The organism is Roseofilum capinflatum BLCC-M114, assembly GCF_030068505.1.
Classification (GTDB): domain Bacteria; phylum Cyanobacteriota; class Cyanobacteriia; order Cyanobacteriales; family Desertifilaceae; genus Roseofilum; species Roseofilum capinflatum.
The window spans coordinates 88,479-146,149 of the sequence record NZ_JAQOSO010000092.1 but is presented as its reverse complement, the minus strand read 5'-3'; the positions used below and the strand labels follow the sequence as shown (position 1 = coordinate 146,149).

Sequence of the window (57,671 nt, the reverse complement as noted above, 5' to 3'; positions counted from 1 at the left end):
GGGACGCAGGGGATCGATGATGGCTAACCATCCGGCCCAGGTTCCGTTGAGGGCGATCGCCACGACGGTTTTACCTTCTTGCGCCAGGCGATCGATCTCCTCTGTATTCGCGGGTAAAACAATGCCCTGTTGTACTAACCATTCCGGGGTTCCCAGGAGTACCCGTTGTTGCTCTACCCAGGCTTGCACGCCATAACCGGCAACAGTTTGGAAGCCTTCCGCCGTTGGTAAGAGTAATTCTCGCTCTTTGGCTGCGTCTAAAATCGCACGGGCGAGGGGATGGTTGGTTCCCTGTTCGACGGCTGCGGCAATGCTGAGGAGGCGATCTCCTGTCCAACCTAAGTCAGGATTGGGAATACAATCGGTGACTACGGGCGTGCCTTGGGTGAGGGTTCCGGTTTTGTCAAAACTGATGAGGTTAATGCTGTTGAGTTGTTGTAGGGCTTGACCTCCTTTGATGAGGATACCTTGTTTTGCCCCAATACCCGTGCCCACTAAGATGGCGGTGGGGGTGGCTAACCCTAGGGCGCAGGGACAAGCGATGACTAAAACGGCGATCGCCAATTTTAAGCTTAATAGGACGGGAGAATAGGCAGTTTCACCGGTTACCAGAACATGAGGCCACAGTTGCACCCCCACCAGTTGCCAGAAGAGAAAGGTTAAGGTGGCGATCGTCATGATGCCATACACAAAGTAACCGGCCACCCTATCCGCCAGTTGTTGAATGGGCGCTTTGCGGGTTTGGGCCGTTTCCACCCATTGGATAATTTGCCCCAGGGTAGTGTCTGAACCGACGCGGGTGGTTTCCAGAGTCACCAGTCCTGACTCATTCACCGTTCCCGCGCTGACGAGATCTCCCCCTTGCTTGGCTACGGGGATGGCTTCGCCAGTAATCATACTTTCATTCACCGTGGTTTCTCCTCCCACGATGCGCCCATCCACGGGAAAGAGTTCCCCCGGTAGCACGCGCAACCATTCCCCCACTTTGACGGTTTCGGCAGCAATATCCACAGCCGTTTCATCGGTACTTGACCCCACGGGAATGAGGTGCGCTCGCTTCGGTTGCAGGGCTAAGAGGGCGCTGAGATCGGCGGCTGCTTGGCTTCTGGCTCTGGCTTCTAGGGTACGACCGAGGAGAATAAAGCCGAGGAGCATCACCGGTTCATCAAAGAAGCATTCCCATCCGGTTTGGGGAAAGAGGAGGGCTATGGTGCTGGTGGTGTAAGCGGCGATCGCCCCCAAGCCGACTAAACTATTCATATTGGGGCTATTGTTCCACAGTCCCCGCGCTCCTTCCAGGATAATGGCTCGCCCAGGAAACAAGAGGGCGAGGGTGGCTAAACCCCAGTGAAAGACCATGGAACTGAGCAGGGGTAAATGGTGAAAGCCATGGCCGGTAAAGGAGAGGAGCAATAGGGTAGCGGCGATCGCCAGTTCTTTTTGATGCGCTTTCAGTTCCTGTTGATACCGTTGTTGGGGAGAAAGTGAGGAATTACCGAGGTTTTCCGGCGATCGCAGTTGGCTCGGAAATCCCGATTCCGTCAGTTTTTCAGCTAATTGAGCGCCATTGACAGTTCCACTCTCATATTCCACCGCCGCCACCGCCGTAACTAAATTCACACAAGCAGACCGAACCCCTGGCTGTTGAATCAGTTGCCGTTCCACCGCTTGCACGCATCCAGCACATTTCATTCCCGTCACATCTAAGGTGAGGGTTTCGAGGCATAGGGCATCTTCCGGGACTGGGGTTTGGGAAACAGAAACAACTTGCATAGGCTGCTCTAGAACTCTCCACGACGATCTCTGGTCTAGTTTAGAGCAATTTAGAGCAAGCCCACTGAATTGAACATTAAAAATGTACTTGACTTTCCAACTCATCCGATTTAAACCAATCGGTAGGGTTGAGGAACAGTTAGCGACAAGCAGAGCCTGCCCACCTTACTGCTATATAGCCGTTCTCGAATAGATTAGATACATCTTTAGACCCCCTCCCACTCCGAGAGAGGTTTGGGAGTGTAACTGCTTATTTGGATTTGATATTACCGAAAATTTGGGTTTAGAGCAACGTCCTTTTAGGACGGCTTTTGAAATTTCAAGGTTGTCAAGTCAACTTTTGGTGCGCTATACTAATTGAACTCCAAGCACGTTTGCTGAACGTGCTTGGAGTTCAATTAGTCGGTTTTACAATAACTGTAAACGCAAAATACCAGGGAAAAAAGGCTATCCTCAGTTTAAGAAGTTTAGTCGCTCTGTTGAGTATAAGCAATCTGGGTAGAAACTTCTTGACCCTAAAACTGTTAAGTTCACCGACAAGAATAATATAGGCGTTCTTAAGTTAGTAGGAACGTGGGATTTAGCTTATTTTCAAAAGTCTGATATTAAACGAGTCAGACTGATTAGACGAGCGGACGGTTATTATTGTCAATTTGTGCTTTCTTGTGAAGTCAAAGAAGAGGTTAAACCATCAGGTAAGTGAATTGGCTTAGATGTGGGTTTGTCTTCTTTTTATACGGATAGTGAGGGGAACAAGGTAGAGAATCCTCAATTCTTGAGAAAGTCTGAGAAACGACTAAAAACGCTTCAAAGACGTTTATCCAAAAAGACAAAGGGGAGTAAAAATAGACAAAAAGCTAGACAAAGATTAGCTAAAGCTCATCTTAAAATCAGTAGGCAACGTAAAGACTTTGCTGTAAAGTCAGCCAGGTGCGTAGTTCACTCTAACGATGTGATAGCTTATGAAGATTTAAGAGTTAAAAACTTAGTTAAGAATCACTGTCTAGCTAAAAGTATAAATGATGCGGCATGGCATCAATTTAGAGAATGGATAGAGTATTTTGGGATTAAATACGGCAAGATAACAATTGCTGTCTCACCCAACTACACTTCTCAAAACTGTTCTAAATGCGGTGAAATGGTGAAAAAATCTCTATCAACAAGAACCCATGTATGTACTTGTGGTTGTGTATTGGATCGAGACGAAAATGCAGCCATCAATATTTTGAAAAAAGGACTAAGTACCGTAGGGCATACGGGAACTTTTGGGCTAGACCCAATAAACGCTTGGGGAGAGAATACCTCTACTTTCTCAGAAGTAATTCTGTCTAAGCAAGTAATCTCCGTGAACCAAGAATCCCCGTACCTTTAGGTCGGGGAGTGTCAATTCATATACTTGTCAAACCAAGCAATCATTTTTTCCGGATTGTTACTAAAATAGTTATAACCATCAAAACGTCTTTTAGTTCCCTCAATCCAGAAAATCTCTTTCTCTTCAGATGCTAATAAATCGAACGTGGTTTGACCATCTTTTGGGTTATCCGTCCACATATCATCAAGCACCTGACTGATAAAAACAGGCATTTTCACAGAAGGTGCAAAGAGATGAGGAGTCATTTCACTATTTTTGAACCCACCGAGCTTCACTTGCTCAAAGTCAATCACATCCATATATTCTCCAACCCCTTGGAGGGTAGCAAAGGCGGTCATCAAAGCCGTCATAGAAACAGTCAAAGGACTCATCATACACTTGACATTTTTGAATAATTCTGGGAATCTATGAATAGCTTCATATTGGGCATTTCCCCCCGTGCAACGACTGAGTAAACCAATCGTCATGTTTTGCAGTTCAGGGTGAGAATCAACATATTTTTTGACTCCAACACAATCTCTCCATTCATAGCGTCCAATCCCGCAAATGCCCCCATTAGCCGTGCCACTATTGCCATGATTGCGTAAGTCGTAAGCTAAAACATTGTATCCAGCATTAACTAAATGAGCGTAAGCCTTAACAAAATCAACCTCAAGATCATCGACATCACTCCAAGGCTGACCCCAGTGGCCGGTGAATCCAGAACGACTCATGGGCATGGGATGATTGGCAATAATTAATTTGTCAGAATCTTTAGCACGAATCAACCACCCTTCAAGGGGGACACCATCATCAGAGGGAAAGTAAATATCTTCGTAATCTGTAATCCCATATTCATCAGGTTTTTTATGAACTGGGGTTCTAAACATCGGGCGCACAGCAAACTCTGCTAGGAATTTGATGGTTTTTAGCTTATCTTCAGGAATGTTTTGTGTAGTCATGAGTTGATGAGGTGTAATGAATCGGAAATTCAAGCAAGTATACTTACTATGGTTCCTATGGTATTATAGCTTATCCTTATTTTATCGTCGAGCATTTATGATATAACCTATTAATATTTTGTGTATTTTTTTGTTTTTGTTGAATATTCAGTATTTCTTCGGTTCTCTAGATTGGAATATTTTTATCATCGCTTACATCATGGAAAACTATAATAATATCACTCCCTCTCTGACAGGAGAGGGGGCACAACGGACTTGGATCTGACGAGGATGGTGTATCCGCTTGGTGTGCCCGATTTTCTCGACCGGGATGGAGAATTTTATTGGGCCATTTTAAGGAATGTCGTTAGCCCTCACCCTAGATTTGATTTAACCAATCGGTTAAATCTTCAACCGAATTAAAGTCTAGTAAGGCTTCTGCCAAATCTTCTACTCGCTCAATATCTAGAGCTTTGATTTCGGTTTCCAGTCCAGAATCAATGTCTCCCAACTTACGTTTAATCTGACGGAGAATTAATTCCTTCTCTCGGATGAAGCCCTGTTCAATGCCTCGCTCGATACCTCGCTCAATACCTCGCTCAATTCCTTTTTCCATCCAACTGGTGATAATTTCCATACCTGACTCCTGTTCCGATGGGGTAAATGTGCTAATTTCCTGTTCAAATTCTAGCTCTTCTGAGCGATTCAGCTTGAGATAGGTATCCACAAATCCTGAGATTAACTGCATCCGGGCTGGATCTAGCTTCAATGTGGTTAATAATCGTAAACATTGGGCCTTGACTTTGGGTCTATCTTGGGGGGCAATTTTCATTTTAGCCATTAAAGCAGAAGCGATGGGATTGGGCTGATTGAGAAAATCGCGCCAATTGAGGCGATTGAGTTGCACGACCTGATAGTTAAATTCTAAAACGTTTAAATCAGGGAAGGTGACTTTATATTGATTTTTGGCTTCTTTGAGCGGTGTATCATAGGAGAAGAGGACGATGGGATAAACGGGTAAGGCGAATTTTTCATGTAAGCGAGCAAAATAGACAAACATTCGTTGCTCAAAGTCCTTTTGGGAAGTGGCTTGGGCTTCTATATGAATGAGAAAATAAGAGGGTTTGCCGCGAAACTGGACTTGGGCGATTAAATCGCTTTCATGTCTCTCGCCTTCGGTGACATCAGTAAATACTTCTTTGTCGAGTAAAATTATAGATTGTGTGTCGATATAGTGGATGACTTGAGGGAAGAATAATTGCAGGAATTCGACAAAAAAAGTCGAGAGGAGTTCCTTAAATAATCGATCGTGGTCAATCATGAGAGCCAGGAGAAAATAGGGAGGATGATCCAGATGATGAATCTTAAATCTACTCATCAATCGATGGGGGCACAACGGACTTGGATCTGGCGAGGATGGCGTATCCGCTATACCTATATTCGCAGTTTATCGCGCTTGGAGGCGATCCCGATTGTGTTTTTGCATGGGTTTGGCTCTAGTTTTGCCCAATGGCGCTATAATCTGCAACCCTTGAGTGAGTTTCATTCGGTTTATGCTCTGGATTTACTGGGGTTTGGGATGTCGCAAAAGGCTCCAGAGCGCTATGGTTCGCCGTTATGGATGGCTCAGGTGTATGAGTTTTGGCGGACGATGATTAAGCGCCCGGTGATTTTGGCGGGACATTCTTTGGGGGGTTCGGTGGCGCTGGCGATCGCCGATACTTATCCAGAGATGGTACAAGGGTTAGTATTGTTCACAGTTCCCCCTTCCCGCGAAGAGTTGTTTGAGTCTCCAGTGCAAGCTAACCTTGCATCTCTCGAAGGGCTACTCACGCCTAAGTTTCTACTGGTTCCTCTGTTTCGTCTCCTGTTTTATCCCCCTTTGTTGGTTCCCTTTGTGCGTCAAGGGTTGCGCTCGGTTTATGTGAATAAGGATCGGGTGGATGAGGAGCTAGTGAACAGTATTGCTACCCCTCCGCAAGATCCGGGAGCGGTGGATGTTCTCTGTCGTCTGTTCCTGTCGAAAAATGATCGGGAGTATACCCCCCATGTGGGGCGGGTGTTTCCCCGGCTACAGATGCCCATCTTGCTGGTTTGGGGCAAGCAAGACCCCATTTTTTCAATTGAGCAGGGGCGCTTATTGGCTGCCCAAAATCCCCTGGCTCAGTTGGTGGAAATTGAAGCAGCCGGACATTGTGTTTATGATGAACAACCGCAAGAGGTGAATCAAGCGCTGGTAGAGTGGATTAGATCAATGAACAATGAACAATGAACAATGAACAATTAAACATGGGTAGGGGGTTGTTAGGATGTCAAAACCGGTGATTATTGCCCATCGGGGAGCGAGCGGATATCGTCCGGAGCATACCATAGCGGCTTATGAGTTGGCGATCGCCCAAGGTGCGGAGGCGATAGAACTAGATATTGTCCCCACTAAAGACGGCGAGCTAGTGGTGCGTCATGATTCTGAATTAAGCGACAGCACCGATATCATCAGCCATCCGGAGTTATCCCATTATCGAACCACTAAAACCATCTATGGGCATACCCTAGAGGGTTGGTTTACGGAAGATTTAACCCTAGCAGAAATCAAGACTTTACGCGCCAAAGAACCCTTTAGTTTTCGCTCCTCTGATTATGATTTCCAATATCCGATTTTAACCCTGTCGGAAGTTTTGCAATGGCATGAAGTCAGCCAACAGAAACTACAGCGCCCCATCACTCTCTATATCGAAATTAAACATTCCCATTATTTTCGCAGTATTGGGTTACCCATTGAAGATCGATTAATCGAATTACTGAACAACAAAGGCTATAAATTTTCCCTAGACCCAATTTTAATTCTATCCTTTGAAATCGAAAGCTTGCAGTATTTGCGCTCTTTAACCGGTTTGCGTCTTATTCAACTGATGGCACAAGCCGAGGATCAACCCTACGATCGCATGATGAAGGGGGATTCAGTCACCTATCAACAGTTGCTCAGTATTCCCGAATTAACTAAAATCGCCCAATATGCCAGTGGTCTGGGATTACATAAAGAACTATTGTGGTCAAACGGTAGACAAGATTTAGTGAAGCAATGTCACGATCTGAATTTAACCGTCAATGTCTGGACATTTCGCCGTGAATCTCAGTTCGTTTTACCCAATTTTTCTGGGGATTGGCAGCAAGAAATGTACGCATTTATGAATTTGGGTATTGATGGTTTAATTACCGATTTTCCAGATGTCGATCTATAATTAAATCATCCTCAAGTGTCAGCCGCCCATGAAAACCGACACCCTGTTCTACAAAGTCTTCCAAGATTTCCCTGAATTCTTCTTTGAAGTATGCGGACTGCCCTCCAGTACCGCTAACCTCTATACCTTCAGCTCCGTTGAAGTCAAACAACTGGCTTTTCGCTTAGATGGACTTTTTCTCCCCAGCACTCCTAACCCAGAACTCCCCTTTTACCTCACGGAAGTCCAATTTCAACCGGATGAGACTCTCTACTATCGCCTGTTTAGCGAACTGTTCCTCTACCTCAAACAATACCAACCTCCTCACCCTTGGCAAGTTGTGGTGATTTACCCCAACCGCAACATCGAACGGGAAAATGCCCTCCACTTTAGCACTCAACTGCTGCTTCCCCAAGTGACACGCATTTACCTGAATGAACTGCCCCAAAGCTCCCTAGGGTTGGGGGTGCTTAAGCTAATAATAGAGAAAGAACAGACAGCGCCCCAATTGGCTAAAAGGCTGATTGAACAAACCAAAAGCCAATTGAGCGCACAACAGGTACAGCAAAACCTGATTGATTTAATTGAAACGATTATTGTTTACAAATTGCCGCAAAAAAGCCGGGAGGAAATAGAAGCCATGCTAGGACTGAGCGATATCAAACAAACGAAAGTGTATCAAGAAGCGTTTACTGAAGGGGAACAAATTGGGCAACAAGAGGCTAAATTACAAGCGATTCCTCGTATGTTCAGTTATGGACTTCCTGCGGAGGCGATCGCCGAATTACTGGATTTACCCCTAGAAACGGTGACTGAGACTCTTGCTCATTTAAAGCAGCCGGAGTAAAGGGGAAGCAACCCTAGTGCCGTGACAACCCTAAAATGGTGGGTTACGGCGGATTGATAGATTGCTGTCAGAGTCTAGATTTTAGCCGCCTAACCCACCCTGTGCTAATGCACTATTTTAGCTGTGTCACGGCACTAGGGTGCGTTCAATAACGCACCCTAAAACCTTCATCAACTTCTGAGGGTGACGCTAAATTTCTCGACTAAGGCATCTCGTACCTGTTGATGGATGGGTTCTACATCGGCATCGGCTAAGGTGCGATCGCCTGCTCGATACACGAGACGAAAGGCTAAAGAGCGTTGTCCTTCGGGTACATTTTCCCCTTGATACTGATCGAAGACTTCGATAGATTCCAATAAGGATGAGCCTTTCGGTTGTCCTTTCGCTGCTGCTTTCGCCATCACCTTCTCAATGTCAGCGACGGAAATTTGGCGATCGGCAAAGAAGGCTAAATCGCGATCGCTCCCCGGATACGTGGAATACCCTTGATAAATCGGTTGCAGCTTCTCATCCTGTTCCAGTGTCGCCAAAATTACCTCTAAATCCAGCTCAAACCCATACACTTCATCCGGAATATCCAACTCCTGACACAACTGGGGATGAAGTTGGCCAAAGGTTCCTAACCGTTCCCCTTGCAACCACAAGGAAGCGGTGCGCCCTGGATGAAAGCGCTTATCCTGTTGATGGGGTTGATACTCGACCTGGGTTTGGGCAATGCCTGAACCGGGTAGAATACCCCCTGGAGTCGATAATCCCACCCGCTCAAACACTGCCTCTAAAAGCCCTTTAGCTTCATACCAGCTTAGGGTTGCCGGTTTGCCCCCGCGCACCCAATTGCCCACACTCGCAGCACTAATGATACCCGCTACAGAGTCCGCTTCCATGAGTCCATCTTCATCACGCCAGAAGACTCTGCCCATTTCAAAGCCATTTAGGGGGCCATTTCCTTGTTCTAAATTGTACTGAAATGCCAAGATCAGGTTCGATAATAACTCGGTGCGGAGGGTGGAGTATTCCGTAAACAGGGGATTGGCGATCGCCACCTGAGTGGAATCTGCCGAAAGCAAACTATCTTGGCGCAGATGACTGAGACCATAGGAATAATGCATCACTTCCGTCAAGCCAACTCCTCGCAGAGCCTCCCGCAACTGCCGCGCAATCCACTCATCAGCCGGTAGATAGCCCGGTTCCGATTGGGCGGGTAGGGTTTCACAGAAGTTATCATAGCCATACAAGCGAGCCACTTCTTCAATCAGATCGATTTCCCGCTCTAAATCACGGGTGCGATAGGGGGGAATCGTGACCAACCAAGTCGGGGCGCTCCCTTCGACTCCGCTCAGGGAGCTGGCTGAAGTCTCTTGTCGTTCCAGAGTACAGCCCAAAGCCGTTAAAATCCGTTCCACATCTTCCGGTAGCAGTTCCCCTTCCTCTGGTTCAGCATCGGGATCTCCGGGATTGGCTAACGGAGAACCTAACACCTGTTTGACGCGATCGCAACGCAGGGAAATTTGCCGATCCCAGGTTTGGCGATCGCCTCGAAAATCCGCCATATCTCCAGCCACCACTTGCCCAGAAGCCAACTCTTGCAACAGTTGAATCGCCCGTGCTGCCGCCACTTCCAACTCCGCCGGATTTACCCCACGCTCATAGCGGGCAGAAGCCTCAGTTCGCAGTCCTTGAGAGCGAGCAGAACGGCGAGTGACGATGGGCGTAAAGAGGGCAGCTTCGAGTAAAATGCGGGTAGTTTGGTCATGGACTTCTGTGGCTTCTCCCCCCATCACCCCCGCGAGGGCTACCGGTTGGTCATTTGCCGTAATCACCAGAGTATCCGACTTCGCCCCAGTCCCCAGATTGCGAGATTGCCCATCGAGCGTCACCAGGGTTTCCCCAGTGCGGGCAAAGCGTACTCCAAGGGTAGGGGATTCTGTGTTGGTGAGGGTGAGGAGGCGATCGTAATCGAAAGCATGGAGCGGTTGCCCCCATTCCAACAGCACATAATTAGTGATATCCACCACATTATTAATCGGGCGCACCCCCGAAGCCACCAAGCGCTGCTGTAGCCAAGCCGGAGAAGGCATCAGTTGCAGACCTTCAATCACCGTACCGATATAAACTGGACAAGGATAAGGGCTATCATTCTTCGTCTTCCCGCCCTGTTCATCCAGCTTCACCACCACCTTCCCATTCTGCCCAGGGGGATTAAACGGCTCCAGCTTCGGCAATTTCAGCGCCGCACCTGTGAGCGCCGCCACTTCCCTGGCAATACCCACCAAACTCAGAGCATCAGCGCGGTTAGCCGTCGAAGTCAGATCCAGAACCACATCATCCAAACCCAACAGGGGACGCACATCAGCCCCCAGGGTTAAGTCCTCTTGGGTAAAAATATGAATCCCGTCCGATTCTTTTTCCAGTCCCAATTCCGACAGAGAGCAAATCATGCCATGAGATTTCACTCCCCGCAGTTTCGCCGGTTTAATCTTCAAGTCAATTTGGCTCAGATAAGTCCCCACCACTGCCACCGGGACACGAATTCCCTGGCGAGCATTAGCCGCTCCACAGACAATATTCAGGGGTTCATCCGCGCCAACATTAACTTGACAGACTTGAAGCTTATTGGCATTGGGGTGGGGTGCAGCTTCCACAATTTCCCCAATTACCACTCCGTCCGCCCAAGTGCGGCGGTCTTCAATGTCTTCCACTTCAAAGCCTGCCATGGTCAAAGTATGAGCGAGTTCATCGGCAGACAGGGTAATATCGACGAGTTCTTGCAACCAGTTCAGTGAGATACGCATGGGATGGGGGTTTGTTCTCTAAAAGTCTCTCTCAATCCTTTGTTTATTGTGCGCTCCTACCGGCCCCTTTGCCAAGATGGGCGCGTCGGGACAGGAGAATGGGTTGATCGGCATTAATGATAAAATACCAGGAAAATAGGGAAATTGCCTAAGAACTATTAGTTTATCGTCGATCGTAAAAAAGGAAGATTACATGGAAACTATTTCAAAAAATGAATACGCCGATCTAATTGATGAATTAGTCGATCGAGCGCTTGAAAATAATCAGCCGATTTTATTACAAGGTTCTGCCGGTAATGCTATTGTCATTAGTGAAACAGATTGGAATGCGATTCAAGAAACTTTATATTTACAATCTATACCGGGAATGTCTCAATCCATTAAAGAGGGTGGACAAACGCCCGTAGAAGATTGTATTGATGAATCAACCATTAGGGACATTTTAAATGGATGAAATAGAGGAATGGGAGATCTTATTTACTAAGCAAGCAGAAAAAGATTCTAGAAAAATAGCATCTGCTGGGCTAGGGAAGCAAGTGACCAAGATTCTGGATGTAATCAAAGAAAATCCTTATGCTACCTATCCTCCCTATGAAAAACTAAGCGGAGATTTGCAGGGTTACTATTCTAGAAGAATTAATATTCAGCATCGTTTGGTTTATCAAATATTACTAGAAGAAAAAATCATAAAAGTTATCCGAATGTGGACACATTATGAATCCTAATCTGGAAAACTCGGTGGTGCTGGGTAGAGGACACAAGCATCGTAGAGGGCGGTAAAATTGGCCAAGGTCAATACCCCAAGTCTAACTCTTCTGCTTGAGCCGTAAGTTCTTCGAGAGCTGCTTTTTGAGACCGTTCAACTTTCTGCTTATAGTTCATCAGTTCTTCAAATAAAATTCGTTGACCCCGACCCAATTTGCGGTAAGGAATTTCATTTTTGTTGATGAGATCTATGAGAAATGGACGGGAAACATTGAGTAGGTCAGCAGCTTGCTGGATCGTTAACTCAGCATTGACGGGGATAATGGTGACTGCTTTACCTAGGGCCATCTGTTCGAGAATATCGAGAAGGAGTCGAACTGCTGTTGGCGGAAGAGTCAGTTCTCTCTCAATGTCATCATCACTGGTTACTGTCAGTTGTAATGGCTTTTGATTGGGAATTAGAGTCGCAAATGTCCTGCTGGCCTCTCTTGCTATCCGTGCTTCTTCAGCAGTGGGAATCGTGGTTGATTGATTAATGCTCATAGCAAGCCTCCCATAGTAGCCCTCTCTTGTTACCTCTAGTCTACCTACAGCCGTGATTTAATGCTACTGAGCATTTTGTTGTCAGTATAACCTGATTTCTCGGCAGTAGGATGTAGTAAAATGTTACCCCAACAGGGATAAACTGAGGAAAATTCATCGATGCAAATTACAATCAACTTACCGCCAGACCTCCAACAAGACCTCATCTGTAAAGCGGAGCGATCTAAGAGCTGATTCCCGAAGTCGTTGAAAGTGCCTAACAGCAAGAGGTTCACTAAAATACTAAGTTGTTCCCTATCAAGGCTAAAACCATTGATATATAAGGATTCCAGCCTTTTTAAGATTTCCTTTAGGAATTAAACTCTATTCATTACAATGGAGGGCGAGATCGCCCCCCACCCCATACCCCGTATAAGGTCGCTTATAGGGCGGCTGTAACCCTAAAACAATATCCTCCCTCGGCACTCCCATGGCCACCAACTCTTCTCCCACATCACTATCCGTCGCGTTCTGCTGTAACCAGATTTGCCCGTCTCGAATATCGAAATGTAACACTGTATAATAGATTCGCTTCAAATGTTTCCACCCCACCCGCATCAGTTGATAGCGATCGCGCTCTACATCGAAACACAGTAAACTCTCCACCTCGGCCGTATCCTGACTGTAATGACTATGTTCCGTTAGGAGTTTTTGAATACAGTCTCGATAGTGCCCTATCTTATCCATTGCACAACCTCCTCAAAAACGGGATCGTAAACTAACAACTTAACTTGATTTTGCCGAACAGCAACCTGCGCTAGACGACTCTGGAAAAAACTTTCGTAGGCCTCAACTGGAACTGCAAGATAAAGCGATCGCTCAGGTTCATTCACATCCAGCATAATTCGGTAATTTTAAAATTGCCCCAATGCTGTATGAAAATCACTAATCGCTGAAGGACTAATAAAACTCTTAATCTCCACCGCAATTTTTTCGTTTTCCCGTTCCGCAGCAATCAGTCGTTCTGCGGCTAGATCGATTTTAACCGTAACTTCTTCCCAATCCAACTCTAGGGGGTCATCTGTAATTTGCCAGCGATCCTTGAGCAACGCTCGTTTGACCGCTTCATGGAAAATATCTCTGGCAGACATAAATCGTTGTTACTGATTAACGCTGGTGTCAATCACAAGTTTTTGCTCACATGAGCCAATATATAGCAGATACGCCATCATGAGGGAGTTGGCATGGCGATCGCCTATGATTGGCTCAAGATGCGAATGGGTTCATCGGTATTGATTATAAAATCATAGTAAAATAGATAAATTGCCTGATGACCATTAGTTTAGCGTCGATCGCAAAAAAAGGAGATTTAATGGAAGCCACTTCAAAAAATGAATACGCCGATCTAATTAATGAATTAGTCGATCGAGCGCTTGAAAATGATCGGCCGATTTTATTACAAGGTTCTGCCGGTAATGCTATTGTGATTAGTGAAACAGATTGGAATGCAATTCAAGAAACTCTGTATTTACAATCTATACCTGGAATGTCTCAATCCATTAAAGAGGGTGGACAAACGCCCGTAAAAGATGGTGTTGACGAATCAACAATTAGGGACATTTTAAATGGATGAGATAGAGGCACGGCGGTAAAATCTGCCAAAGTCAATACCCCAAGTCTAAGTCTTCTGCTTGAGCCGTGATTTAATGCTACTGAGCATTTTGTTGTGAGCATAACCCAATTTCTGGGCAATAGGATGTGATAATAAAATATCACCCCAACAGGGATAAACTGAGGAAAATTCATCGATGCAAATTACCATCAACTTACCGCCAGACCTCCAACAAGACCTCATCCGTCAAGCGGAGCAATCCAATATTTCCCTATCCACATTGATTCTGCAAGTATTACGCCACACAATGCAAGCGCCACCCATTTCAGCTTACCAATGGCCAGAAGCGATCTTATCTTATCAAGGAGTCCCTGATTTTCCTGCTTCCGAGTCCTATCGGGATGAACTCATTCCCCCTCACAAACCGGAGCTATTTTAATGCAATATCTCCTTGATACCTGTATCCGCCCTTGAACAGCAGGTGCTTCATCTGTTGGTGCAAGCTATAGCTGATTTAGCGGATATGATATTACAAAAATTTACATTTTTGTTGCATAAATGGGGCGGCCTTGCAGCGTTGAGTGTTTAGCAAGGATGAAATCTTAGGTTTTGATGATGTCGAATCCACCTGTATTGTGCTATAGACGAAGGAAAGGCAGAGGAGTCGAGAATGGGGCGATCGCCTGTTTTGTTCTCCATCCTAGTGTATCCGATAATGCCTGTTTGAGTCTATACTATATTTATTGCCTTTCTGTCACCCCAGAGTTTATGAACTATGATTTAGACCGAAAGCTCAAAGAGTTGGTGCGTCAAGCTCAAGCCCTGAAATTAGGTGCTGAAGATCCAAAGTACCTAGTCAAGCGCAATCATATTTTGACGAAACTCATCAGGTTAATCAGTCAATCAGATGATTTGAGAAATAGTTTGAGAGCCTTAAAACAGAGATTTAAGGAAGATAAGGATTTGGTTCAGGATAGTCTAGATGAATCTTATGCATCTCTTAATCAGGCCATTAACAACTATGAGATTCGCGAAGAATCTGCATTTATGGCTTGGTTTATGAGGATTATTAGAAATCGAACCCTTGATAAACTGCGCCGGAAGCAGCGAGATCAACAGAACAATATATCTTTAACTGACATGAATTTGTATGGTAAAGAGATATCTGATGAAGACAAGAAGCCAATGTCTAATGGTCAGAAACTCAGAGAGATCATTGCCACCGATCTAGAGAAGAAACTCCAGTATAATATAGCCAAGAAGTATCCGGTGACTCTTCAACAAGTTTTACTCTTGAGACTTGAAGGGAAATCAGCACGGGAAATTGCCATATACTTTGGTGTGCAGGCTAAAAACCCAGAGCAAACGGCTTATCGTTGGATTAATTATCTAGATGAACACCCGCAGAAAAAAAAGGATTTCATTGAATATATCAGTCGCTATTTGGATGGCTGGGAAGAGATTCGCGAAGACTATTTGTAAATTGTATGAAATGAGGAATCAGGGAGAAAAACGATGAGCGCAGAATTACCAACTATGAATAGAGATTCGATGATTACCATTCCTTTGAGGAAACGGGATTTTGATCTGGCTAACCGTTGGAAACAAAAATATGAACATCCTCAAAAACAGGAGCAAATTTATCTGAACACTTTGGCTCGGTGTGCGGTTAGTGCTTACTTTCAATATCTGGCAATAGAGAGTGATTTAGCCGATAGAATTGCACAGAACCAGAGTAATGATGATTTTACCCATTACTTTATGGATATCGCGGATTTAAATTTGAAAGGGTTTGGTAAAATAGAATGCCGTGCTGTGTTACCGAATGCGGAGGTTTGTTATATTCCTCAAGAAGTATGGCAAGATCGAATTGGCTATTTTGTCACGGAAATTGATGCCCAAGAGTGGGAAGCGAATTTGTTGGGGTTTGTGAAGCAAGTAAGTACGGAGTATCTTCCACTACATCAAATCCAATCTCTTGAGGAGGCGATCGATCATCTATATCAAGTCAAAGAGGTAGAAGCAGATCATCCATTAGTTAAATTATGTGAATGGTTTCAACAAATTTTTGAGAATGGATGGCAGCCCGAAGAAGTTGCGCTCACCTTAGCTTTAAATCCAACTCGTAGTATTAAGCCCAATCATCAAGGGATTGAACAACCCGAAGTCAATGGTGCAAAAGTGATCCGTTTAGGAGTGCAAATGCATCAAGAAACTGTGATACTGATTATTCGGCAAAAACAATTGAGTGAAGCAGAAATTCAGATTAATGTGCGGTTGTATCCTGCTGCGGATGCAATGTATTTACCTGATGGAGTTCAATTGACAGTATTGGATGAAACGGGTACTCCTATCCCTAAATTGCAAGTACAAGCGAGAGCAGCGAATTGGCTAAAGTTAGAATTTACAGGTGAACCCAAGGATCAATTTAGTATTCGCGTAAGTCTAGAGGAAAGTAGTGTTACAGAACATTTTTTGTTATAATTGTGCTATACTGCTGATCATCTACAACCAATTGTCTTGTGTGGAAATTCAAAGGGTATGGCAGTTACCAGAAAATGGGTCATCTTTGAGTTTGGAGAAGGAAGCTTTGAAACGGGCTTTCCAGTCACGGTGCGTATTGGAACTGATGGAATTGAAGGAAGTAACCGTATTCCCAATGGATGGTTGCCACCTGCTCCTAAAGGTTTAACAGAGTCTAGTCTTGGACAATGGAAACAGAATTTTGAAGAATGGATTCAATATTTTGCCAGTCGATCAATTAAACTTCCTGCTGCTCAGGTTAATCAAGTAGGAATTAGCTTTCCTCGACAAACAGAAGAGCTAGAAAAGAAAGTTCAAGAATGGTTAAAACATCAGCATAAAGATTGGCAGAAAATTATTAGCGCTTTATCATTGGAACTTAATAGACAGGATAGAGTTAGAGTTATTATTCAGACAGATAATGATTCGCTAAAGCAACTTCCTTGGCAAGTTTGGGAGTTATTTAGCGATTCTGATAAATTATCCAAAACTGAGTTTGTCTTTAGTCCATCACAGCAGACAGCCGTGGGGCTAAACTTGGACTCCAGAAAACTATTTCAAGTTAAAATTTTAGTTATTCTGGGTGAGCCGTTAGAAAAAGAGACAATTTCAAAAATTGATTATCAATCAGATCTGGATGCAATTAGTAAATTAGATGCAGACATCGAGTTTTTAGCGCAGCCAACTCGCCAAATTTTAGTTGATAAATTGTGGGAAAAACACTGGCAAATTATTTTTCATTCTGGACATAGTGGGAGTGAAAGAGATACTAATAAAGGATATTTATTGCTAAAGCGGAATCAAAATGGAAGTGAAGAAACGATCTCTATTAGCAATTTAAAGGAATCTTTAGTAGAAGCCATCGCTAATGGTTTGCAATTGGCAATATTTAATTCCTGTGATGGGTTGGGTATTGCCAATCAGTTACAAGAGTTATCTTTGCCTCAAGTTATTGTCATGCGGAATAAAGTTCCGGATACAGTAGCACAAGACTTTTTACAGGATTTCCTCAAAGCTTTTGCTGGTGGAGAGGGTGACAGAAGTTTACATGATGCTTTACGCGAAACAAGGAAAAAACTCAAAGATAATTATGATGATAGTTATCCAGGTATGAGTTGGAATCCAGTGATTTTTCAGCAGCATCCTGACACTCGACCTTTGTTGTGGAGAGAGTTTCTTAAAGTTTCTAAAAAGGCCGATCAAGCTAAAAATTCTGATAAATATAATAAATGGCAATGTGTTGATATTGTTGAATCAAATTTGAGGAGTTATGAAGCTTATGATCTGTGTCGATGTGTTGCCGTTAATCCCGTCAATGATAGGATAATTGTCACCACCTTTGGGTCAATACTGAAAATGTGGAAAATAGAAGAAGATAAAGACAGTCATTATCAGCTAATTTTTCAGAAGAGCCTATCTGTTGATCTCGGTAAATGTTATGATATTTCAATCAATCCAAATGGTAGGCAAATAGCTAGTTGTGATTTGGGTACACAGGTCAAGATTTGGAGTTTACAAACAGGTGAATTGCTAAATGCTTTAGGAAATCGAAGATTTGCAATTTTAGGAGAAACTACTGATGATATTCTTAATATTGCATCTAATTTCTTACCTATATCAACAGACTTTGTTTACAAGCAAGCTAGTAGAACAAATGTAGCAGGACATTCTGACGATGTGATGTGTGTGAAATTTAGTCCGAATGGAGAATTTATCATAAGTGGTAGTATAGACAAAACAATTAAAGTTTGGGAAGTACAGACCGGACAAATTATCCATACGCTTTCTAGTAGTCATGACAATGCTCTTTTGGCCATCAACACTGATGGTAGAACAGTTGCTAGTATGTGTGACAATAAAATTGATATTTGGGATTTGCACACTGGCAAAATCAAACGGACTCTGTTTGGGTATGATGCAATTATACGATCATTAGCATTTAGTCATGATGGTAATCTTCTAGCTAGTGGAACTTATGAAGGAAGACTTAATATATGGAACTGGAAAGCAGGTCAGTTACTTCATTCTCTATCGGCTGAATGTAACAATGTATCTTGTCTCACTTTTAGTCCAGATAATCAGATTTTAGCTAGTGGGTGTTCGGACAGCACCATTAAGCTCTGGAATCCTATAGATGGAACACTTATTCAAATGTTAGATACTCCTGAAACTGATGGTTGTTATTTGAGGGGTATTTATTCTATAGTTTTTGCTTGTGATGGAAAAGTTATAGTCAGTTCTTGTGCAGACAAAAGTGAAATTAAAGTTTGGCAAAAACTGAAATAAAGGAAGACCAGCATAAATCGCTATCACTTATCCCAAACTTATCTACCACATTTGCATAATTTCAGAGCCTCCACAACGTTACTTCTATAGAAACACAAATGGAAGTAACCCAACATGGAAAACATTTTCATCCTCGTCGTCTGGTTTCTCATGGGAGCTGCTACCGGAATGGTTGCAGAGAAGAAAAACCGGGATACCACATTGTGGTTTGTTTTAGGCATTCTCGGCGGTTTTATCGCTCTATTTGTCGTTCTCGTTTTGCCACCGGTTTAGCCTTTCCTGGGGAGTCTACGTTCTAGCAACTCCCCCTCCCTTTTGCATAAAAGGCCACCTCCGCAAACGTTACATCAATAGAACAACATTCATGAAGGACAAATCCAATGACAGATACTCGCAACTTTAACGCCTCCAACCTTAACCTCAACGGTCTTACCCATGCGGTTAAAGAATGGTTTGAATTCCAAAACTATCAAGTCCAAGACCTCCAATTAAGCAATGGCGACAAAGTAATTCAAGCGCGTCAAGGAGGATGGCGCAATATGCTCGGACTCTCCTCTGCTCTGAACATCGTTCTCCGTCACCAAGATAACACACTCACCGTAGAAATTGGGGCCGGAAAATGGGCGGATAAAGCCGTTGTCGGCGCAGTCAGCATGTTTGTTTTATGGCCTCTGGCCTTCACTGCTGCTTATGGTGCATGGCAACAACAAAAACTTCCCCAACGCACGTTTGATTTCATTCAACAATACATCTATCAAGGCTAGATAGCCATCCCTAGAGAGTAGAAAAGCATAATTTCTACTCTCTAAATTTGTTAATCATGCAGAAGTCAGATCAAATCCCATTAAAGACTTGTCATTGCGACCGCAGGGAAGCAATCGCCAAGGTTAACGAAATTGTCGGGATTGCTTCATTTGCGTTCTATTCGCAATGACTTCTTCTAACAATTTTGTACCCCGATACAGCGCAAACGATTGTATAAAAATACTGGAGGACAAGCTGATGAGCATCTCTAACCCCAAAAAAGAATGCAAGCGCAAGTTTTGTATTACCGTTGGCATTATTTTGCTGATTGAAATTCCCCAAGTTGTCGCCGCTTGGGTTACCTTAGCCGATAAAATTACCCTGTTCCCCACCCCCTCTATTCAAGTGGTAGAAACAAATTATCCACGGTTAAAGTAACCACAAGTTGAAGATGAGTTTCAGCTTATTGCCTACCTGTATGGTATAAGCTGAAACTTTTTTCTCTCATTGCCTGTATCTGGATCTTACAAGAGCAATGTCGTGCGATCGCTCCTTAATTGAACGGAAAGACAAGCGCTATAGTGTTTCTGCGGTGATTAAACAAGCAGTTCATCTCCATGATCCCTAAAAGAAGGGTTCAACTGGATTAGCTACAGTGGAGGGCGCGATCGCGCCCTACCCCATACCCCGTATAAGGTCGCTTATAGGGTGGTTGTAACCCTAAAACAATATCCTCCCTCGGCACTCCCATGGCCACCAACTCTTCTCCCACATCACTATCCGTCGCGTTCTGCTGTAACCAGATTTGCCCGTCTCGAATATCGAAATGTAACACTGTATAATAGATTCGCTTCAAATGTTTCCACCCCACCCGCATCAGTTGATAGCGATCGCGCTCTACATCGAAACACAGTAAACTCTCCACCTCGGCCGTATCCTGACTGTAATGACTATGTTCCGTTAGGAGTTTTTGAATACAGTCTCGATAGTGCCCTATCTTATCCATTGCACAACCTCCTCAAAAACGGGATCGTAAACTAACAACTTAACTTGATTTTGCCGAACAGCAACCTGCGCTAGACGACTCTGGAAAAAACTTTCGTAGGCCTCAACTGGAACTGCAAGATAAAGCGATCGCTCAGGTTCATTCACATCCAGCATAATTCGGTAATTTTAAAATTGCCCCAATGCTGTATGAAAATCACTAATCGCTGAAGGACTAATAAAACTCTTAATCTCCACCGCAATTTTTTCGTTTTCCCGTTCCGCAGCAATCAGTCGTTCTGCGGCTAGATCGATTTTAACCGTAACTTCTTCCCAATCCAACTCTAGGGGGTCATCTGTAATTTGCCAGCGATCCTTGACTTGATTTTTGTGGTATCATCTTATTTTGTGAGAATGATTATCATTTTATGTTTAGTCTATGACCCTTACATCCAGCGACATCACTCCATCCTCACTTGAGATTCCCAAGCGAGGGATGCCAGTGACCATCATCACCGGTTTCTTGGGCAGTGGCAAAACTACCCTAGTCAATCAGATTCTCAGCAATCGTCAGGATTTGAAAGTAGCGGTATTGGTGAATGAATTTGGCGACATTGATATCGATAGTCAACTGCTGGTGTCTATCGATGAAGAGATGGTGCAACTGAGTAATGGCTGCATTTGCTGCACCATTAATGATGACTTGGTTGAGGCCGTTTACAACGTCTTAGAAAATAGCGATCGCATTGACTATCTGGTGATTGAAACCACAGGCATCGCCGATCCCCTGCCCATCATGCTCACCTTTCTGGGTACTGAGTTACGAGATCTAACCCATCTTGACTCTGTAATTACCCTAGTGGATGCGTCTGAATTTACCCCAGAACATTTTGATAGCCAAGCAGCCCTGAAACAAATTGCCTATGGGGACATTATTCTGCTCAATAAAACCGACTTAGTTGCTGTTGAAAAAGTCGAGGAATTGGAAGGTCACATTCAGGCGATCAAAGAAAAGCCTCGCATGATGCGCTGCCAAAATGGGAAAGTGCCTCTGCCGGTCATTTTGGATGTGGGATATAACAACCAAGAATCCTACGCCGATCTCGTCCAGGAAGAGATTGAAAAAACCCAGCTCGATCGCCACGATCCCCACCATCACGATCACAGTCATGACCATCACGATCACGAACATCATCACCATCACTCCGATCATTTGGATAACGATGGGTTTGTGTCTGTATCCTATCGCAGCGATCGCCCCTTCTCTCTACAGAAGTTTCAAAAATTTCTCGATACTTTACCCTCCAACGTATTTCGGGCTAAGGGTTTGCTCTGGTTTACCCAAAGTCCCCAGAAACACATCTTTCAGCTCTGTGGCAAGCGCTTCACTCTAAGCGCTGAAGACTGGGATAATGCCACCCCCAGTAACCAACTCGTGGTCATTGGGCGGCATATCAACAGAGAAGAAATTTGTCAGCAACTCGCCCTCTGTCAAGCGCCCTAGTTCCTGGTTCATTCATTTTCTCCATCGTAGGAGGGCAACCTCCACACAACTCAATTCTGAACTGTCCTTATACCCCCCTTAAATTTTATGACTGCCCAAATGCCTGCTCGTAACCTATCTGTCGATCAAACCATTGCTGCCATTTCTGCTCCACCTCAGCCACCGGTTTCCCAAGCCGAGATGGAACAAGCCGTGCGAACCTTGTTACTAGGATTGGGAGAAGACCCCGATCGCGAAGGATTGCAGGATACTCCGAAACGAGTCGTCAAAGCTCTCCAATTTCTCACTTCTGGTTATCACCAATCCCTGGATGAATTGCTCAACGGCGCTGTATTTCACGAAGATACCGATGAAATGGTCTTGGTAAGGGATATCGATCTCTTTAGCTCCTGCGAACACCACATTTTACCAATCCTAGGACGTGCCCACATCGCTTATATTCCCAACGGTAAAGTCATTGGTCTTTCCAAAATTGCCCGCATTTGCGAAATGTATGCCCGTCGCCTACAAGTTCAGGAACGGCTCACTCAACAAATTGCCAATGCTCTACAGGGTTTGCTACAACCCCAAGGTGTCGCTGTCGTTGTAGAAGCCACCCATATGTGCATGGTGATGCGGGGGGTACAAAAGCCAGGTTCTTGGACGGTGACCAGTTCTATGCAGGGAGTCTTTGCTGAAGATGCCAAAACCCGCCAAGAGTTTATGAGCTTGATTCGCCACAGTCCCTCATTTCACTCTTGAGGATAACTGCATCTAGCCAGATCGTAGGGTGGGAAGGGGATAAGCGACATTATTGGAATCCTACAAGCATACCCTGCCCACCTTACCCAGATCCTTGAGTTCAGTATCCGGACTTGATATGAATGATCGATCGCCTATAATCTAACCCAGAGCGTTCTGAGGAAGAGCGATGACAGCCACGTTACCCACAGCAACCCCCCCTGAAATGATCCATCTTTCGGGTATTAGTTGGAAAACCTACGAACATCTTCTGGAAGAACTGCAAGACCGGCGTTTGCGCTTAACCTACTATTGCGGAAAATTAGAAATATTGGCTCCTTCACCCGAACACGAACTGCATAAAACGGTCATGGGGCGCTTTGTCGAGACTCTGGCAGAAGAATTAGAGATTAACATTTATCCCCTGGGATCGACTACATACAAGCATCCAGAGTTAAGCGGAGCAGAACCTGATGAATGTTTTTATATCCGCAATATTGCGGCTATTCGCGGCCGGCGAAGATTGAAACCGGAAGATCCGCCCCCCGATCTGGTGATTGAAATTGATATCACCAGCAGTTCCAGCGATCGCTTGCAGGTGTATGCTTCTTTGGGAGTCCCTGAAGTTTGGATTTATGATGGCAACGCTCTAACTATCCAACAGTTACAAAATGAAGAGTATATTGCCTCTACGAACAGTCAATTTTTCCCCAATATTCCCATCCCAGACATTTCCAGATTTCTCCAACAAGCCGAAACGATGGATTATTTAGAATTAATCAAGAGGTTTCGCAATTGGGTCAGAACAGCGCTTTAAGTTTGTTTCAGACCATAATAATCCGCACAATCTATCGAAATATCGGGAAGGTTATCAAGCATAGAATCCCAAGTATTGTGGGATTTTAGAGCTTCTACCACAATAGGAAGGGGTTCGGCAAGAATGACGTTAAAATCTGCTTCTTCAGGCAACTGAATTTTAAATGATAAACATTCCTGGGGAGGAGCAAATTGAGCATTAACTCCGTCTTTGTTCCCTCTGGAATCTACCCGATACCAACCAATTTCCGGTAAGTAAATAGCATTGAAACCATGTAAGCTGTAGGGTGCGCCCTTATCATCAATACTCAATCGTTGATAGCAAAAGCCTGCGGGGATCTGATTAGCTCGAAGGAGTGCGGCTAGTAAATGACTTTTAGCGTAGCAATACCCTGTTTTGTGCCTAAGAACATCAGACGCACGACAAGTTACAGGATTCATTTGATAATCAAAACTGTGATAAATTTCATCTCGCACCCACTCGAAACAAGCCTTAGCTTTTTCTAATACGGTTGTACATTCTAACGTGATTTTTGTGGCACAGTCCATAATTTCTGGATTTTGCCAGTCGATCGCGTCAGTCGCTTGCAAGAATTCTTCCATGTAGTTTTTCCTTAATCTGCGATCGCCGTTAGACAACTCATCCTATTTTATAACCCCCTTAAAAACTTCTCATAGCCTTGCTTAAATTTCTCTTTGCCATCTCGCTCAACAACACTGCCATGAGCCATAATAACTCGATCAAAGTCCCATTGTAAAATTTGTTTTACTAATGCTCTAACTCCTTCTATGTCAGTTGTGGCAATGCGCTCTAGTAGAGATGGACTCAATTGTTTATATCCACCAAGAATTCTAGCTGCAAATTGCGTGAGCAGTGGAAAGCTTTCGTCAAAGTGAAAGGCTGTATCTGTTAAAATTAGAGTCCGGCTAGATGCATGAAAAAAGACACATTCATTGAATTCATCAACTCCGTTTAAACCCAAAACCCTAAAGCCCTTGAAAAAGACGAACTCTAACCCAGCGAATAACTCACCCCTATCTCTCTCGATAGTGCGATCGATGGGCAATTCTGGTTTTTTGATCCCTAAGCCGGGTACAGCCCAAAATGTCGCTTCGGGATAAAGAGATTTGAAGTTAGATGCAAATAAATGGTGATACAGGTTGGGCGCAATCATATGTTTAACAACTCCAAGTTCGCCAAGCTGACTGACGAGTGTATCGCTGGCTTGAATAGGAGAAATCACGACTAATTCTCGATTTTCCAATCGAATCATGGTCATTCTCGTTCCGACGCTGAGTCCAAGATATCGGAGGGGTTGTTGGGCAACCCAAATATCTGTGTCAAGTTCTTTGAGCATTAGGAAACTCCACAGGATGAGTTAAGATTATAGTCTCTCATTGCTGTGTTGGCAGTCTGCGCCTCAAACTTGAGCCTCTCGTATGATGGTTACATCAATTTCAACAAGCTGCTCTGGATAACCCAGCCGCCAAACCCCCAATAGAGTTGCGGGAGGGACTCGATCCTCGAACCATGTTTCGATCGCACTCCATGCAGCAACAAGATTCGCCTGCTCACCCACAACATATACAGTGAGCTGCTGAATATCAGCTTGAGTAAAATCATAAGCACCCAGTAGAGTCTGAAGATTCTGCAAGCATTGGGTTGCTTGTGCAAAAGGATCGTCCTTGCCAACCAATTGAGCGCTTGCATCATGGGGAACTTGGCCAGCTACATACAGTTGATTTCCAATTTGTTTAGCATAATAGTAGTTGGAGGTTTTTGCTAGTCCTGCTTCTGTCTCGATTTCGTTCATTCTAAGACTCCTGATGCAATTATATGAATATGAAACGACGGGCGATCGCCGATGCAGGCTTGGTAACAGGCATGGTATAACTCATTAAAACTACTATAGTGATTAGCGAGTTGATTGACAAAATTCTAACTCTGTCAGTCAAATTGGTTTGTACAACAGGTATCTTGTGAATTTTGAACAGATGGCTGATTGCTGTGGCGCTCTACTAGAGTGCAGGCATCAAGTTCCAATGTTGATAAAGGTCTTCTGCGTAGAACATAATTTCTTCGTTAGGCAGATAAAGTTTTGGTTTTTGCCGTGGATATAAACTTTCAAGACATTGAACGTCTTGTTGTACAACAATTGAAGCCATATTGAGTAAAGACTCTTGCATCACTGATTTCAGTGCGGGATCGCTGAATTTTGCATAGAGCAAAATAAATGTTTGGGTTGTCGTCTCTGTTTCTGGATAAAGAATATGACCTTGATAGGTTTGAACATCAGGTGAAACTAAGCAAAAGAACTGTGTTGAGGGAAACACATATTCTAGAAAATTCTGCATCACTTCTGGAATGGCTCCTAGGAAAGGACTGGCGGTAATTTCCTCTGGTGTGTAGTCAGCTTTCTCCACGGCTTGCGAAACCTTGGCATAGATGCCCTCTTTCGTCACGAATTTCGACTGACAAGATTTCACTTTAAAAAATTCTCGATGAGTGCCATTTTGATGATCATGATCGTAGTTAATCATCAGACTACTCAAAAAATCACTTTGAATACTTCTCTGGGCGGTTACGCCTAGAAATTCGTACTCAGAGGCAACCTTGCGGTGCAACTCAGGAATCGGGAGTCGAGGCTCAAATCCGCCGTAAGTCCAGATCAAGTCCCCATCAATAATTAAGTCTAACGGGTCAGCCAATGGCGCTCGACTTAACTGACCTTCTCGCCACAAATGACCCGATCCGTTGAATTCTACAGCATGAAATGGACAGGCGATCGTATTGCGCTGCTCACAAATCCAGCCATTGGATAAAGGGGCTTGCATATGCGGACAAATGTTATTGAGAGCGAAAACCTCTCCAGAGGCATTCTGCCAAAGGACGTAATCTTGGGCATTCAATGTGACTTTATAGGGGCTATTGATACCCAGCATGGACTTGTGCGCGATCAGCCAAGGCGCACCAGGAAGAATGGGTTGCATAACGAATTCTAATTAAACATCTGTTTAGCTAATTAAACAGATGTTTAGTTGACTTGTCAAGCCCTTTTGAAGGGAAAATACAGCACTTCGCGCTGCTATAAGTACATTGGCAAATGCTCAAACCTTTGTACACTAAGACTTTTGCCTTTTGCCTTTTGCCTCTTGCCTAGCGCAAAGCGCTATAAGGTTTAGGCTGGATAGAGTAGTCTGTTTGCTAAAATGCTCTAGATCATGCCCAAGCCATTTGACCCTGCTGCCAAGAAGGAAAAACAAAGTCGTAATCCGGAAGTCACAAAAGCTAATATTCTGGCCGCTGCAATTGAAGAATTTGCACAGTATGGTTTATCTGGCGCAAGGACAGAAGCGATCGCTACTCGTAGCGGAGTGACCAAGGCGATGCTCTGCTACTACTTTAAAAACAAAGAAACCCTGTATAAATCCGTCTTACAGCAACTTGTTGATGAAATTAATAATGCCTTTCAATCCATTGATTTGGAGAAATTATCTCCGGAGCAGGCATTAGAAACTGTTGTGCGAAACTATATCGGGTTTGAAGTGAGTCATCGCTGGCATGGAATGCTCTGGTTTCAAGAAGCGATTCAGAATCAAGGACGCTATGGGGAACAGACAGGTTGGGAAGCTGGGTTTCAAGCCATTGTTGAGATCTTGGAGCGAGGCATTGCTGAAGGGAAATTTCGCCCGGTCGATCCATTCCTGACAGCCATTAATATTTTAGGGGTTTGTTCGTTTTACTTTGATGCCTATGAAAACTTGAAGTATCTCAATACTGAGAAAGCTCTCCTCAGTGCTGAGATGGTGAAAGAGCAAACCGAAACTGCGGTTGAATTTATTCTTGCTGGATTGACGACTTCAGGACAAGTATGAGCAATAGTCAATTACGGACTAAATTTTTCGTTCATCGTTCTGGACAGCTATGATAGAGCCTAGTTGGACTGAAACATTATTTCTCCAACAAGCCGAAACGATGGATTATTTAGAATTAATCAAGAGGTTTCGCAATTGGGTCAAAACAGCGCTATGAAGATGAAACGGCGGGCGATCGCCCAAGATACGCTAAATATTCTCAATGTTGGCTCTTATCATGGGGAGCAAGGGCAACTGGTGAATATCCAACAGGACATTAAAACCTGTTTAGCCAGAACCACATACTACGAACCTGAAACCCTAGTGACTCTTGAAAATCAGGTTCTTTCCCTTGCGCCTCCCTTTGAGCAGACGGAGTTTATTGTTAAGAATGAGACGACTTTAGTCGGGGCAGAACGCCTGGCGCGATCGCAGCAGTTTGATAGAATTGGTGTCCTTAATTTTGCCTCCGCGAAGAATCCTGGAGGTGGATTCCTCAACGGTTCCCAAGCTCAGGAAGAAAGTTTAGCTCGCAGTTCAGCATTGTATGAGAGTTTAACTCAGTGCCGAGAATACTACGACTATCATCGCGCTCATCGCGATCTGTTGTACTCCCATCGGATGATTTATTCACCCCATTGTCCCGTTTTTCGCCAAGATGACGGCACATTGCTAGAGACTCCCTATCGGGTCAATTTTATCACCAGTCCAGCGCCCAATGCTGGGGCGATCGCCCGCAATAATCCCGAACAACTCAAAGACATTCCTCAAGTTTTAGGCGATCGCACCCGTAAAGTCCTCAGTCTAGCTGCCCATCACCAGTGTGATGCTTTAGTCTTAGGCGCTTGGGGATGTGGTGTGTTTAGAAACGATCCCACCGTTGTTGCCCAAACATTTGCTGATTTCCTCCTACCCGATCGCCCCTTTTGGGGGCGCTTCAAAATGGTAGTATTCTCTGTTCTTTCCTCAAACAAACAGCAGCCCATCTTAGCTGAATTTGAACGCCAATTTACAGATAAATCCTGATATAGCCCTTGACAAAAGAAAGGGTGTAGGCGATAATGGAAATGGTATCCAAAAATATTTTAGAGAAAATAGGGAGCGATCGCATCAGACCCACCCTCAAAATTTTTAATTTATAACTCAATTACCGGTATCCTAGATTGGGGGAACTCCCCCTGTACATTCTTCTACCCTTGACCCATGAACAACGCCCTGAAAAACTGTAGCCTTTTCCTCGTTGGTATGATGGGGGCAGGTAAAACCACAGTCGGTCAGGAGTTAGCCAAACAGCTCAATTATCGTTTTTTTGACACCGATACGTTGATTGAGCGAGTTGCCGGTACAGATATCCCCCAACTATTTGCCACTCAGGGAGAAGAAGGCTTTCGGCAACTAGAAACCCAGGTACTCGCCCAATTATCCGCTCAATTGCGCTCCGTAATTTCTACGGGGGGCGGTATGGTGCTGAAACCCGAAAATTGGGGCTATCTGCGCCATGGGATAGTCCTGTGGCTTGATGTTCCCCCAGAAGTTCTCTACGATCGCCTAAAAACCGATCAAACTCGCCCCCTCTTAAAAACAGCCAATCCCCTAGAAACCTTACAAACCTTGTGCGATCGCCGTCAAGATCTCTATGCCCAAGCTGACTTACATCTAAGCCTAACCGGAGCTGAGTCCCCCGAACAAGTCACCAATAGGGTGTTCGCGGAACTCCCTCGGATCTTAAAAGCCAATTCTGTTCACAATTAACAGTTGAGCCACTCGGCTCTCATCCACAATCAGACCTTTGTTAGATCAAGGAATCCATTCATGTCTACAGCAGCAACTGACCATCTCGACGAAAATACCCGCGTTCGCGTCTTAAGTGAAGCTCTTCCCTATATCCAGAAATTTGCCGGCCGCACAGTCGTCATCAAATACGGGGGAGCAGCCATGAAAGATAGCACCCTCAAAGATCAAGTCATGCGCGATATCGTCTTTCTCTCCTGTGTTGGAGTGCGTCCGGTGCTAGTTCATGGAGGAGGGCCAGAAATCAATACCTGGTTAGGCAAATTAGGCATCGAAGCCCAATTTAAAAATGGCCTGCGGGTGACCGATGCACCAACCATGGATGTGGTCGAAATGGTCTTAGTCGGTCGGGTAAACAAGGAAATTGTCTCCTTAATTAGCCAAGCTGGAGGTCAGGCGATCGGCCTCTGTGGTAAAGATGGTAACTTAATTACGGCTCGTCCCCAAGGCCAAGAAGGAATCGGATTTGTAGGAGAAGTAAGCAGCATCAACACCAAAGTATTACAGCCCTTACTGGAAAATGGTTATATTCCCGTAATCTCTAGTGTAGCCTCTGATTCCCAAGGGCAAGCTTATAACATTAATGCCGATACCGTAGCAGGAGAGTTAGCCGCCTCCTTATCCGCAGAAAAACTGATCTTGTTAACCGATACATCAGGAATTTTGAGAGACTATAAAGATCCCTCCACCCTGATCGATCGCCTCGATATCCAAGAAGCTCGTCGCCTGATTGAAGTTGGAATTGTAGCCGGAGGCATGATTCCCAAAGTCCAATGCTGTGTCCGCAGTTTGGCTCAAGGAGTGAAAGCCACCCATATTATCGATGGCCGAGTGCCCCACTCCCTGCTGTTAGAAGTGCTAACAGACACTGGAATTGGTTCGATGATTGTGGCTTAGGGAGGAACAATGGAACCGTTAGAGAATGCCCAACAAGCCTATCAGACGGGACGGATAGCCTTCGAGCGCGGGGAATATCGGGAGGCGATCGCCGCTTTAGAAACCGCCAAAAGCCAAGTCGCCAAATCTTCCCCCCTAGGAGGGGAAGTGCAGATTTGGTTAGTCACCGCCTATGAAGCAGCCGGAAATAGCACCGAAGCCTTATCCTTATGTGAGACCCTAGAACATCATCCCGATTGGCACACCCGCAAACAAGCGCGACGCTTATTGGAGATTCTCAAAGCTCCCCAATTAAATCGTCGTTCAGAATGGAATACCACCATTCCCGATCTATCCACCATGGATGAGAGCGATCGCCTTTATCGTCGCGGAACCGGAACCACTCAGGTTAAACCTCCAAAATCCCAAGAGGAATCAGAACCGGTGGATCTCTCTTCCGTAGAGACAGAAGATAATCGCTTTCTTTGGGTGGCTTTAGGGGCGATCGCCCTAATCATTGGCGGGTGGATTAGCTTAGGATAGAGGGATAATGGGAACAGTGCCAACACAAGAAAGATAGAGCAAATCATGGGAAAATATCGATCGATGGCTCGGATTTTATGGCCCTTATATTTAATCGTGGCGATCGCCCTAACCGGATGCGTCAAGTATGATGTAGGCGTAAACTTTCAAAGCCAAACCTACGGAGAAATGGTGCAACGGGTACAAATCTCCGATCGCCTGCACGATTTTAGCCAAGTCGTCGCCGAACAATGGTTAGAAAGTTTGCAAGAGCGCACCCGGAAATTGCGAGGCAAAACCCAACGCATTTCCGAGCGGGAACTGCTCGTCACCATTCCCTTTTATAATGGTGCAGACCTAGCCTCAAAATTCAACGAGTTTTTTAACCCCGCCAATCCTCAAACCCCGCCAGAAGACGAAACCCTACCCCAACTCACCTCCGAACTCAACCTTGCCCAAAATAACTTTTGGGTCGCCATTCGCAACCACCTAGAAATGGAAGTAGACCTGCGATCGCTCGCCGTTCTATCCTCAGAAGGCAACGTTCTCGTCAGTCCCGGCTCCCTCTTCAATCTCCAATTTGCCCTCACCACCCCCTGGGACGCTCAACCCATCACCCAAGCAGAAAACAGCCTCACCCCCGTCCCAGACCCCGAAAATCATCAATTAGTTTGGACACTTGAAGCTGGAGAAATCAATCACCTAGAAGTCATTTTTTGGGTTCCCAGTCCCATCGGGATTGGAGCATTAATCATCCTAGCCGCCATTTTTGGCGGCATGACCCTAAAAGATTGGTTTCCTCAGAAGGGGTAATGGGGAGATGGGGAGATGGGGAGATAGAAAGGATAGCCTCTTGTCTATTCCCTATTCCCCATTCCCCATTCCCTATTCCCCATTCCCTATTCCCCATTCCCTGTATACTTATCTTTTTCTGGAGATCTCTATGGAAGCATTAAAAGAAAGAAACCTATTAAGCGTTGCTGACTTAACCGTTGCCGAACTACACGAGCTATTAACCTTTGCCGCAAAACTCAAATCCGGAGAACTCAATTGGACTTGTCGTAAAATTCTCGGACTCTTATTTAGCAAAGCCTCAACCCGTACCCGCGTCAGCTTTAGCGTCGCCATGTATCAACTCGGCGGTCAAGTCATTGACATGAATCCCAGCGTCACCCAAGTCAGTCGCGGCGAACCCGTCGCCGATACCGCCAGAGTTTTGGGCCGGTATTTAGATATTCTCGCCATTCGCACCTTTGAACAAAAAGAACTAGAAGACTATGCCAAAGATGCGGGAATTCCCATCATTAATGCCCTCACCGACTTAGAACACCCCTGCCAAATCTTCGCCGACTTACTCACCATTCAAGAATGTTTTGGCAGTTGCGAAGGCAAAACCCTATCCTATTTTGGTGATGGCAATAATGTCGCCAACTCCCTCTTACTCGGTTGCGCCATGATGGGCATGAATATCCGCATTGCTGTCCCCAATGCCGAATATGAACCCAACCCAAAAATTGTCGCCCAAGCCAAAGAATTTGCCGGTGACAAAACCGAAGTCATCATTACCCACAATGCCCAAGAAGCCGCCCAAGGATGCCATGCTTTATATACCGACGTTTGGGCAAGTATGGGACAAGAAAAAGAAGCCAGAGAACGCATTCCCCTCTTCAAACCCTATCAGGTTAATTCAGAACTCTTAAAACTAGCCGATCCCGAAGCCATTGTACTCCACTGTTTACCCGCCCATCGCGGTGAAGAAATTACCGATGAAGTAATGGAATGTTCCCAATCTCGATTATGGGATCAAGCCGAAAATCGTATGCACGCCCAAAAAGCCCTCCTAGCCAGCATCCTAGGTAACGATGAATAGCCGAATCTTGCCCTCATCCTGAAACAGTCCAGTAGTGCCGTGACCGTGCTAATTTGGTGCTTTAGGAATGCGAGCATCTTGCTCGCTAGGGCACACAACAGCGAGCAAGATGCTCGCACTCCTTTATTGCCTCATTTTAGTATTGTTAATTGTTAATTGAAATGTCTAATCCAGAACAATTGAATTTATTTGATAACTCAAGTATTGCCAGTAGTTCTGAGTTTTCCTCCTCAGAACAGATTCCCAAAGATGCCAAAATTCCCATTCCCCCAGGAACCTATCCAACCCTAGATGCACTCACACAGCATTGCCAACAGTGTCAGCGTTGCGAATTAGGACAAAACCGCACCCATGCTGTTATTCACAGGGGAAATCCTCAAGCACCTTTAATGATTGTCGGAGAAGCTCCGGGCCAAAATGAAGATGAGCAAGGTTTACCCTTTGTGGGGAAATCGGGTCAGTTATTAGACAAAATTTTGGCTTCAGTAAACTTAGATAGTCAACGCGATATTTATATTTGCAATGTGAATAAATGTCGTCCTCCAGGAAATCGTAAACCCACCGCACCAGAAATGGACGCTTGTAAGCCTTATTTACTAGAACAAATCCGCCTAGTCAATCCCAAAATCATTTTATTAACTGGTGCAACCGCCGTTCAGGGTATCCTCGGAGAGAAACGAGGAATTAGCAAAATTCGCGGTCAGTGGTTTGACTGGCAAGAACGGTTTTGTATGCCCATTTTTCACCCCGCTTATTTACTACGAAATCCCTCCCGCGAACCGGGAAAACCGAAGTGGTTGATGTGGCAGGATATTCAAGAAGTTAAGCGCAAGTTGGATGAGATAGAGAGGGTTTGAGCCTCCAAAGAATTCATGATATCATGTCGAGTTAAATAGATGTCATTGCGACCACAGGGAAGCAATCACTACAATTTGCAAGATGATCGAGATTGCTTCATTTCACTCCGTTCCATTCGCAATGACTTGTTATAGCTGATTTAGCGGACATGATATGACTCATGACTGGGGTAGCGCAAATCCCCGCAGCGTTTTCAGTTCAGTGTAGGCTTGCTGGAAGTCGTCGCGGGTAATATAGAGTTCGCTTACGGGTTGGTTGAGGGTGCGGAAACGGCGGATGGCTTGCAAGGCTGCTTGGTTACTTAGAAGGGCCAGATCTGCGCCGCTCCATTCTTGGGTCAGTTGGGCGTAGTGGGAGAGGTCAACACTGGACAGGGGCCGGTCTTGGTTGTGGACTTGGAGGATGGCGAGACGACTGGGGGTGTCGGGGAGGTCGATTTTCAGTTGCAGGTCGAGACGGCCGGAACGCAGGAGCGCGGGATCGATCGCCTCTGGACGGTTTGTAGCCGCAATTAGAATCAGGTTTTTGGTGGCCGATAAGCCGTCAATTTCCGTCAGCAGTTGCCCCACAACGCGATCGCCGACTCCAGAATCGCCGCTATACTGACCTCTGGCGGGCGCTAGGGTATCAATTTCATCGATGAAAATGACGCAGGGAGCTGCTTGTCTGGCTTTGGCAAACAGTTCGCGCACGGCCTGTTCTGAGGCTCCCACCCAGCGACTGAGTAGCTCTGGCCCGGAAATGGCGATAAAGTTGGCTTGGGCTTGGGAGGCGATCGCCTTAGCCAGCAGGGTTTTACCGGTTCCGGGTTCTCCCATCAGTAAGATGCCTTTGGGCGCTTTGGCTTGCGTTTTTTGATACAGTTCCGGATAGAGCAGTTGCCCTTCAACAGACTCTTGCAAGAGCTGTTTAATCTCGTCTAAGCCGCCAATATCCTGCCAAGCGACTTGGGGAGACTCCACTTCTACAGAGCGCAATACGGCGGGTTTAATGGCGCTTAAGGCTTGGTCAAAATCATCGCTATTAATGGTTAAGGGGGCGGTGGGTTGGGTGTCTGGGGTGGGCACTTGGCGACGTAGAGCTTGATGGGCTGCTTTTTGACAGAGGGCTTTTAAGTCTGCACCGACAAAGCCGACAGAGCGGGCGGCGATCGCCTCTAAATCTACGCTAGATTCTAAGGGCATCCCTTGGCTAAGAATCTGGAGAATCTTGACCCGCTCCTCACTTCGGGGGACTCGAAAGACAATTTCGCGATCGAACCGTCCCGGTCGTCGCAAGGCCGGATCGAGGCGGTTAGGCAAATTGGTTGCCGCTAAAACGACCACCGAATCACTCACCGCAAAACCATCCATCAACCCCAAGAGTTGACCGACCACGCGCTTTTCCACTTCTCCTTCCACTTGGGAGCGATCGGGCGCTAAACTATCAATTTCATCAATAAAAATTAAACAAGGCGCATTCCGAGCCGCCTTCTCAAATAAAGCTCTTAATTTCCCTTCCGATTCCCCATAATATTTACCCATAATTTCCGGCCCCGTAATGGCGATATAATTCACCCCTAATTCGGCAGCCAGACAGCGAGCAGTGAGAGTTTTCCCCGTACCAGGGGGCCCCACTAACAGCACGCCTCGCGTCGGTTCTAGACCCAATTGCGCCAGTAATTCAGGACGTTTTAGGGGCAGTTCCACCAGCTCTCGCAATTCCTGTTTCACCTCTTCTAAACCGCCAATTTGGTTTAAAGATAAGTTGCCAGAATTAGAAGGCGTTGAATCCCCCTCACCTGCCGATGGTGGTGGCGTAACAATCACCTCTGGGGATGCTTGACTAGGGCGACCTTTGGGAATACTGCCACCCTGGGGAATATTGCTCAAGGAGCGAAATTGGATATCGGTTTTTACTTCCCCTTTTTCCGCTTTTTCTTCTATCCGTTTAGCCAGTTCTAATAACTCTTCAAATCCTTTAAATAAATCGTTCATCATCAATTAGGGATAAGGTTTAATGCCGTCTCATCTTCCTTGATTCTACTCGCAGGCGGCGATAGTCAGCAAACCAGGTAGAGTCGTGATAAAGATGGGGACGCAAACTCCTTTCAATCTGGCGCAAAATTGAGTCTCGTTCCTCCAGGGGGACTGGGGACAGGAAGTGAGAGGCAAACATTTCGATCCAATGGCGTAACCCCTCTTCTCCCTCCAATGCGGTTGGGCGATCGCACAGTTGGGCAAATCTGACTTCTAAGCCATGATTTTCTAACAAAGAGGCATATTCAGCAATACTCGGAAAATACCAAACGGTTTTGGGGACATCATACCCTCTAGCCACCAGAATTTCTTCAACAGCAGTAACTATCGTTTTCACATTACCTTTCCCGCCCAATTCAGCAACCAAACGTCCGCCCGGTTTAAGGGCGTTTGCTATGCCTTGAACGACGGCTTGGGCATCGGTCATCCAATGGAGCGCCGCATTAGAAAAAATGGCATCAAAACAGTTAATTTCCGATAACTCTTCCCCATTTTTGAGTTGAAACTGAATCTGGGGATAGTTGGCCTGAGCTTGGGCAATCATGGACTCGGAACGATCGCAGCCAATCACCGTAGCTCCAGATTCAGCAATTTTAGCAGTTAAATGACCGGTTCCACACCCCAAATCGAGGATTGATTCTCCCGGTTTGGGCGCAAGTTGGGTTACTAAGTCGGCTGCCAGTTGAGAAACATAGTGATGTTTACTCTCGTACAGTTCGCTATTCCAAGTTTGAGTCATAAACCTATGGCCGTGACACAGCTAAAAATGTGCATTAGCGTAGGGTGGGTTAGGCGGCTAAAACCTAGACTCTGACAGCAATCTATCAATCCGCCGTAACCCACCATTTTAGGGTTGTCACGGCACTATAGCGCTTTAGGCTAGGTAATGGGTCATCATGGAGGAGAATATAATCGCGGTGGGGGCAGGTTTTGGGAATCGATTCTTGTTCCCCTAAATTTGGGTGAACCTGCCCCTACTGGGTTAGGCCATTAATAGGGCCATTTCCAGTTGACGATCTCCTCCTTATCGATGCCTTGTTCGCGGGCATATTGGAGATGTTCGATAATGGCGTTTTTCATCCGCTCTTTGACGTAGGCAGCCGCAGAGCCAAGTTTAGGCACGCGGTCAATCACATCAATCACCAAATTAAACCGATCCACTTGGTTGTTAATCGCTAATTCCAGAGGGGTGTTAATGTTGCCTTTTTCCTTGTAGCCACGAACGTGAATGCGCTCTTGGTTGGCGCGGCGATAAACCAGTTTATGGATTAACCAGGGATAGCCATGGAAGTTAAACATGATGGGTTTATCGACCGTGAACAGGCTGTTAAAATCGCGATCGCTCAAACCATGGGGATGCTCTCCCTCAGACATCAGCTTAAACAAATCGACCACATTAACAAACCGTACTTTGAGTTCGGGGAATTCATCGCGCAAAATCGCAGTTGCCGCCAAGGATTCCATCGTAGGAATATCACCACAGCAAGCCATAATTACATCCGGCATATCTGGGTCTTTGCCACAGTCGTCATTACTGGCCCATTCCCAAATACCAATCCCTTTGGTGCAATGTTTAATCGCATCCTCCATGTTTAAATATTGCAGGTGCATCTGTTTGTCGGAGATGATCACGTTTACATAGTCGGTGCTGCGTAAACAGTGGTCACCCACCGAAAGCAAGCAGTTAGCATCAGGCGGGAAGTAGACGCGAACCACATCCGGACTCTTATTGGTCACCAAGTCTACAAAGCCGGGATCTTGGTGGCTAAAACCATTGTGGTCTTGCCGCCAAACTAGAGAAGACAGCAGGATATTTAACGAAGATACGGGGGCCCGCCAGGGGACTTCATTTTTACAGATGTCTAACCATTTAGCATGTTGGTTAAACATGGAGTCTACCACATGGGCGAAGGCTTCATAGGTATGGAAAAGCCCATGACGACCGGTTAAAAGATAGCCTTCTAGCCAGCCTTGTAGGGTATGCTCGCTGAGGATTTCCATCACCCGACCGTCGGGGGAGAGTTGGCTACCATCGAGGTCTTCTTCCAGGAAGTCGGCCATCCAGGCTTTTTTACTGACTTCATAGACGGGATGGAGCCGGTTAGAAGCAGTTTCATCGGGGCCGAAGAGACGAAAACGGGTGGGGTTTTCGCGCATGACTTCCCGCAGGAGGTAACCTAAATATTTGGTGTTTTCGACTTCCACCGTGCCAGGTTTGGGAATTTCGACAGCAAAGTTGCGGAAGTCGGGCATTTTCAGGTCTTTCCGGAGGATACCCCCGTTGGCGTTGGGGTTAGCGCTCATGCGGCGATCGCCTTTGGGAGCCAGTTCTTTTAATTCCGGAATCAGTTTACCCTTTTCGTCAAAGAGTTCTTCCGGTTTATAACTCTTCATCCACTCTTCCAACAAGCGCACATGCTCCGGGTTACTGTGCATTCCCCCCATGGGCACTTGGTGCGCTCGCCAAAAGCCTTCCACTTTGTGACCATCCACCATTTTTGGCCCCGTCCAGCCCTTGGGAGTCCGCAGAATAATCATCGGCCACCGGGGGCGTTTGGCTTCTCCCGTGCGACGCGCTTCTTCTTGGATTGCCCGAATTTGGTTAATACAAGCTTCCATCGTTCCCGCCATCTTTTGGTGCATGATGGCAGGATCTTCCCCTTCCACCACATAGGGGGTATAGCCATAACCGATAAACAGGCTTTCGAGTTCCTCTGCACTAATGCGAGATAGCACCGTGGGGTTGGCAATTTTATATCCGTTTAGGTTCAGAATGGGCAGTACCGCCCCATCCCGGACGGGGTTGAGGAATTTGTTGGAGTGCCAAGCGGTGGCCAAGGGGCCGGTTTCCGCTTCTCCATCTCCAACCACCACGGCAGAGATTAGATCGGGGTTGTCGTAAACGGTTCCGTAGGCATGGGCAAGACTATAACCGAGTTCTCCCCCTTCATGGATGGAGCCGGGGGTTTCTGGGGTGCAGTGGCTACCAATGTGACCGGGGAAGGAGAATTGCTTGAAGAATTTTTGCATCCCTTCTTCGTCTTCGCTTTTGTCGGGATAGACTTCGGAGTAGGTTCCTTCTAGGTAAACGGGGCCGAGGACTCCGGGAGCGCCATGGCCGGGGCCGGCTAGGTAAATGGCGTTAAGATCGTATTTGTTAATCAGTCGGTTAAGGTGAATATAACTGAAACTCAGAGCTGGAGAGGCTCCCCAGTGACCGAGGAGACGATATTTTATCTGTTCAGATCTTAGAGATTCTTTCAGTAAGGGGTTCTCTCGCAGATAAATCATCCCCACAGCCAGATAGTTACAGGCCCGCCAGTAGGCATGAATTTTGTCGAGTTCATCGGGGGATAGGGGAGTTTCGTTGATATTGAGTTTTTCGGGTACGGTTACCATATATGCTCCCTATATAAAACAACAAAGAGATTGACCAGTTTGACTGTTCTGGGTTGAGTGGGAGGACATTCTCTCTCACTCCTAGCCTATTAAACTCGCCCAAGGGCGGGATTGTCAAAACAGCAAAGGGAAGATTTCTTAAGCTTTTCTTTTGATTGATTGCCCGGATGAAAATCTTAAAAGGAATTTAATGTCATATTAATATTAAATCCTAGAAGAGTTTGCTAAAGTTAAACAGAGGTATGACCAATCACTGGGTCAATTCTGAACCTCGATGATGAGTGAGATTGGATATTTCCTCAGTGATGGAAAACAGGAAGGCTAATTTAGGGGGAAGACGCACCGATGGTTATCAGAGGAAAAAAGATCGACACAATAAGCCTTTGGGTTCAACTGGCTGAGTTAGGGGTTTGGAGATGGATCGAAGAATCTTTGGATTGTCAATTCCTGGAAGTGAACTCCAACTAATCCTCAATGTTAATTAATGGTTAAGGTTCAAAAATCATGGCCAATTCTTTATATATTAGCACCACAGAAGTCGCCAGTGGAAAAGCCCTAGTTTCATTAGGGGTAATTGAATGCTTATCCCGGAAAACCAGTAATATTGGGTTTTTCCGCCCGATAATCCGCAAGCCTGACTCTGGGGCGATCGATGATGATATTCAACTGATTCTCACCCATTTTAATCTGAAACAATCCCCAGAGGATTCGTTTGGTTTGTATCTGCATGAAGCAACTGAACTGCTCAGTCATCACCATTTAGATGATCTCCTGGATCGGATTATCGAGCGCTACAAAGAATTAGAGAAAAAAGTAGATTTTGTGGTCTGTGAAGGGTCGGATTTTAAGGGACAAGAAGCGGCATTTGAGTTCGATCTGAATGTAGAAATTGTCAAGAATTTGGGCTGTCCGGTGTTAATTGTGGGTAAGGCGAGCGATCGCACCCCGGAAGAAGCGATCAATTCCGTACAACTGCCCCTAGATGTGTATCGAGAAAAGGAATGTGATGTGGTGGGGGTGATTCTGAATTTAGCCCAACTAGATCAGGTGGATAACCTCAAAGCCATGTTAGTCAAAGAGTTGGATTTGCCAGAGAGCTTAGTTTCTGTGATTCCCTACGATCACCGGCTCAGTAGTCCCCGAATGCGAGATGTAGTGGAACAACTCGATGCCCAAGTCTTATACGGACACAAACGGCTGAACAACCTGGCCACCAACTACGTGGTGGCTGCCATGCAAGTGCAACATGCGATCGAGCGGTTCAAGGAAGGAAATTTAGCCGTGACTCCAGGCGATCGCGCGGATGTGATCTTAGGGGTAGTCCAAGCCGATCAATCGGTGAATTATCCCAATTTAGCCGGTTTAGTCCTCTCCTGTGGCATCAAACCCCACCGAGCGATCGCCAAGCTGCTCGATGGTTTACCCGATGCACCGCCCATTCTTTCGGTAGAAACCGATACCTATACCACGGCTTCCGCCATTCATGACTTGCATGTTCCCCTCACCTGCGGCGATCGCAAAAAGATTAATCTCGGTATTGAAACCTTCGATCGCTACGTCAACTTACAAGAACTCGAAGAACGCATCCAAGGCGTACAAACCAAGGGCATGACCCCCAAAATGTTTACCTACAACTTGGTACAACAGGCCAAAGCCCAAAAACGCCATATTGTGCTTCCTGAAGGTAACGATCCCCGCATCTTAAATGCCACTGCCGCCCTCTTATCCCAAGGTTTAGTCAATATCACCCTTCTCGGTAGCCTATCGAGCATTGAACAAACCCTGAAAAAACATAATATCCGCCTAGATTTAAGCCAAGTCCAAATTATCAACCCCGCTATTAGCACCAACTTCGATCGCTACGCCGAAACCCTCTATGAATGCCGCAAGCATAAAAATCTCAGCTTCGACATGGCCAAAGACTTAATCATGGATGTGTCCTACTTTGGCACACTCATGGTCTACAGTGGAGATGCCGATGGCATGGTCTCTGGAGCCGTCCACACCACCCAACATACCATCCGCCCAGCCCTGCAAATTATCAAAACCCAACCCGACTGTTCCATTGTCTCTTCTGTATTCTTAATGTGTTTAGAAGACCGGGTATTGGTCTATGGAGATTGCGCCGTCAATCCCAATCCCACAGCCGAACAATTGGCAGAAATTGCCCTCTCTTCTGCCGACACAGCCAAACGATTTGGCATTGAACCCAGAGTGGCACTCCTCTCCTATTCTTCTGGAGAATCGGGCAAAGGAGAAGAGGTAGAAAAAGTGAGAAAAGCCACCCATTTAGCCCAAGAAAAACGACCGGACTTGAAAATTGAAGGGCCCATCCAGTATGATGCAGCCGTCGATCCAGATGTGGGCGCTCAGAAAATGCCCAATTCTGAAGTAGCCGGACAAGCAAGCGTGTTAGTATTCCCCGACTTAAATACGGGAAACAACACCTATAAAGCCGTACAACGGGAAACCGGAGCGATCGCCATTGGCCCCATTTTGCAAGGCTTGCGGAAACCCGTTAATGACCTCAGTCGCGGATGCACGGTTACCGATATCATCAATACAGTCACCATTACCGCCATCCAAACCCAAACCATTTGTCCCCTGAATCATCCAAACCCAAGCCAATGAAAATCCTGGTCTTAAACGCGGGTTCGAGTTCCCAAAAAAGCTGTTTATACGAGATTGCCGGAGAGACTTTGCCGGCCCATCCCCCCCACCCCCTCTGGGAAGCCACCATCGACTGGACTGTAGCCGCCGACTATGGGGTAATGAAAGTCAAAGCCAATGGGATGAAACAGGAAACCCACTTAGCCAGCGATGCCAAAGAAGCAGCGATCTCTCAACTCCTGCAAACCCTAGTCAGTGGCGAAACCCAAGTTTTAGGGAGCCTCTCTGAGATTAATGCCGTTGGTCATCGGGTGGTGCATGGGGGAACTGAATATTCCCAAGCCACCCGCATCACCCCAGAAGTCAAAACTACCATTGCCCAACTTATCCCCCTTGCACCGTCCCACAATCCAGCCAATTTACAGGGGATAGAAGCGGTGGAAAAGGTCTTACCCCATGTGCCCCAGGTGGGGGTATTTGACACCGCCTTTCACAGCCAGATGCCCCAAGAAGCGGCGGTATACCCCATTCCCTATCAGTGGTTTGAGCAAGGGGTACGGCGCTATGGCTTCCATGGAACCAGTCACCGCTATTGCGCCCTACGCACGGCTGAGTTAATGGGAAAACCTTTAGAGTCATTGAAAATGATTACCTGTCATTTGGGCAATGGCTGCTCCTTAGCTGCGGTCAAAGATGGCATTAGCATCAATACCACCATGGGATTTACCCCTTTAGAAGGATTAATGATGGGAACCCGCAGTGGTTCTATCGATCCGGCGATTATTTTCTATTTGATGCGCGATCATGGCTTTGATGTCAATAGCCTCGACCGGATGCTGAACAAAGAATCGGGATTTAAAGGCGTTTCTGGACTGTCGGCGGATCTGCGGACAATTCTGCACGCCATAGATGAGAAGAATGAACGGGCAAAATTAGCCTTCGATCTCTTTATTCATCGTCTGCGGAGTGCCATGGGTGAAATGTTGGCTAGTTTAGGCGGTTTAGATGTGCTGGTATTTACTGCCGGGGTGGGCGAAAATTCAGTGGCGGTGCGCCAAAGAGCCTGTGAAGGCTTTGAGTTTTTGGGCTTAACGTTAGATCTAGAGAAGAACGCAGCTTCTGTTATGGATACCGATATCGCCACAGCAGATGCTGCCGTGCGTGTTTATGTGATTCATACGGAAGAAGATTGGGCGATCGCCTCTCAAACCTGGGAGTGTTTATAGCGCTACGCCCTGGTAATGGTTACTTGAGACTTGATACAATCGCAAAAAAACTAGCGATCCCATCACTTTGCAACCGGATCGCTAGTTTCGTCAAATTCTGAATTTTAGCAATTTATAGATTAGAGTGCGGCCAGATAGTCACCGGACACATACCCACCCCCGGCGAGTTTTGCCCAACCACTATGGTCAAAGTATTCCACAAAAACCCGTTGTCCATAGCCGAGTCCGCCAACAACCGGAAAGGAAGTCCCCATTCCCGAACGAACATTTAAGCCACTTCCAGCAACCACCATGTGGCTACCCCCACCCATGTTGGGGTCACCACCACCGGCTTCTAGAGACGCAAAGGTTTGAGATCCAGCCAGTCCATCTACAGCTAGACCCATATCATACTGATAATCTACGACTGCGCTATAGGTAATGTCGCCATAGTAACCGGTTGAGGCCACATTAGAAGGGAAATAACCAGCACTTTTGAGCAAATCTTGCAGATAAACCACATCAGTGCCTCTAGAACCGTAACTCAGGTAGGCCATCGCATTTTCTGCCGCACTGACAATGGAGAGAGCCACACCTAACGCCAAAACTCCTACGGTAGTTTTCGCCAAAGAGAAATTGATGACTTCAAAAGACCGTAATTGTGGAGCAGGATTTGTATCTTCATACGCGAGCGAAGCATAAGTAAATGCAAGTGATTCCATCATAGGTTTTGTGTTATGAAAAACTCGTTACTGTCAGGATAGGAGATCTCTTCAAGTTTCAGCAACTGATGGTTAGCAATAATTAACGAAAATTAATTTATTGTTAGGTTAATGACATCTCACCTAGCCGACGCGCCTAATCTCGTAAAACCCAGGTATCTTTACTCCCGCCCCCTTGGGAAGAATTGACGACTAGAGACCCTCGCTTCAGAGCAACCCTGGTGAGTCCTCCGGGCATTACCGAAATGTCTTCACCGTAGAGGATATAGGGGCGCAAATCCACATGACAGCCTTCAATATTACCGTCTAATAGGGTGGGAACCCTAGACAAACACAGGGTCGGTTGGGCAATATATTTACGAGGATTAGCCTTAATTCGTTGGGCAAACTCTTCCTGTTGGGCAGAGGTAGAATTCGGGCCAACCAACATACCATAGCCTCCTGACTCATCGGCTGCTTTAACCACTAATTCGGGTAAATGGTTTAATACATAGTCTTGTTGTTTAGGTTCCCAACACAAATAGGTCGGGACATTGGCTAAAATTGGCTCTTCGCCCAAATAATAGCGAATCATCTGGGGCACATAAGCATAAATTACCTTATCATCAGCGACCCCAGTCCCTAGAGCATTGGCTAAAGCCACTCGCCCAGACTGATAGACTTCCATTAAACCGGGAATCCCCAACAAAGAATCGGGATTAAAGACGGTGGGATCGATAAAGCTATCATCAATGCGACGATAGACCACATCCACCCGTTGCAGTCCTTTCGTGGTTCGCATTTGCAGGTAGCCATCGGTAATCACTAAATCCCGGCCTTCGACTAACTCAACGCCCATTTGTTGGGCTAAAAATGAATGTTCAAAATAAGCGGAATTATAGATTCCGGGCGTTAAAACGACTACGGTTGGATCGGGGACATGGCTAGGGGCTAGGTTGAGTAAGCTATCGAGTAAACGGCTGGGATAGCGATCGACGGGTTCAATATCCATGAAGCTGAATACTTGAGGGAAAGTGCTTTTCATCACTCGGCGATTTTCTAGCACATAGGAAACACCGGAAGGACAGCGCAAATTGTCTTCTAAAACGTACCATTTGCCGTCTTTATCGCGTACTAAGTCGGTTCCAGTAATATGACACCAAATGCCTTTGGGGGGTTTGAGGCCCATACAGGGTTTGAGAAAGCCGGTGGCTGAGTGAATTAATTCTTCGGGAATGACCTTATCTTTGATAATCTTTTGCTGGTCATAAATGTCCGCAATAAATAAATTCAGGGCTTTAATTCGTTGCTTGAGTCCCTGCTCTAGGGTTTTCCACTCCTGAGACAAGACCACACGAGGAATGAGATCGAAGGGCAAAATCCGCTCAGTTCCTTGTTCTGCGCCATAGACATTAAAGGTTACTCCCAGCTTGAAGAGTCCAATCTGGGCGGCTTGTTGGCGTTGGTGTAGGTGTTCGCGGGAGAGATGGTTAAAGAGGTCAATTAGGGGTTTACATTCGGGGCGAGGATGACCATCGGCCCCGAAGAGTTCGTCGTAGAAGTCCCCTGGATTATAAGAATCAAAGTTCACACTAATGGATCAAATGCGAGTGGGATGAACACTCTATGATATAGGGAAGAGATAGACTAAATTGCTGTAACTAAGACTACGATTTTACAAAACTTTGAGTAAAGCTACAGTTGCACTTGATGGGGGAGAATGTCAAAATTTGAGGGGTATGCTCTGTGGAGTATTGAGTTGAGTCATATTTTTAGTGGTGAGAGAGGACGTGAATTTTGTTGAGGGCCAATAAGGGAGAAATGGGAGTAGAGGCGATCGCCAAATCTCTGGGAAACCGTCAATGGTTGCTTCAGGCTAACTTGCTCAAAAGTTTAGTTCACCGGGATTTAGCAGCCCGTTATCAGGGTTCAGTCTTAGGGAATTTGTGGCCGTTACTCAATCAACTCTCTCAGTTGCTGATCTACACCTATGTGTTTTCGATTGTGCTGAAGGTGAAGCTCAATCTCCAGGGCATGGCGGCCAATAATCTCACGTTTGGGTTATGGTTATTTGCGGGACTGCTGCCCTGGACGGCGTTTATGACGGGGTTGCTTCAGTCCTCGAATGCGGTCATTAGTCAACCGAATTTAGTCAAGAAAGTGGTGTTTCCCCTGGGGTTGTTGCCCCTTGTGCCGGTTTTGAGCGCCTTTATTGAAAGTTCCATGGGGTTAATTGCTCTGATTGTCTTGACCGGCTTTATCACGCAGACGCTGCACCCGACCCTGTTATTATTGCCCTTGGCTTGGTTGCCACAATTGTTGCTCACGGCTGGTTTGGGCTATTTGGTCTCGGCGTTAACGGTGTTTTTGCGCGATATTCCCCAAAGTTTAGCGGTGATTACCAATTTGTGGTTTTACATGACCCCGATTGTCTATCCGGTGAGTATTATTCCGGAACCGTGGAGACAGTTGGTATTTTGGCTCAATCCTTTGGCGGCCATTTCGGAAACCTACCGAGATTTGATTTTGGTGGGGCAGATGCAACATTGGGGAGAATGGATGAGTGCTTTGGGCATTTCTCTGGTACTGTTGTCAGGGGGTTTGTGGGTCTATCGACGGCTGCGCCCTGCGTTTGCTGATGTAATCTAGGGGAGAGGGTTGGGTTGGTTGACGATCGCACTAAGCTAAAGATATTGTATTTTCATGGGTGAAATAACGATTTCACTAAAAGGAGTTTCTAAGTCGTTTAAGCGATATGCCCATCCGGGCGATCGCCTCAAGGAGCTATTGTTACCGGGAAAGATTCGCGGTCAAGAGTTTTGGGCGCTGCATGATATTGATTTGGAGATTCCCCAAGGGCAAACCCTGGGCATTGTCGGGCGCAATGGTTCGGGAAAAAGTACCTTGTTGCAAATTATTGCCTCTACCCTGACTCCAACCACTGGGGAGGTGCAGGTAAATGGACGATTATCAGCGCTGTTAGAATTGGGCAGTGGCTTTAATCCTGAATTTACCGGGCGACAGAATGTCTTTTTTAATGGTCAGTTGTTGGGGTTAACGAAGGACGAAATTAAAACCAAATTTGATTCGATTGTCGCCTTTGCTGATATCGGTGAATTCATTGAACAGCCGGTTAAAACTTATTCTAGTGGCATGTTCGTGCGCTTGGCGTTTGCGGTGGCAACGAGTGTGGAGCCGGATATTTTAGTGGTGGATGAAGCCCTATCCGTGGGAGATGAAGCCTTTCAGCGCAAATGTTTTGCTCGAATTCAGGATATTCGCGATCGCGGAGGTACAGTGTTATTTGTATCTCATGCTGCTTCTTCTGTTGTCGAATTGTGCGATCGGGCAATTCTCATGGACAAAGGCGAAATTATCCTCAGCAATAAACCAAAATTCGTCGTCTCCAAATACCAAGAACTCATCTACGCTCCCTCAGACAAAAGCCACATCCTGCGCGAACAACTGAAAAAAGTCCATCAACAGCAAACCCCTCAAACTCCACAAAAAGCAGAAACCAACGGCCAATCTTCCCCCCCTGAAGAGTCCAAGAATTCCCCATCCATACCCACATTAGGAGACTACTATGACCCCCATCTCAATCCCGAACATACCCTTTCCTATACCACAAGAGGCGCAGAAATTATCGACCCTCACATCGAAACCCTCTCCGGTAGACTCGTCAATCATCTGATTCGCCGACAACCCTACATTTACACCTTCCAAGTCCGCTTTTCCCAAATAGCTCAAAACGTGCGCTTTGGCATGTTAATTAAAACCATTAGTGGGTTAGAATTAGGTGGAGCCTCTGTCAGCCCCTCATTCCATAAAATCTCTCACTTTGAACCCAATCAAGTGATTACCGTTCAATTTTCCTTTGAATGCTTCCTTCATCCCGGAGTTTATTTCCTCAATGCCGGAGTTTCCGGAATGGTAGATGAAGAATTTATATATCTCGCCCGTTGTATCGATGCCGCCATGTTTCGGGTTAATCCCGATGAAGCCGTTTGTGGCAATGGCACAGTCGATTTCAAGATCGATCCTAAACTAACCTTTGAAAGCCAATACACAGACAATCCAGCTTATAAACTCGAAGTTCTAGATGATAAGAGCTGATTTTTAAAAATCCCTACAAAAATGGTTACCCTCATCCCCCAACCCCTTCTCCCGCAGGCGCTGTCCTGCTTGCCCTGAGCGTAGCCGAAGGGAGCGAAGTCGAAGGGCGCTGTCCTGCTTGCCCTGCTTGCCCTGAGCGAAGTCGAAGGGAGCGTAGCCGAAGGGAGCGAAGTCGAAGGGAGAAGGGGAGCAAAAGTCCCTCTCCCGTGGGAGAGGGATATAGGGAGAGGGCAAAATCTTGTAGCCAGTTATCACTTTACTTTAATTGAAATGACGATAGTTCACTCTCATCAACTCCAGAACTATGCACAGAATAGTCGATCACTCATCCCGGTTAGATTTCATGAGATCCGTAGGAATTTCCATGATCTTACTCTACAATCTACCCGATTATTGCTTTCAATCCTATCACTTCCAGATTTGCGGCACAACCCTTGATTTATCGGCGTTACACCATATCAGCCTTCAATGTAGCTTAGGCTTATTAGTCTTTCTTTCCGGAACCTTAATTAACCGACATCAATTAACCTTTCCTGATCTTCAGACAGCCGGGAAATTTTTATGCAAAAAGCTGTTGAAACTCTTCCCCCTCTATTACCTGTCTCTTGCCCTATTTTGTTATCTCTATAGCATGTTTGATTGGGGAAAAATCCTAATCCATGTTTTGGGGTTACAACTCATCTTTTCGTCTGACGGGTATCCACCCTTACCCACTTTATGGTATGTGGGATTGATCCCAGTCTATTATAGTTTATTTTCACTGCTCAACATTGATAAAATATCAGCCATCTACAAAGCAGTCATTTTAGGAAGCTTTGCCCTAACCCTGTTCTTGAGTACCACCTATCTGAACCTGACCGATATGCGCCTAATTTGCTATAGTTTACCCTTCTTGTTCGGAGTTTGGGCGGCTAAACAGAATTGGTTTGAGTGTCCGGTTTGGCGAAAAGCCTTATCCCTAAATATGGGTGTTTTTTGCGCGATCTTGCCCCTGTGCTGGGTGTGGGAAAAGAAATACAACCTGGGAATTGAACACCACTATATTTTGCTGAATCTGTTGATGTTCTCCTTCGTGCTATTGATTTATCGCCTTTCTGATGTGGTTTGTCAAAATTCTCAATTGAACCGATGCTTTCATACCATTGCCTATTGCGCCTATGGGATGTTCCTCTTTCACCGTCCGATTTGGTTTGCTCTAGAGAAAATGATGCGATCGCTCTTTCTAGTGGAAAATGTTCATATCATTACTGCCAGCTTAGTCTTCCTTGGTATTCCCCTTATCGTCGGAGTATCCTACGTGCTGCTAACACTCTATGACCGCTATGGTATCACTGCTTGGTATCATCCTAAGAAATTAATCAGTCAGTAGGATAGATATGGGGGTAGCGTAGGGTATGTTAATAACACACCCTACTGGACTTACAGCGCTTCACGCGGTAATGGGTAATGGGTAATGGGAAAACCATTTTTGACGTTATAGTGCCCATTTTTCAGGCTTTTCAGGGGAAAGCACTCTCAAGGAAAATTCTGATTAGCCCTCTTCTGTAACTTTCTAAAAAAGAGGCTTCAAACCCTGATTCTTTCGTTAGCGATCGCGGGCTGTAACAACGGAAATTCTAACGAATTTCCAAGAGTGACAGAAGAGGATTAGTGTACCTCATAACATCGAAAAGTGCTGTAAGTGTTATACCGTGCGATTGCGCTTCTGTCTTTCATGGAAGTATAGTAAGCAATACCCAAACAAAATGTCTGCGATCGCACCAGGTAAATACCTCACACTCTGAAAAGGTCAGTGGCGAGTCCTAATTTTTTGGGAGAGCCAAAGCGATCTCCAAGTTGTTTCGTTCAGCACAGAGCTAGGGAAACATTCGGCGTTTACAAACATCTTTCAAATCCCCACGGGATAGGATCTCTTCGCGAGCTAGTTTCAAAACATTGAAATTCTTGAACTTTACTATTGACTACACCATGAGAGCGACTATAGTCAGTGGCCATAAGACCAAAAATAACCAAACCAACACCAGGACATGAATCAATAATTTCAGTGGCTAAATCATTTCTGAACTTTGAAGAATTCATTACATCCAGTGTTCGTGGATGATGTTGTGGCACTGTATTACTCTGAATAGGTCTACCCATGGTGACGTGCAGCATTTGCTCTGCGCCAGCAGGTGTAGCATCACCCCAAACTTGATCGGGCATATCTTCCCAATCAAAAGTAATAGGAATATTTTGATTCTGACTAATTTTCTGCTCAACGGAAGCCAAAGTGTTAGAACATTGAGTGTTCTCTTTGGTCAGTGCAAATGTATTGATGGGTTGTATGGAGGTTAGGTCTCTAGAAACAGCAATGGGTGATGAAGCAAAGGTGAGAGACAAGAAACTAGAAATAACCCAGATTTTGTGTTTAATAGTCATTATAAACTCAGTCGATTATCGTCCGCTATTTGTGTGATAGTTTCCTTCTGATTTCAAATCCTTGAATGAGAAAGGAAAAGGGTTATTGTTGCTTGATTGCAATAACTCAGAACCAAATGTTTTGAGTTATTGCAATTGAGGAGCTATACCTTAATTGAGTACAAACACAACAGTTAAGTAAAGTTTTTCTGGAACGATATTGCTTCAGAAAAAAGCGATTGAGTCACTTTATATTAATTGTGCAAAGTAGATCGCCAATTACAAATCAGGCGTTACTTTAATTTTAATTTTTTCAATCATTACCCATTCGTTTCCTGGATAGACATAGGCACGAATCTCGTAATCTCTGGGCTCTTGAGGCTTAAATGTCACTGTTCCATCTTCACTTGCATTAGAACACTCAGTGTGCCAGACGTTGCTGCAATTTGTGTTGCGTGATGCCACTACTAAAGCAATTCTATATCTTTCAGCGTAAGGTATATTTTCGTAAGAAAAGCTTACCACAATAGGCTCTAAGCGAGTATAAGTTGTTTTATCAGTTGTGAGATTGGCACAGGGTTTCGTGCAAGGTTCTTCAGAAGACTCTTGCTTGAGGTGTGCGTGCATGAGTTGCAGATGTTTCTGATGCTTGGCCAGGCCAATAGACTTGTTGTTAAATTGTTCAACTCCAATAACTTCTCTTGCATCTGTCTCAGCATTTGCGGATACTTTTGTAGCAGTGTGTACTGAATTGAGTCCAAGTGCGATCAATAAAGATACACAAAAAGTTTTGATAAGCTGGGAGTTTTTTGTAATGGACTGCATGATGCTCTCCTCAATTTGGTACAAATGGGGTTAGAACTCGAATCCATTATAACCGATCTCAACTGAGTATTGTCCAACACTTGCGGTATAACTCCAGTATTGTTGATATCTCACAGTTGCTGGATAACAGCCTGACATAGAGCCTCCAGATTTGGATAACAACTTCGGGGTGATCGCTAGAATTTTTCAGAGATCGAGAAGATGTCCAATTCCTCATTCCCATGACCAGCGCATCGCGTTATACAATAACGGTTAGTGCTATAGAAGTCCAGAGGAGTGTGAATGAGTGTGAGTAGGATAGAAAATCAACAGCTTGAAGGTGGAGTGAGCGATCGCATCTTAACATCGTTTCTCGGAGCCATGCTTCCCTCCTGCGACTCGTTCAACAGCACCATCTCCGACAATGACGAGATGTTTCTCATGGCTCTAGAGAACACAGACGGCGACCCGACTCAAGCCGCTATCCGCTATCATGGTAATGGACTCCGCATCTTCCAAGCTATCCAACAAATTATCAGCCATCACTTCGGCAGTTGGGATAACCTCTCCACCTTCCTCGACTTTGCCGGAGGATATGGACGCTTTACCCGCTTCCTGACTCAAGTTCTCGCTCCCGAACAAATTTGGATCTCGGACATCTATCCAGAAGCCGTACAATTTCAGATCGAACAATTCCAAGTTCAGGGGACTCCCTCCACCCTCACCCCCACGGACTATAAAATTAACCAAACCTTTGACTGTATTCTTGCCAGTTCCTTCTTCAGTCATATCCCCGAAAGTACCTTTACCCCTTGGCTCAAAACCCTCTACCAGCATCTGAATGAGGGAGGATTACTGATTTTTAGCACCCATGACATTACCTTAGCGCCGAACCCCTTCACCCTCTCAGCTTCCGGAATTCACTTTATCCCCCAAAGCGAAAGTCGTACCCTAGACCCCTCGGTGTATGGTACAACCTATGTCAGTGAAGAATTTATTCAACATGCCCTCAATCAAATTTTAGGGCCGAGTGCCACCTATCACCGCATTCCCAAGGGACTCGCCGACCATCAAGATCTGTATATTATTAGTAAAAATAGTAGCCCGGACTGGTCAAGTTTTACGTTTACCTATCCTCCCCAAGGCTCTCTGGAGAGTACGGAACTGACTTCTTCTGGAGATTGGGAATTTAAGGGGAAAGTCTGGAGTCTTAATCCAGGAAACGCCGCGAAATCGATTGAATTGTGGGTGAATGATCGGATCATTCATCGGGGTGTTCCCCGTGGAGAAGGCTCTTGGGTGTGTCATCTCAACCATAGTCAGGTGCAGCGCTCCGATGTGGTGATGATTAAAGCGATAGGGGAAACGGGAACTCTAGAACGGATGCTGGTTTGCCAAACTCTGGAAAAATTGGCCAGTTTAGAGTCGGGACACTCATCGGGTAAAGGGTTGGCGGACGGTATTTTTATTCTGGGGGGGATGCATCGCTCTGGAACGTCTCTTACTGCGTCGTTGCTGAATAATTTGGGGGTTCATTTGGGCGATCGCCTGGTCGCGACTACAATAGGAAACGATCGCGGTCATTTTGAAGATCTAGACTTCGTAGAATTCCACCAAAATATCCTGCGCTCCCAAGGTCTAGAAATCGACGGACTTACCCTAGAATCAGAAATTATGGTCGCCTCGCGCTACCATCAAAGCGCCAAACTGCTGCTTAAAGAGAAAACCCAGCGCTCCCTCTGGGGATGGAAAGATCCTCGCACAACCCTATTTCTCAACTTTTGGGCTGAGTTAGTGCCCTCAGCTTATTTTATCTTGGTCTATCGCTCTCCCTGGGAAGTGGTAGACTCCCTCTATCGTCGCGGTTCCGATGAAGTAGTGGCCGCTTATCCAGAAAAGGCGGTAAAACTGTGGATACACTACAACCGCCATATGCTCGAATTTGCTCGCACTTATCCAGAGCGCTGCTTCTTGGCTAATCTAGATGCTATTGTCCACGATCCGACAGCCTGGATACAAGCCATGGAGGAAAAATGGCAGATCTCTTTGGGAGCGCCAGATACGTCGGTAATTGAACCGGAATTGCTGCGACGGGATGTTTCCCAAACCCATAAACCGGCGTTGATTCAGGCCTTTTTCCCAGAAGCGATTACCCTCTATAAAGAGTTGGAAATTTTAGCGGGTTCTTGGGGAAGCTCAACCTCCGTCATGCCTGCTGACCTCGATCTTGAGGCAGAATTGGAGAAAATTCAATCGTTAAGTCCCCAAGATTGGGCCTTTAGTAGTTGGCAGGAAGTGGGAAGTGCCTCAAAATATCAGAAACTGCTGAAATTGAAACAGAAGGAACTCGATCGACAAGCTCAAGAGTTGCAACGGATGCGATCGCAGTATGAAGAGTCAGAATACCACAAATCCCTGATTCAGAAGAAGATGCAGCAGAATAAAGCGCTCTTAGCTCAGAGTCAGGAAGAAGCCGAACGCTACAAACATATGGCCAATCAACTGCGATCGCAACTCGAACAAGCCAATTATCACCTGGAACAAACCCAAAAAGAACTGAATCAATCCCACACAGAAGCTGTACAAATCAACCAGCAATTGATTAATACAAATGCTGAACTCGAACAGACTCATCAGCTCTCAGCCGACATTCAAGCTCAACTCAATGCCCAACTCCAGGACTTAAATAGTCAACTGCATCACCGTAACATGGAATTAGCAGCCATTAAAGCCAATAAAGCTTGGCGCTTGCGGATGAAGTGGGTAAAACTGAAGAAAAGTTTCGGTTTGATTAAGGAGTAATTTTAGTGTTTTAGGTTTTAGGAGTGCGTAGGGTAGCATGTCTAAACAAGTAATGCGAGCATCTTGCTCGCTGCCTTCCTCTAGCGAGCAAGATGCTCGCACTCCTTTAAATTGATGCTCAATAGATTACCCGGACATGATATGACTGCCAATTCCAACCCCCGACTCCTGACTCCCCAGGGTATAGCCCTATATCTAGCTCCTTGGATCATTTTCTGGGGAGGATTATGGATGTTGCCCGTTGCAGCCGATTCTGTAAACTCTGAAGAGTTAGACTCATTCCATCAACAAGCCCTAGAGTTACTGAATCAGGGAAATAAACCGGAAGCTTTTCAACTTTGGCAACGGGAATTAGAGTTACGCCAAGAGTTAGGAAAAATTGAGGAAATTCAAGCTTTGTCGAGAGTGGGAGAAATTGCTTGGTCAGAAGGGGAGTCGGCGATGATTCGACAAATTATTACCCGGCTAGATCAGATTCAAGGAGAGGTTGAGGAGGGAGAGACGCAAACCTTACAGGAATTGGGGAGAGCGTATCAAGTGGTGCGATCGCCTCAATCTGCTATAGCAGTCTATCAAAAACTGTTGGATCTGGCGATTCGGGACTCCGATGAAGAGGAAGAAGGAGCGCTTCTAGGGCAAATTGCCCAAACTCAGCTCAACTGGTTTGATTATCCCCAAGCCATTTCCGGTTATGAAGCGGTTTTGAAGTTTGCCCAACAGCAGGAGGATGTGGTGACTCAAATTGAGGCCTACCAGCAGTTGGCTTATAGTTATGAGCAGATGCAACAGTGGGAAGGAGCGATCGAAACTCGACTGAATCTGATTCACCTCTATAATCAATTAGGGCAAGTTAATGCAATTCCCAAGGAACAACTGGCGATCGCTCAACACTACGAAACCCTAGGAAACCTCAAAACCAGTGCCCAACTCTATGAACAAGCTTACCTGATTGCCTTTGAGCAGCAACAACTCGCCTATGCTGCCCAAGCCCTACAACAGCTTGCTCAACTGTATGAAAAATACCAGCAATTTCCCCAAGCTCTAGCCGTTTATCAGTCTCTTCTAGGCACTCAAGCTCAGGCCTATGATGCCTATGGCATGATGAATACCTATGACCAAATTGCCCAGATCCATCGTACCCTAAATCAGCGAGATCAAGCCCTAGCTGCTCTCGAACAAGGGCTGAAATTTGCCCAACACCTTAACCTGAAAACCGATTATTTTTCCGATCTGATTGACACCCTGAACAATCCATAGTGACTCTGTGATTAAGCACTACGGTTAATGGAAACCACTTTTAAATTAGGCCTAGCAAGCGATTCATACTCTAGCCCATATCTAACTCGAATTTGATAGCAGGGAATAATTTCCAGCGATTTATATTGACTCGAAGATGCATAATGAATCTGTAATTGGGCCATTTCTGGTGCTTCAAAAACCAAGCGCTCTTCTGGCTTAACCAGCCGTTCAAAGTACCAATCTTCTACATTATCAATTTTTAGAATCTGTACTCCTTGGCTTTCATTTTTGTAGTAACATAACATCCAACTTTTTTGGTCAAAGGTTTGGGGATACAACATGATGAACTTCTCCTGAGTTAACAAATAACGACATGGATTCAACAAAAGAATTAATTTATGCTCCTACAGCCAGCAGTTTTTGCTGTTTATACTTGAGCCACTCTTCGATAAAGGGAGAGGAGATTGAGCGACTTCTCTCTCGTGAATACAGCGAATTAGTGGGCATTTCTTGATGACAATGACTACAGTACCAATACATCCCTGTAGAGCGAATATGTCTGAGTAGTGGATAGGAGCAACAAGGACAATTCATTTCTAACATTATCTAACCTCCTGTGGGGTAAGTCAAGGATCAATTAAAAGATGGACATAACCTATAGGGATCGGACAAATAAGACTCAACTCTTTGGATTAATTGATTGATGTTGACAGGTTTAAACAAATAGTCATCTACCGTATAAAGAGATTGACGATACTCAATGATATGAGCAGGATGAATAATAGCAATTAAGGGAATATGGGGACGTTCAAAACCTCCATTGACTTGCTCAGAAAACTGATATCCATTGAACTGAGGAAGTTCAAAGTCAACGAAAATGAGATGAGGGGATAGATAATGACACAACTGTAGGGCTAAGGAAGGTTCAGTGGTCGAAATACAGTTGAATTCGGCTTGAGTTCGTACCTCATCTAGTAACTTCCGAAGCTCTCCAGTTTGTTCAATGAGTAGAATCTTAGGAGGCATTACTTTTCCCTCTAGGTGGATAAGCTGGTTTAAGCTAAAAAGGCAGGAGTTTTCGCCTGTAAATCACTCCAATAGGATGGGGATACACAAGGGGGTCTAGATTGGCTCTGAAGCAGATCGACATAAGGCATCAAACAAGCAGAATGGTCTAAAATCCACTGATGGGTATTTCTATCAATCTGAGCGAGTTGATCGATCGCATGTTCAAGTACCCCTTCAATGTGACCCGGAGTGGGCAAAACCATTAAAAAATCAGTCAGGGAATGAATCAGATCGGGGTCTTGGGTTTTGAGAACGGCGATCGCCAGGTCAATATACTCCATGTCTGTCCAGGGTTCGTCCGTAGACGAGGAAACCGACAATTGTTGCCATGCTGCACCACCTGTTTTACTATCCCCAGTTTTGGGACTCTTCGATGTATAGCCCATAACTGTTTCGACCTCTAATTGATCTTTGCCCCCAAACTGTAAAAGACAAATGTGAGGATTTTGTGATTCTCTCTCGGCTGGGAATAAAACTTAACATTTCTTCATGTTTCCGGCCAATGGAGAAGCCAACACATTTGTTGGACTAACCCCATGGCATCAAAGGGTTTAGTAATCACCCCAGTGACCCCTAAATCCTCAATAAACTGTTGTTTTTCACTATTTTTGGCCTTAGCCGTCAGCAGAATGGTCGGGAGATTTACCGTCAAAGGATTGCCTTGTAGCGCTTGATAGGTCGCCTTACCATCCATTCCCGGCATCATCATATCCAACAAAATAGCATCCGGCTGTTGAATTGCGGCCAGTTCTATCCCCTCTTGACCCGACGAAGCGGGGATCACCTCCCATCCAGCCGCCGCTTCCAGGGAAATCTGAATAATTTCCCGTACTCCATCATCATCATCAATGACTAAAATCCGTTTAGTGGCCATAATTTACCCTTCTCCTTGGATATGGATGGGTAGGGAAAAAGAAAACTGACTCCCTTGGTTTAACTGACTCTCTACCCAAATCCGTCCCCCATGTTGTTCCACGATACTGCGGCAGATGGCTAGACCCAAACCCGTGCCTCCCTTACGACGGGAGTCGGAGGCATCCACTTGATGGAAGCGCTCAAAAATGGACTCCAGTTTATCTTTGGGAATTCCCCGACCCCAATCTTCAATGGTAAAGGTGAGATGGGGTGAATCCGGACAGGGACAATAGGGGCCGTGAATGCTGAGAAAGTCCTGGGTCACCGTTAAGCTCACCTGACTTCCGGGATCGGAAAATTTAATCGCATTACTTAACAAATTGGTCAGCACTTGCAACATACGGTCTACATCCGCATAAAACTCTACGCCTGAAGTCTGTTCCGAGACCACAAGGGTGACTCCGGCACGGGTGGCCATCACCTGCATTTGCTCGACGGCGAGCAGCAACAAGTCATTGACGGCGATCGCCTGTTTTTGTAAGCGGATCTTGCCCGACTCTAGGCGCTCTAATTCCAGAATATCATTGACCAATCGCACTAAACGTTCCGCACTATCAGCCGCAATATTAATTACATGCTTTCCTCTGGAAGAACTGGGATCGACCAAGCCACTCGACAATAAATTCAGCCCTCCATGGATTGACGTTAAAGGAGTACGCAGTTCATGGCTGACCACGGAAATAAACTCATCTTTCATCCGTTCAATAGCGTAGCGTTCGGTAATATCTTCGCCAATGCTCATCGTCCCGATCGCCTCTCCCTGGGCATCATGGAGTTGGGTGCTATTCCAGGCAATCATCTTCTCTTCTCCGGACTGAGTAAGCACAGTATGGTGATAATGGGGATTGCCTTCGGGGGTGAGTAACCCTTGCAGGGTGCGACGCACTTTTGGGCAAGCATGGGCAGGAATCAGGGTATCAAACCAATTTTTGCCCAGGATTTCCGAGGCCGGATAACCGGTTAACTCCACAAAAAAGGGATTAACATATTCAATGGTTCCCTGGCGATCGAGTCCCACCACCAACAAGCGCACATTTTCTAGCAGGGTGCGCCACCGGCGTTCCGCTTCTTCTAGATGAGATTCCGTTCGTTGTCTTTGTTCGAGTTCCTCTCGCAGCCGTAGATTGGCTGAAGCCAGTTCAGCAGTCCGTTGGGCGACTCGGATTTCTAGATGTTCGTTGGTGCGTCGCAGTAGCTCTTCCGTCTGTTTGCGGGTGGTGATATCTTTGGCAATTCCAGCCCGTCGATAGACATCGCCGTTGGCATCAACAATGGGAAAGCCCCGAT

General features: G+C 45.7%; 54 protein-coding genes and 3 pseudogenes (2 of these 57 cut by a window edge). 32 read left to right on the top strand and 25 right to left on the bottom strand.

All coding sequences use genetic code 11. The features are described 5' to 3' along the window. Positions 1–1,773, bottom strand: the 5' portion of a protein-coding gene (locus PMG25_RS17970; RefSeq protein WP_283768269.1) for a heavy metal translocating P-type ATPase. Its footprint begins 576 nt before the window's first position; the window shows 1,773 of its 2,349 coding nt (coding positions 1–1,773); it begins with the start codon at positions 1,771–1,773; the stop codon falls past the left edge of the window. Positions 1,774–2,170: 397 nt separating this feature from the next. On the opposite strand from PMG25_RS17970, the pseudogene PMG25_RS17965 reads away from it, so the two are divergent. Further along, positions 2,171–3,145: pseudogene (locus PMG25_RS17965) on the top strand (RNA-guided endonuclease InsQ/TnpB family protein). A gap of 11 nt (positions 3,146–3,156) precedes the next feature. Here PMG25_RS17965 and PMG25_RS17960 read toward each other — a convergent pair. Both PMG25_RS17960 and PMG25_RS17955 read right to left on the bottom strand, forming a co-directional pair. Next, the gene (locus tag PMG25_RS17960; protein ID WP_283768267.1) at positions 3,157–4,086 is read right to left on the bottom strand and encodes an alpha/beta hydrolase family protein; all 930 of its coding nucleotides are present in this window, start codon (positions 4,084–4,086) and stop codon (positions 3,157–3,159) included. A gap of 358 nt (positions 4,087–4,444) precedes the next feature. Then, the gene (locus tag PMG25_RS17955; RefSeq protein WP_283768266.1) at positions 4,445–5,443 is read right to left on the bottom strand and encodes a DUF4351 domain-containing protein; all 999 of its coding nucleotides are present in this window, start codon (positions 5,441–5,443) and stop codon (positions 4,445–4,447) included. Between PMG25_RS17955 and PMG25_RS17950 the strand changes: the two genes are divergently transcribed. From PMG25_RS17950 to PMG25_RS17940, 3 genes are read left to right on the top strand one after another with little or no spacing between them, the layout of a single operon-like run. Further along, positions 5,420–6,337, top strand: coding sequence for an alpha/beta fold hydrolase (locus PMG25_RS17950; RefSeq protein WP_283768265.1), 918 nt, complete (start codon positions 5,420–5,422; stop codon positions 6,335–6,337). The two genes, PMG25_RS17955 and PMG25_RS17950, sit on opposite strands and share 24 nt — an antisense overlap. A gap of 37 nt (positions 6,338–6,374) precedes the next feature. Further along, positions 6,375–7,304 carry a glycerophosphodiester phosphodiesterase family protein gene (locus PMG25_RS17945; RefSeq protein WP_283768264.1) on the top strand — a complete coding sequence of 310 codons (930 nt, stop codon included), beginning with the start codon at positions 6,375–6,377 and terminating at the stop codon, positions 7,302–7,304. 28 nt (positions 7,305–7,332) lie between these two features. Then, positions 7,333–8,130 (top strand): Rpn family recombination-promoting nuclease/putative transposase, encoded by a 798-nt coding sequence (locus tag PMG25_RS17940; protein ID WP_283768263.1) that lies wholly within the window; start codon positions 7,333–7,335, stop codon positions 8,128–8,130. Between the two features lie 170 nt (positions 8,131–8,300). Here the strand turns inward: PMG25_RS17940 and pheT are convergent, their stop codons facing one another. After that, a complete protein-coding gene (pheT, locus tag PMG25_RS17935) occupies positions 8,301–10,922 on the bottom strand; it encodes a phenylalanine--tRNA ligase subunit beta (RefSeq protein ID WP_283768262.1) in 2,622 nt (873 codons plus the stop codon). Positions 10,923–11,115: 193 nt separating this feature from the next. On the opposite strand from pheT, the gene PMG25_RS17930 reads away from it, so the two are divergent. Together PMG25_RS17930 and PMG25_RS17925 are read left to right on the top strand one after the other, a co-directional pair. Continuing rightward, positions 11,116–11,376, top strand: coding sequence for a type II toxin-antitoxin system Phd/YefM family antitoxin (locus tag PMG25_RS17930; RefSeq protein ID WP_283768261.1), 261 nt, complete (start codon positions 11,116–11,118; stop codon positions 11,374–11,376). A gap of 1 nt (position 11,377) precedes the next feature. After that, a complete protein-coding gene (locus PMG25_RS17925) occupies positions 11,378–11,647 on the top strand; it encodes a Txe/YoeB family addiction module toxin (RefSeq protein ID WP_347178875.1) in 270 nt (89 codons plus the stop codon). Between the two features lie 67 nt (positions 11,648–11,714). Here PMG25_RS17925 and PMG25_RS17920 read toward each other — a convergent pair whose 3' ends face one another. The 3 genes and pseudogenes from PMG25_RS17920 to PMG25_RS17910 all read right to left on the bottom strand — a co-directional run bounded on the left by PMG25_RS17920 (position 11,715) and on the right by PMG25_RS17910 (position 13,300). Next, positions 11,715–12,170 (bottom strand): helix-turn-helix domain-containing protein, encoded by a 456-nt coding sequence (locus tag PMG25_RS17920; RefSeq protein ID WP_283768259.1) that lies wholly within the window; start codon positions 12,168–12,170, stop codon positions 11,715–11,717. 363 nt (positions 12,171–12,533) lie between these two features. Beyond that, positions 12,534–12,896, bottom strand: coding sequence for a XisI protein (locus PMG25_RS17915; protein WP_283768258.1), 363 nt, complete (start codon positions 12,894–12,896; stop codon positions 12,534–12,536). After that, positions 12,884–13,300 (bottom strand): annotated as a pseudogene (locus PMG25_RS17910) (XisH family protein). Before PMG25_RS17910 ends, PMG25_RS17915 begins: the two are co-directional and overlap by 13 nt. A 179-nt stretch (positions 13,301–13,479) precedes the next feature. Between PMG25_RS17910 and PMG25_RS17905 the strand changes: the two are divergent. The 8 genes from PMG25_RS17905 to PMG25_RS17870 all read left to right on the top strand — a co-directional run bounded on the left by PMG25_RS17905 (position 13,480) and on the right by PMG25_RS17870 (position 19,752). Then, on the top strand, positions 13,480–13,782 hold the full coding sequence (locus PMG25_RS17905) for a type II toxin-antitoxin system Phd/YefM family antitoxin (protein WP_283768257.1): 303 nt from the start codon (positions 13,480–13,482) through the stop codon (positions 13,780–13,782). A 175-nt stretch (positions 13,783–13,957) separates the two neighbouring features. Beyond that, positions 13,958–14,200: a hypothetical protein gene (locus tag PMG25_RS17900; RefSeq protein WP_283768256.1), complete on the top strand. Its 243-nt coding sequence runs from the start codon at positions 13,958–13,960 to the stop codon at positions 14,198–14,200. 176 nt (positions 14,201–14,376) lie between these two features. After that, positions 14,377–15,243 carry an RNA polymerase sigma factor gene (locus PMG25_RS17895; protein WP_283768255.1) on the top strand — a complete coding sequence of 289 codons (867 nt, stop codon included), beginning with the start codon at positions 14,377–14,379 and terminating at the stop codon, positions 15,241–15,243. A 54-nt stretch (positions 15,244–15,297) separates the two neighbouring features. Then, complete coding sequence (locus tag PMG25_RS17890) at positions 15,298–16,245, top strand: DUF1822 family protein (protein ID WP_283768254.1); 948 nt, start codon at positions 15,298–15,300, stop codon at positions 16,243–16,245. Between the two features lie 57 nt (positions 16,246–16,302). Then, complete coding sequence (locus tag PMG25_RS17885; RefSeq protein WP_283768253.1) at positions 16,303–18,570, top strand: WD40 domain-containing protein; 2,268 nt, start codon at positions 16,303–16,305, stop codon at positions 18,568–18,570. 114 nt (positions 18,571–18,684) lie between these two features. Continuing rightward, complete coding sequence (locus PMG25_RS17880) at positions 18,685–18,843, top strand: hypothetical protein (protein WP_283768252.1); 159 nt, start codon at positions 18,685–18,687, stop codon at positions 18,841–18,843. Between the two features lie 107 nt (positions 18,844–18,950). After that, entirely contained in the window at positions 18,951–19,334 is a 384-nt protein-coding gene (locus tag PMG25_RS17875; RefSeq protein WP_283768251.1) for a hypothetical protein, read from the top strand. Between the two features lie 238 nt (positions 19,335–19,572). Next, complete coding sequence (locus tag PMG25_RS17870) at positions 19,573–19,752, top strand: hypothetical protein (RefSeq protein WP_283768250.1); 180 nt, start codon at positions 19,573–19,575, stop codon at positions 19,750–19,752. Between the two features lie 208 nt (positions 19,753–19,960). Here PMG25_RS17870 and PMG25_RS17865 read toward each other — a convergent pair whose 3' ends face one another. Beyond that, positions 19,961–20,320, bottom strand: a complete 360-nt coding sequence (locus PMG25_RS17865) for a XisI protein (protein WP_283768249.1) — start codon at positions 20,318–20,320, stop codon at positions 19,961–19,963. Beyond that, positions 20,308–20,676, bottom strand: a pseudogene (locus tag PMG25_RS17860) (element excision factor XisH family protein); the annotation flags it as partial. The gene PMG25_RS17865 and the pseudogene PMG25_RS17860, both read right to left, overlap by 13 nt. Positions 20,677–20,737: 61 nt before the next feature. On the opposite strand from PMG25_RS17860, the gene PMG25_RS17855 reads away from it, so the two are divergent. The 3 genes from PMG25_RS17855 to PMG25_RS17845 all read left to right on the top strand — a co-directional run bounded on the left by PMG25_RS17855 (position 20,738) and on the right by PMG25_RS17845 (position 23,339). Next, positions 20,738–21,802, top strand: a complete 1,065-nt coding sequence (locus PMG25_RS17855) for a CobW family GTP-binding protein (protein WP_283768248.1) — start codon at positions 20,738–20,740, stop codon at positions 21,800–21,802. Positions 21,803–21,901: 99 nt separating this feature from the next. Then, complete coding sequence (gene folE, locus PMG25_RS17850; RefSeq protein ID WP_347178874.1) at positions 21,902–22,543, top strand: GTP cyclohydrolase I FolE; 642 nt, start codon at positions 21,902–21,904, stop codon at positions 22,541–22,543. Positions 22,544–22,712: 169 nt separating this feature from the next. Next, a complete protein-coding gene (locus PMG25_RS17845; RefSeq protein WP_283768246.1) occupies positions 22,713–23,339 on the top strand; it encodes a Uma2 family endonuclease in 627 nt (208 codons plus the stop codon). Here the strand turns inward: PMG25_RS17845 and PMG25_RS17840 are convergent. The 4 genes from PMG25_RS17840 to PMG25_RS17825 form a co-directional block, all read right to left on the bottom strand. Then, positions 23,336–23,941 carry a transglutaminase-like domain-containing protein gene (locus tag PMG25_RS17840; RefSeq protein WP_283768245.1) on the bottom strand — a complete coding sequence of 202 codons (606 nt, stop codon included), beginning with the start codon at positions 23,939–23,941 and terminating at the stop codon, positions 23,336–23,338. The genes PMG25_RS17845 and PMG25_RS17840 overlap by 4 nt on opposite strands. A gap of 47 nt (positions 23,942–23,988) precedes the next feature. Next, on the bottom strand, positions 23,989–24,696 hold the full coding sequence (locus PMG25_RS17835; RefSeq protein ID WP_283768244.1) for a DUF4336 domain-containing protein: 708 nt from the start codon (positions 24,694–24,696) through the stop codon (positions 23,989–23,991). Between the two features lie 63 nt (positions 24,697–24,759). Next, complete coding sequence (locus tag PMG25_RS17830) at positions 24,760–25,152, bottom strand: RidA family protein (RefSeq protein WP_283768243.1); 393 nt, start codon at positions 25,150–25,152, stop codon at positions 24,760–24,762. Positions 25,153–25,357: 205 nt separating this feature from the next. Beyond that, positions 25,358–26,329, bottom strand: coding sequence for a Rieske 2Fe-2S domain-containing protein (locus tag PMG25_RS17825; protein WP_283768242.1), 972 nt, complete (start codon positions 26,327–26,329; stop codon positions 25,358–25,360). A gap of 231 nt (positions 26,330–26,560) precedes the next feature. On the opposite strand from PMG25_RS17825, the gene PMG25_RS17820 reads away from it, so the two are divergent. The 8 genes from PMG25_RS17820 (at position 26,561) to PMG25_RS17785 (ending at position 33,109) form a co-directional block, all read left to right on the top strand. After that, positions 26,561–27,214, top strand: a complete 654-nt coding sequence (locus PMG25_RS17820; RefSeq protein ID WP_283768241.1) for a TetR/AcrR family transcriptional regulator — start codon at positions 26,561–26,563, stop codon at positions 27,212–27,214. A gap of 159 nt (positions 27,215–27,373) precedes the next feature. After that, the gene (locus PMG25_RS17815; protein WP_430540976.1) at positions 27,374–28,219 is read left to right on the top strand and encodes a TIGR02452 family protein; all 846 of its coding nucleotides are present in this window, start codon (positions 27,374–27,376) and stop codon (positions 28,217–28,219) included. 177 nt (positions 28,220–28,396) lie between these two features. Beyond that, complete coding sequence (locus PMG25_RS17810; protein WP_283768239.1) at positions 28,397–28,945, top strand: shikimate kinase; 549 nt, start codon at positions 28,397–28,399, stop codon at positions 28,943–28,945. Between the two features lie 60 nt (positions 28,946–29,005). Further along, complete coding sequence (argB, locus tag PMG25_RS17805) at positions 29,006–29,881, top strand: acetylglutamate kinase (protein WP_283768238.1); 876 nt, start codon at positions 29,006–29,008, stop codon at positions 29,879–29,881. A 9-nt stretch (positions 29,882–29,890) separates the two neighbouring features. Beyond that, the gene (locus tag PMG25_RS17800; protein ID WP_283768237.1) at positions 29,891–30,403 is read left to right on the top strand and encodes an outer membrane protein assembly factor BamD; all 513 of its coding nucleotides are present in this window, start codon (positions 29,891–29,893) and stop codon (positions 30,401–30,403) included. Between the two features lie 45 nt (positions 30,404–30,448). Next, on the top strand, positions 30,449–31,195 hold the full coding sequence (locus tag PMG25_RS17795; protein ID WP_283768236.1) for a DUF3153 domain-containing protein: 747 nt from the start codon (positions 30,449–30,451) through the stop codon (positions 31,193–31,195). A 130-nt stretch (positions 31,196–31,325) separates the two neighbouring features. Further along, positions 31,326–32,252, top strand: a complete 927-nt coding sequence (argF, locus tag PMG25_RS17790; RefSeq protein WP_347178873.1) for an ornithine carbamoyltransferase — start codon at positions 31,326–31,328, stop codon at positions 32,250–32,252. A gap of 161 nt (positions 32,253–32,413) precedes the next feature. Next, positions 32,414–33,109: a uracil-DNA glycosylase gene (locus tag PMG25_RS17785; RefSeq protein ID WP_283768234.1), complete on the top strand. Its 696-nt coding sequence runs from the start codon at positions 32,414–32,416 to the stop codon at positions 33,107–33,109. Between the two features lie 159 nt (positions 33,110–33,268). Here PMG25_RS17785 and PMG25_RS17780 read toward each other — a convergent pair whose 3' ends face one another. From PMG25_RS17780 to PMG25_RS17770, 3 genes are all read right to left on the bottom strand, one after another. Next, positions 33,269–35,086, bottom strand: coding sequence for an AAA family ATPase (locus PMG25_RS17780; protein WP_283768233.1), 1,818 nt, complete (start codon positions 35,084–35,086; stop codon positions 33,269–33,271). Positions 35,087–35,105: 19 nt separating this feature from the next. Then, positions 35,106–35,867 carry a class I SAM-dependent methyltransferase gene (locus tag PMG25_RS17775; RefSeq protein ID WP_283768232.1) on the bottom strand — a complete coding sequence of 254 codons (762 nt, stop codon included), beginning with the start codon at positions 35,865–35,867 and terminating at the stop codon, positions 35,106–35,108. A gap of 251 nt (positions 35,868–36,118) precedes the next feature. Continuing rightward, the gene (locus tag PMG25_RS17770) at positions 36,119–38,527 is read right to left on the bottom strand and encodes a phosphoketolase family protein (RefSeq protein ID WP_283768231.1); all 2,409 of its coding nucleotides are present in this window, start codon (positions 38,525–38,527) and stop codon (positions 36,119–36,121) included. Between the two features lie 504 nt (positions 38,528–39,031). Between PMG25_RS17770 and pta the strand changes: the two genes are divergently transcribed. Continuing rightward, a complete protein-coding gene (gene pta / locus PMG25_RS17765) occupies positions 39,032–41,158 on the top strand; it encodes a phosphate acetyltransferase (RefSeq protein WP_283768230.1) in 2,127 nt (708 codons plus the stop codon). Continuing rightward, the gene (locus PMG25_RS17760; protein WP_283768229.1) at positions 41,155–42,363 is read left to right on the top strand and encodes an acetate kinase; all 1,209 of its coding nucleotides are present in this window, start codon (positions 41,155–41,157) and stop codon (positions 42,361–42,363) included. Before pta ends, PMG25_RS17760 begins: the two co-directional genes overlap by 4 nt. Before the next feature lie 119 nt (positions 42,364–42,482). Here the strand turns inward: PMG25_RS17760 and PMG25_RS17755 are convergent, their stop codons facing one another. Beyond that, a complete protein-coding gene (locus PMG25_RS17755) occupies positions 42,483–43,067 on the bottom strand; it encodes a peptidoglycan-binding protein (protein ID WP_283768228.1) in 585 nt (194 codons plus the stop codon). A gap of 133 nt (positions 43,068–43,200) precedes the next feature. Continuing rightward, entirely contained in the window at positions 43,201–44,634 is a 1,434-nt protein-coding gene (locus tag PMG25_RS17750; protein WP_283768227.1) for a circularly permuted type 2 ATP-grasp protein, read from the bottom strand. Between the two features lie 230 nt (positions 44,635–44,864). Here PMG25_RS17750 and PMG25_RS17745 point away from each other — a divergent pair, with 230 nt between their 5' ends. The 3 genes from PMG25_RS17745 to PMG25_RS17735 all read left to right on the top strand — a co-directional run bounded on the left by PMG25_RS17745 (position 44,865) and on the right by PMG25_RS17735 (position 48,528). Then, complete coding sequence (locus PMG25_RS17745; RefSeq protein WP_347178872.1) at positions 44,865–45,692, top strand: ABC transporter permease; 828 nt, start codon at positions 44,865–44,867, stop codon at positions 45,690–45,692. A 54-nt stretch (positions 45,693–45,746) separates the two neighbouring features. Next, positions 45,747–47,159 carry an ABC transporter ATP-binding protein gene (locus tag PMG25_RS17740; RefSeq protein ID WP_283768225.1) on the top strand — a complete coding sequence of 471 codons (1,413 nt, stop codon included), beginning with the start codon at positions 45,747–45,749 and terminating at the stop codon, positions 47,157–47,159. A gap of 304 nt (positions 47,160–47,463) precedes the next feature. After that, entirely contained in the window at positions 47,464–48,528 is a 1,065-nt protein-coding gene (locus PMG25_RS17735) for an acyltransferase family protein (protein WP_283768224.1), read from the top strand. Positions 48,529–49,034: 506 nt separating this feature from the next. Here the strand turns inward: PMG25_RS17735 and PMG25_RS17730 are convergent. Together PMG25_RS17730 and PMG25_RS17725 are read right to left on the bottom strand one after the other, a co-directional pair. Beyond that, complete coding sequence (locus tag PMG25_RS17730; RefSeq protein ID WP_283768223.1) at positions 49,035–49,577, bottom strand: hypothetical protein; 543 nt, start codon at positions 49,575–49,577, stop codon at positions 49,035–49,037. 258 nt (positions 49,578–49,835) lie between these two features. Continuing rightward, on the bottom strand, positions 49,836–50,381 hold the full coding sequence (locus tag PMG25_RS17725; RefSeq protein WP_283768222.1) for a hypothetical protein: 546 nt from the start codon (positions 50,379–50,381) through the stop codon (positions 49,836–49,838). Positions 50,382–50,663: 282 nt separating this feature from the next. Here PMG25_RS17725 and PMG25_RS17720 point away from each other — a divergent pair, with 282 nt between their 5' ends. Beyond that, a complete protein-coding gene (locus PMG25_RS17720; RefSeq protein ID WP_283768221.1) occupies positions 50,664–53,162 on the top strand; it encodes a methyltransferase domain-containing protein in 2,499 nt (832 codons plus the stop codon). Positions 53,163–53,303: 141 nt separating this feature from the next. Continuing rightward, a complete protein-coding gene (locus PMG25_RS17715; RefSeq protein WP_283768220.1) occupies positions 53,304–54,419 on the top strand; it encodes a tetratricopeptide repeat protein in 1,116 nt (371 codons plus the stop codon). A gap of 11 nt (positions 54,420–54,430) precedes the next feature. On the opposite strand, the gene PMG25_RS17710 is transcribed toward PMG25_RS17715, so the two are convergent. The 5 genes from PMG25_RS17710 to PMG25_RS17690 all read right to left on the bottom strand — a co-directional run. Further along, positions 54,431–54,742 carry a DUF1830 domain-containing protein gene (locus PMG25_RS17710; RefSeq protein WP_283768219.1) on the bottom strand — a complete coding sequence of 104 codons (312 nt, stop codon included), beginning with the start codon at positions 54,740–54,742 and terminating at the stop codon, positions 54,431–54,433. Between the two features lie 292 nt (positions 54,743–55,034). Continuing rightward, positions 55,035–55,427, bottom strand: coding sequence for a response regulator (locus PMG25_RS17705; RefSeq protein WP_283768218.1), 393 nt, complete (start codon positions 55,425–55,427; stop codon positions 55,035–55,037). Between the two features lie 29 nt (positions 55,428–55,456). Further along, the gene (locus PMG25_RS17700; protein ID WP_283768217.1) at positions 55,457–55,855 is read right to left on the bottom strand and encodes a hypothetical protein; all 399 of its coding nucleotides are present in this window, start codon (positions 55,853–55,855) and stop codon (positions 55,457–55,459) included. Positions 55,856–55,956: 101 nt separating this feature from the next. Then, positions 55,957–56,343: a response regulator gene (locus tag PMG25_RS17695; RefSeq protein WP_283768216.1), complete on the bottom strand. Its 387-nt coding sequence runs from the start codon at positions 56,341–56,343 to the stop codon at positions 55,957–55,959. Between the two features lie 3 nt (positions 56,344–56,346). Then, on the bottom strand, positions 56,347–57,671 hold the 3' end of the coding sequence (locus PMG25_RS17690; RefSeq protein ID WP_283768215.1) for a PAS domain S-box protein. 3,334 nt of this gene lie beyond the right edge of the window; only the last 1,325 of its 4,659 coding nucleotides appear in the window; the start codon falls outside the window, past its right edge — the gene reads right to left on this strand; its stop codon occupies positions 56,347–56,349.

Coding starts and splice junctions, on each gene's coding strand:
- PMG25_RS17855 (WP_283768248.1), top strand. CDS start 20,738: ATGACCCTTACATCCAGCGACATCACTCCATCCTCACTTGAGATTCCC.
- PMG25_RS17720 (WP_283768221.1), top strand. CDS start 50,664: ATGAGTGTGAGTAGGATAGAAAATCAACAGCTTGAAGGTGGAGTGAGC.
- PMG25_RS17940 (WP_283768263.1), top strand. CDS start 7,333: ATGAAAACCGACACCCTGTTCTACAAAGTCTTCCAAGATTTCCCTGAA.
- PMG25_RS17895 (WP_283768255.1), top strand. CDS start 14,377: ATGTCGAATCCACCTGTATTGTGCTATAGACGAAGGAAAGGCAGAGGA.
- PMG25_RS17785 (WP_283768234.1), top strand. CDS start 32,414: ATGTCTAATCCAGAACAATTGAATTTATTTGATAACTCAAGTATTGCC.
- PMG25_RS17960 (WP_283768267.1), bottom strand. CDS start 4,086: ATGACTACACAAAACATTCCTGAAGATAAGCTAAAAACCATCAAATTC.
- PMG25_RS17830 (WP_283768243.1), bottom strand. CDS start 25,152: ATGAACGAAATCGAGACAGAAGCAGGACTAGCAAAAACCTCCAACTAC.
- PMG25_RS17770 (WP_283768231.1), bottom strand. CDS start 38,527: ATGGTAACCGTACCCGAAAAACTCAATATCAACGAAACTCCCCTATCC.
- PMG25_RS17930 (WP_283768261.1), top strand. CDS start 11,116: ATGGAAACTATTTCAAAAAATGAATACGCCGATCTAATTGATGAATTA.
- PMG25_RS17800 (WP_283768237.1), top strand. CDS start 29,891: ATGGAACCGTTAGAGAATGCCCAACAAGCCTATCAGACGGGACGGATA.
- PMG25_RS17795 (WP_283768236.1), top strand. CDS start 30,449: ATGGGAAAATATCGATCGATGGCTCGGATTTTATGGCCCTTATATTTA.
- PMG25_RS17705 (WP_283768218.1), bottom strand. CDS start 55,427: ATGCCTCCTAAGATTCTACTCATTGAACAAACTGGAGAGCTTCGGAAG.
- PMG25_RS17760 (WP_283768229.1), top strand. CDS start 41,155: ATGAAAATCCTGGTCTTAAACGCGGGTTCGAGTTCCCAAAAAAGCTGT.
- PMG25_RS17905 (WP_283768257.1), top strand. CDS start 13,480: ATGACCATTAGTTTAGCGTCGATCGCAAAAAAAGGAGATTTAATGGAA.
- argB (WP_283768238.1), top strand. CDS start 29,006: ATGTCTACAGCAGCAACTGACCATCTCGACGAAAATACCCGCGTTCGC.
- PMG25_RS17880 (WP_283768252.1), top strand. CDS start 18,685: ATGGAAAACATTTTCATCCTCGTCGTCTGGTTTCTCATGGGAGCTGCT.
- folE (WP_347178874.1), top strand. CDS start 21,902: ATGCCTGCTCGTAACCTATCTGTCGATCAAACCATTGCTGCCATTTCT.
- PMG25_RS17950 (WP_283768265.1), top strand. CDS start 5,420: ATGATGAATCTTAAATCTACTCATCAATCGATGGGGGCACAACGGACT.
- PMG25_RS17735 (WP_283768224.1), top strand. CDS start 47,464: ATGCACAGAATAGTCGATCACTCATCCCGGTTAGATTTCATGAGATCC.
- PMG25_RS17780 (WP_283768233.1), bottom strand. CDS start 35,086: ATGAACGATTTATTTAAAGGATTTGAAGAGTTATTAGAACTGGCTAAA.
- PMG25_RS17740 (WP_283768225.1), top strand. CDS start 45,747: ATGGGTGAAATAACGATTTCACTAAAAGGAGTTTCTAAGTCGTTTAAG.
- PMG25_RS17890 (WP_283768254.1), top strand. CDS start 15,298: ATGAATAGAGATTCGATGATTACCATTCCTTTGAGGAAACGGGATTTT.
- PMG25_RS17695 (WP_283768216.1), bottom strand. CDS start 56,343: ATGGCCACTAAACGGATTTTAGTCATTGATGATGATGATGGAGTACGG.
- PMG25_RS17845 (WP_283768246.1), top strand. CDS start 22,713: ATGACAGCCACGTTACCCACAGCAACCCCCCCTGAAATGATCCATCTT.
- PMG25_RS17755 (WP_283768228.1), bottom strand. CDS start 43,067: ATGATGGAATCACTTGCATTTACTTATGCTTCGCTCGCGTATGAAGAT.
- PMG25_RS17815 (WP_430540976.1), top strand. CDS start 27,374: ATGAAACGGCGGGCGATCGCCCAAGATACGCTAAATATTCTCAATGTT.
- PMG25_RS17900 (WP_283768256.1), top strand. CDS start 13,958: ATGCAAATTACCATCAACTTACCGCCAGACCTCCAACAAGACCTCATC.
- argF (WP_347178873.1), top strand. CDS start 31,326: ATGGAAGCATTAAAAGAAAGAAACCTATTAAGCGTTGCTGACTTAACC.
- PMG25_RS17870 (WP_283768250.1), top strand. CDS start 19,573: ATGAGCATCTCTAACCCCAAAAAAGAATGCAAGCGCAAGTTTTGTATT.
- PMG25_RS17915 (WP_283768258.1), bottom strand. CDS start 12,896: ATGGATAAGATAGGGCACTATCGAGACTGTATTCAAAAACTCCTAACG.
- PMG25_RS17725 (WP_283768222.1), bottom strand. CDS start 50,381: ATGCAGTCCATTACAAAAAACTCCCAGCTTATCAAAACTTTTTGTGTA.
- PMG25_RS17885 (WP_283768253.1), top strand. CDS start 16,303: ATGGCAGTTACCAGAAAATGGGTCATCTTTGAGTTTGGAGAAGGAAGC.
- PMG25_RS17945 (WP_283768264.1), top strand. CDS start 6,375: ATGTCAAAACCGGTGATTATTGCCCATCGGGGAGCGAGCGGATATCGT.
- PMG25_RS17825 (WP_283768242.1), bottom strand. CDS start 26,329: ATGCAACCCATTCTTCCTGGTGCGCCTTGGCTGATCGCGCACAAGTCC.
- PMG25_RS17775 (WP_283768232.1), bottom strand. CDS start 35,867: ATGACTCAAACTTGGAATAGCGAACTGTACGAGAGTAAACATCACTAT.
- pheT (WP_283768262.1), bottom strand. CDS start 10,922: ATGCGTATCTCACTGAACTGGTTGCAAGAACTCGTCGATATTACCCTG.
- PMG25_RS17715 (WP_283768220.1), top strand. CDS start 53,304: ATGACTGCCAATTCCAACCCCCGACTCCTGACTCCCCAGGGTATAGCC.
- PMG25_RS17810 (WP_283768239.1), top strand. CDS start 28,397: ATGAACAACGCCCTGAAAAACTGTAGCCTTTTCCTCGTTGGTATGATG.
- pta (WP_283768230.1), top strand. CDS start 39,032: ATGGCCAATTCTTTATATATTAGCACCACAGAAGTCGCCAGTGGAAAA.
- PMG25_RS17955 (WP_283768266.1), bottom strand. CDS start 5,443: ATGAGTAGATTTAAGATTCATCATCTGGATCATCCTCCCTATTTTCTC.
- PMG25_RS17700 (WP_283768217.1), bottom strand. CDS start 55,855: ATGGGCTATACATCGAAGAGTCCCAAAACTGGGGATAGTAAAACAGGT.
- PMG25_RS17745 (WP_347178872.1), top strand. CDS start 44,865: ATGGGAGTAGAGGCGATCGCCAAATCTCTGGGAAACCGTCAATGGTTG.
- PMG25_RS17730 (WP_283768223.1), bottom strand. CDS start 49,577: ATGACTATTAAACACAAAATCTGGGTTATTTCTAGTTTCTTGTCTCTC.
- PMG25_RS17865 (WP_283768249.1), bottom strand. CDS start 20,320: ATGGATAAGATAGGGCACTATCGAGACTGTATTCAAAAACTCCTAACG.
- PMG25_RS17710 (WP_283768219.1), bottom strand. CDS start 54,742: ATGTTGTATCCCCAAACCTTTGACCAAAAAAGTTGGATGTTATGTTAC.
- PMG25_RS17835 (WP_283768244.1), bottom strand. CDS start 24,696: ATGCTCAAAGAACTTGACACAGATATTTGGGTTGCCCAACAACCCCTC.
- PMG25_RS17875 (WP_283768251.1), top strand. CDS start 18,951: ATGACAGATACTCGCAACTTTAACGCCTCCAACCTTAACCTCAACGGT.
- PMG25_RS17840 (WP_283768245.1), bottom strand. CDS start 23,941: ATGGAAGAATTCTTGCAAGCGACTGACGCGATCGACTGGCAAAATCCA.
- PMG25_RS17920 (WP_283768259.1), bottom strand. CDS start 12,170: ATGAGCATTAATCAATCAACCACGATTCCCACTGCTGAAGAAGCACGG.
- PMG25_RS17820 (WP_283768241.1), top strand. CDS start 26,561: ATGCCCAAGCCATTTGACCCTGCTGCCAAGAAGGAAAAACAAAGTCGT.